Raw genomic sequence first — 45116 nt, 5'->3', positions numbered from 1 at the left:
TTGGATCTCCCGCTTAACTTCCTCGAATTGCCAGAACTTTGAAGGGAGAATCTTACTGCCCGTTAAGACTGGGATAAACTTGTTTTACTACAAGGAGAGAATTCTATGGAAAAATTAATGAGAAGAATCGATGTGGCAAGTAAACGGAAAGCAGCAGATACTGTCATTAAAAACGGAAAAATTATTGATGTTTTCAATTTGGAAATAATCGAGGCTGATATAGCAATTGCTGATGGTGTCATCGTCGGCATCGGAGAAGGCTATGAGGGCCAAAAAGTCATTGATGCAAAGGATCGCTATGTTGCTCCTTCCTTTATTGACGGACATGTTCATATTGAGTCTTCGATGGTAGCACCGAGTGAATTTTCAAAAGTTGTTCTGCCACATGGTATAACGACTGTTATAACAGACCCGCATGAGATCGCAAATGTATGTGGAGAAAAAGGAATTTCATTTTTCCTTGAAAATTCGGAAGAACTTCCGCTTGACGTTTTCTTTATGCTGCCATCAAGTGTTCCAGCAACTCCATTTGAGAATGCAGGGGCAAAGCTTTTAGCAAAGGATCTTAAACCATTCTTCTCACACGAGCGTGTTTTAGGTTTGGCGGAAGTAATGGACTATCCCGCTGTTATGAATAATGATGCTGCCATGATTGAAAAACTTTCTATGACAAATAAAATTGACGGACATGCAGCAGGACTTGATGTTGACGGCATTAATATTTACAGGGCTGCACGCATCAAAACCGATCATGAATGCATAACGCCTAAGGAGGCAAAAGAGCGTATCCAGCGCGGCATGTATGTCATGATTAGAGAAGGTTCCGGAGCGAAAAACCTGATTGATTTAATTCCCGTTGTTAACGAAAAGAACTCACGTCGCTTCCTTTTCTGCACAGATGATAAGCATTTGGATGAACTTATTAGCGAAGGTTCAATCGACCATAACGTTCGCCTTGCGATTCAGCAAGGGTTAGATCCTATCCTCGCTATCCAGCTAGCATCTCTTAATGCCGCTGAGTGTTTTGGCTTAGAAAATAAAGGTGCAATTGCTCCAGGCTATGAAGCAGATTTTATTATAGTTGATGACTTAAACAAGCTTACTGGAATGACTGTTTATAAGGCTGGAGAAAGAGTTGCCGATAACGGCATCTATTTACTAAAAGATAATGACAGTGTAAAACCTAAACCTGAAATCACTAATACCGTAAAAATCGATAACATAAAAAAAGAACATTTAAATATAAAAATTCCCTCAGAAAATAAGGCAAATATTATTGGTATTATCCCTAATCAAATTGTGACAGAACGATTAATAGAACCAGTACATATAGAGAATGGACTATTCATTCCTTCTGTTGAAAGGGACCAATTAAAACTTGCGGTTATTGAAAGACATTCTAATACACACAATATTGGACTCGGCATTGTAAAAGGATTTAAATTAACATCAGGCGCAATTGCAGGAACAGTTGCTCATGATTCCCATAATCTTGTCGCAGCAGGCACAACCGATGAAGACATCATTACTGCTATTGAAGCTATTAAAGAAATGAACGGCGGACTTGTTGTCGTTAAAGACAGCAAAGTATTAGCTAAAGTTCCATTAGCTGTTGCCGGGCTCGTCTCTTTAGAAAACTATGAAACCGTTAATAGACAATTGAAGCAATTACATAAGGTATTAAATGAAATTACACCGATTAAAGACTTCAGTCTTTTTTCTATATTATCGTTTCTCTGTTTACCGGTAATTCCACAATTAAAACTGACAGATCTTGGACTTTTTGACGTGGACCGTTTTGAACATATCAGTATATCGCTTTAAAATAAAAAATGCACTCGGAAGTTTAACTTCCAGTGCATTTTTCTTAATATATCCGGACAATCGAATGGCAATAACCATCTATCCTCAAATTCCTATATTTTTTATATCTTTGGTAAGCAAAAAATATCGATTATTCAACGTTTTTTATCTACTGGATAAACATGCCAACAAAGAATCAATCGTCGGGACAGCCGGCATTTCATTCGGACTAAATCCACATTGCTTTGCTGCCTCAGTAGAGTTATTTCCCATGCAAACAATTCTGGAGCATTTTGCGATGGAATCAATTTCATATGAGACAGCTTCCTGTGCAAAAATATGAACAGATTTACCACTGGGGAAAAATAATACTTCAGGCAGCTTTTCCATTATTTCTTCGGCAATAATTTGACTACTAATCTGATCGATATATTTTTTACTCGTTATAAGCAGTTCATGTTCTCCGTATTTTAATATATTTTTCCCATTTTCCGCCCCTATCTGTTGATCACCAACAATTAGAAGCTTCCCTGCACCTGGCATCTTTTCTGCTAAAAAGCCCTCTCGTTCATAGCTTTTAAGGACCCGCAACGTTTTAAGTGACAGTCCGAAAAAATGTCCTTTCAACTCTATACTATTTTCAATTACTATATTAAAAAATTCGGTAACAGCTTCTGATGAAGTGAATAGTATTTTATCGAATAAACCAAGCTTCTTAACTGCAGCTTCCTCGACAGGTAAAATTATTTTTTCCCATTTCGGAAATTCAAATACTTCGGCACCATTTCTTCTTAGTTCATTCGCTACTTTACTCTCTTCCGTGCCTGTTCGGACAAGAACTATTTTTTGATTAGTTAGCAGCATACGTCCCTTTATAAAATTGTTCTAAAGCGATAATCGCACTTCCCATTCGTTCTTCTTCCGGGATAACAATTCTTTTAACATTTTCTTCTTTTAAAGCTGCTGCTGTTATTTTGCCGACAGCGACAGCAACGACATCTGTTTCAAATGCTTCAATTAACTGATCGTAAAGTCCTTTTTCCTTTACATACGCAAAAAGGAAGCGCGGCTGTGGTGCACTTGTAAAGTTTACCGCATCCACTTTTCTTTCTAAAATTTCATTAACAAGCTGTTCCAGTACTTCACGGCTTGGCGGAATATGCTGATAAGGGAGAATTTCTTTATATTCCTCTACTCCCTGCTCTTCAAGATATTCAATTAACGTCGGTGCAGGATCACCATGTAATTGGAGCGCTACTTTACAACCTTTAAGATTTACTCCTTGAAGTGCTCTTATTAAGCCTGAAGTTGTCCCATCATCATCTTTTACATCTGGTGATCCAATGTTTAATTTCTTGAGCATATTCTTCGTTTTATATCCTCGTGCCGCTATGTTTGCTTTTTGAAGAGTCTCGATAAATTCATCACCTAAGCCGATTCTCTCTGCTGTTTTATAAAGTGTCTCCGTTCCAATTCCTGTCGTTAAGATAAACCAGTCATATTTTCCTTGGACAAGACTCTTAATCTCCTGCTCTAAATTAGAGTCATCTAAAAAAATCGTACCTTGTGCTGGACGTACGATAGGAGTTCCACCAAGATTAGAAATCAATTTACTTAATTCTTCTGATTTACGCTTACCAGCTAACGCAATTGTTTTACCTTCTAAACGCTTCAACCGCCGACCCCTCCATGAATAGTTATGAAGTTAATATACCATTTAATAGTTATAATGATAAGTATTAGTCAAACTTTACTTGTTCCCAATCATAGTACAAATCAGTGCGGCGGTCACGCCATGTCGTAACAGAACCGCGTTCACGAACCTCGTAAAGAAGGCTGAGATCAAGATCTGCTGTCACAATCATGTCGTTATTTAACTCACCTTCTACGACAAGTCCCTGTGGTGGAAATGGAATATCATTCGGACTAATAACTGCAGCCTGACCGAAGTTAGCGCGCATAAAATCAACTGTCGGCAAGGAACCTACCGTTCCTGTCAGCACTACATACACTTGATTTTCAATCGCACGAGCATGGCTTGTATAGCGGACACGATGAAAACCGTGGCGGTCATCTGTGCAAGACGGGCAGAAGATAATATCGGCGCCTTTTGCCTTCGCCATCCGTACAATTTCTGGAAATTCAATATCATAGCAAGTTAAAATCGCTATTCTGCCTTTCTCCGTATCAAAGACACGCAATCCATCTCCTCCAGCTATATTCCATTCTTCTACCTCTGTCGGTGTCACATGGAGTTTCTCCTGCTCCTCTATTCTTCCATCCGGATAGAATAGATGTGCAACATTGTAAAGCTTACCTTCTCTATGAATAACATGTGTGCCGCCAATGATATGAATATTATTCTCTATCGCAAAACGGGAAAATAGCCCCCGATATTGCTCTGTAAATCCCGGCAGTTCATTAATTGTTAACCTCGTTCCCTGACTGCTCCCGATCGAAAGTAATTGGGTCGTAAAAAATTCTGGAAATAATATAAATTCTGTATTAAATTCTTTTGCTGTTTTTATATAATGCTCACATTGTTGAGCGAAGTCATTAAAAGATTCAATTGTGTGTAAATGATATTGTACTGCTGATACTCTTATTCTCAACTCCATCTCCTCCTAATTTTTAAATACAATGATTTGATTATTGTATATTTACAAACATTTCTCAAGGGAAACTTTTTGACAAAATAAAGGCAAAAAAACCTGACTGCAGGTTGTTATTAAAAAGCCTGCAGCCAGGTTGCCTTCTCGGCGAAAAGATATACAATACATAATAGAATAAAATCCTTAATACCAGCTTTTCAACATTCTCCTCTTTCACTTTCTAAAAATGATTCTTTTTTCCGCCAAGACGGGATTTGCGTATCAGCTGATTGACGACTTCCGAAAACACCAGTCCGATTGCGATTGCCCCCGAAATCATAAATGCCTTTGCCGCCAACTGAACGGCAATATCATAGTCATTTTCTACGAATTTCCGCATTGCATCATACGCCAAACCACCAGGTACTAAAGGAATAATTCCAGAAACATTGAAAATAATGATTGGTGTTTTATAAAGTTTGGCAAAAGTTTGGCTTAATACCGCAATAAAGAAAGCAGAAATGAGGGTAGCAATAACAGTATCTTCATTCATATTGTATAACGATAAATAAAGAATCCAGCCAAACATACCGACAAAGCCACATTGTATTATTGCCTTCTTCGGCGCATTAAAAATGATCCCAAAAGCGGCGGAGGCAATAAAACTAGTTATAAATTGTTCCATTCATTTATCATCCTTCCCGCTTTTTAAATAATGGAGAAAACAACTGCAATTCCAGTACCGATTGCAAATGCTGTTAAGCAGGCCTCGGCGCCTTTTGAAATTCCCGAAACGAGATGGCCTGCCATTAAATCTCTTACAGCATTCGTAATAAGAAGACCCGGCACAAGAGGCATAACAGCTCCGATAATGATTTTATCTATCTCATGTCCAAAACCGCTCATAACTAATAAGAAAGCGAGAAGACCGATAATAAAAGCAGAAACAAATTCAGCGAAGAACTTAATCTCCACTAAGTATTGAAAATAAAGTAAAGCACAAAAACCGACACCACCTGTTATAACAGCAGGCAAGAAATCAATCCACTTCCCTTGAAACATAATTAAAAAACAACCGCTCGCTAGTGCAGCAGCAATTATTTGTACCCAAACTGGAAAAGAGTATTTCGTCTTTTCAACTTCTTTTAATCTTTCACATGCATCTTGAACAGTAAGTTTTTTTTCACTTATTTTTCGTGAAATATCATTTACTACGGCTACTTTTTCTAAATTGGTAAAACGCTCGGATACCCTGATTAATCTAGTTGTCTCACTGCTGTCAATGGAGAAAATAATTCCTGTCGGCGTAACAAAGCTATGAGAATGCAAAATGCCAAAAGCAGCAGCAATCCTTGTCATTGTATCTTCTACACGATACGTCTCTGCCCCGTTTTGAAGCATGATTTTCCCCGCGAGCAAACATACTTCAGTAACTTCATCTGTTCTTATATACTCATTTTCCAAACGCCGGCACCTCCTAGTTGTTGCCATTATAACATGGCAATTCGATTAATCATGTAAAAACAACAAAAAGCCGGCACATATTCAAGCTGCCGGCCTTCTATCATTTCTTATTCTTATACAATTCTACTTTCTCGGTTTCGATTATCTTTGATATTGAACCCGGTGCAGATTGGCGAATATTCCGCCCTGTTCAATCAGTTCATCATGTCCGCCTTCCTCGGCAATGCCATCTTTCGTAACAACGACAATACGGTCAGCATTTCGGATCGTAGCCAATCTATGGGCGATGATAAGAGTTGTTCGATTTTCAGCAAGCTTATTCAATGCTTCTTGAATAATTAACTCTGTTTCTGTATCGAGTGCCGATGTCGCCTCATCTAAAATCAAAATTGGCGGATTCTTCAAGAACATCCTCGCAATTGCAAGTCTTTGCTTTTGTCCCCCTGAAAGTTTTAATCCTCTTTGTCCAATTTGTGTATCATACCCGTCTGGTAAAGATTCAATAAACTCTTCTAAATGAGCATTTCTGGCTGCTTCTCTTATTTCCTCTTCCGTTGCATCTAATTTGCCGTATGCAATATTTTCACGCAATGTTCCGGTAAATAAGAACACATCTTGCTGAACAATACCGATCTGCGCTCTAAGAGAGTGCTTTGTCATATGGCGGACATCTATACCATCGATAGTAATAGTACCGCCCTCGACATCGTAAAATCTTGGGATAAGCGAGCAGATTGTTGTCTTCCCGGCACCTGATGGGCCGACAAAGGCAACTGTTTCTCCTGCATGAATATTTAAATTAATACCATTTAAAACTGGATGCTTTCCATCATAGCTGAAGTCCACATTTTTTAAAACGATATCACCGCGGAGTGTCTCCACTTCTACCGCTTCTTTTATATCCTTTATTTCAGGCTCAGAATCAAGCAGCTCTATGAAGCGTTTGAAACCTGCCATCCCTTTCGGATACAGCTCCATTAATGAACTAATTTTATCAACAGGTTTAAATAATACATTCACATAAAGAACAAAGCCAACTAATTCCCCATACGACAATCGGCCCGTAAAGCTTAACCATGCACCGTAAATAAGGACAGTCAGAATAATAAATCTTGTCATCATATAGATGCTCGACCCAGTTAACGCCATGATACGATAGCCAGCAATTTTTGCCTTTCTAAATTTCCCGTTATTTTCCCTAAATCTCTCATTTTCAAATTTTTCATTTGTAAAGGATTGAACAACACGAACACCTGAAACACTATCTTCTACTCTTGCATTGACATCTGCAATTTCACCGTACATACGCTTCCAAGCCTTGTTCATTTTGATATTACAAAAAGTCATAACTAAAGCAAGCAGAGGCAGTACAAGAATTGTAACAAGTGCAAGCTGTACATTAATCGTTACCATAATCCAAAAGGCACCGATAAACGTCATAACGGCAATAAACAAGTCCTCAGGACCATGATGGGCAAGTTCACCGATATCAAATAAATCATTTGTAATCCTGCTCATAATATGGCCTGTCTTCGTATTATCGAAAAAGCTGAATGACTGCTTCTGAACATGTTCAAATAATTGATCCCTCATATCGGTCTCAATATTGGTTCCTAGTTTATGTCCCCAATATGTAACGATATATTGCAAAAATGTACTCATCAAATAAACTAAGAACAGTCCAACACTAACAGATACAATAGTCGACCAGTTACCAGTCGGCAGTAACGAGTCAATGAACCAGCTGACCGCAAGCGGGAAAGCTAATTCCAACAGAGCAACGACAACTGCACTGCTAAAATCTAAAATAAATAACTTCTTATGTGGCTTATAATATGAAAAAAATCGACTCAGCATATTAAATATTCTCCTTTAAAACTTTTAACATAAAATTAATTATACGTCTAATTAAGAATGTTTATCAATTATAATGTTTTTAATAACGTAAAACCGAATAAAATTCATCTAAAAAAAGAGAATATTCTAAGTCATTTTTTCAACTTAGAACATTCTCTACCTTCTATTTTATTATTCCCATATAAATAATAAAAACTCTATTTATCATTTAGAATGTGCATTTTTTGCTTTGCGTTCAAACATCTCTGCTTTTTTATTTAATGCTTTCGCCTTCTTCACATTTCCGTTACTCTGTGCAGCTGCTGCTTTCTTTTTTAAAATATCAGATTTTTTGTTGAAGATTTCAGATTTCGTGCCAAGTATACTAGCGGTCTCTTTTTGCTCCTTATTTATCTTCTCGTTTTCAGCATTTGTAACTTCTGCTTTTCTCTGAAGTATGTCCGCTTTTCTTTTCAATGCCTCTGCTTTATATTTATTCCCATAATTCTCAGCGATTTCAGCCTTCTGCATTAACATTTCAGATTTATTCTGGAATATTTCCGTTTTACTTCCGTATGCATTACCTTGTGCATGTGAAGTAATCGGGGCAACTAATACAAGCCCTGTAATACCTGCAACTAATCCTAATTTCTTCATTTTCATCAAAATCCGCTCCCTTTTATATGACCCATGCCTATAATTTATATATTTTTAAATCTGTCTAAATTATAGAAATCGATCTTAAAATTTTTGATGATGAATTATAAGTCGTTTTTATTTTCTAGATCGCTTACTAATATAAATGAATAATGATAGAAAAAATTACATTAACCCTGCATATCAAGTAATAAACTTCGACTTATATCATCATTTTTTGACAACTTTCTGTCAGCTATATGTTTCTATTTTCCAAGATATTTTTTGGGGGTTATTCCATTTTTTATTTAATTTAAATAAAAAAGAGCTGCTTTCTTAGTTTGAAAGCAGCTCCTAGAACGAAAAATTTTTATAGATATTGAACTTTTAAAAGAAAACTAATAACATTATTTATTCATTTGAGCTAAAAAATCACCCAGTAAGTCATCTAAACTCTCATTAACTGTCTCTTCTTCAACCGAAGAGTCTACCTGCACTTCTGTTCCCCAGTCGATTTCATCAAGATCGTCATCATCGATAATATTTAACGGCTGCTTGATTGTTTCTACTTCTTCCTCATCCTGCATTAGAGGTCTAGCCACAGGATCCGTTGTTCCTGCTGCTTCTTCTAAAGGCATAGAATAGTAATCTTCATTGATAATATCATTATTTAGTGATGACAAGAGAGAAGCAACACGAAGCGGATCAGACAATAACTGATGAATGATGCTTCCTAATAAAGCTTGTGACTGCTCATGCTTTAACCAGTCCCGCTGTGCTTTACTTAAACGCCTTGGAAGCGGTAGATGAAGCACTTCCTGATGTTCAGCTAAGGATTGGGTCATGCCGGTCATGACGAACTCAGCGATCTTACTTGAGAAATTCCTTTTCTCTGTTTCTTTTAAATATTGTAAATGCTTCACGATATGATCAGGAGTATCAGCGGGAATACGGAATGTAATAGGCTGTCCCCGCTTGATCTCTGCCATTTTCATAAAATCACCCTAGTTTGTTTTTCCCTGCTTCTGTTCTTCTTTTGGTGCAGCAGCAGGTACTTTTTCTGCTTTTCTCGCAAAGTCAGTAATTAATTTATAATAAGCATTTGCCATCATCCAAATACTTTCCTTCTCATCTTCAAAGAAGTCGATATTATAACCGTCTAACTTATTATTCATCGTTTTAAGATATTCTTTTAAAATAAGCGAACCTCCACCGATGAAATAACAGATTTCTGTTTGAGAGTTTTTTTGCCAAGTATTTCGCAGAATACGATATTGTTTTTTAGCTAATTCAAAAAGAATACGGTCAACGATATCATGAACGCTTGTCCGGCTTCCTTTCACCATAATATGATTTCGATCGTTTTTCTTTGTTATAATTTCAACAACATCACGGCGGCTGTCCAGTTCAACCCCATGTCTTGAACGAATCTCTTCACGAATCATTTCAAGAGATTCAGACACTCCAAGATTAAATCCCTGTGCCTTATCATCATCAACTTTACGATCTTTAATTACAGCAATATCTGTTGAAAGACCACCGATATCTTGAATAAGAATCCTTCTATCAATTAATTCTTTATTAACGATATTTAAGTTATTATCCATAACAAGATTTATAAATGCAGCAAATCCTTCTGGATATACTTTTACTTCATCAAATCTAATATTTACTTTTTGTCCTTGATATTTCGGTGTCACTAGAAATTCCACCTGGTGAACAGCACTTAATAACTGAGAGCGGTAGCCAACATCCTTACCTTCTTTTACTTCTCTTAAAGGAAGACCTGTTCCCAGCAAGTAAGTAGCTTCAACAACATTATTAGATTTTTTAAAGATTTGTTTATTCTCATCGCGGACCGCATCAAGTGCTAAGGCAGCAAATAGCATAATAATTGTTTGATCTTCTTCCGATTTACTGCTGCCAGGATCGAGCTCTGACGAATTATCACTCTTAGTCGCAAGCTGTCCAACCCTGTAAATTGCATTATTATCTTTTAAAATCGGGGAATGGACACGAATATGTATGCCATTAAGCGGGTCTTGATTGTCTAATTCTTCAATTCCAATAATAGGACGATCTTCAATATCTCTAGCAATTACATTCGGAATGTTTAACTCTGCTTCCATTCTTCCAAAAATAGCCTTTAGAGAATCATTACCAACATCAATAGCAGCAATACGTGTATTTGTCATAAAACCATCCCTTTCACCATATGTTAAATAATAGTAAAACATTTCTAAACGTAGTTAAAGATTATAACGTTTACATAGGCAAGTCAACGAAACTGCTAAAAGAATAATGAAACTTTTAATCTAGTAACGTGTTTGTAATGAAGTATACATTTTCGTAAACAAATGTATACTTTATTGTTTACTTGTACACATATCCGTATACATTTGTATACACTTATGTTTACTTGTGTACATATTTGTAATCATGTATATAAATTTGTATACTTTCTTTTTTTAATAATAATTTCAATAAAAAAGTGTTCTCCCCTCCCCTTCCAGCCATAATGTGAAAAGAGACAGTAAGAACACTTTGTCTAAATACTATTAGAAAACAATTGTTTTATTTTCATGTACAATTACTCTATCTTCCAAATGCCACTTAACTGCACGGGAAAGTACACTTCTCTCAATCGAACGTCCAATTTTCTTTAAATCCTCAATCTTATCACGATGGTCTACACGCATTATATCCTGCTCGATAATTGGTCCTTCATCAAGATCATTTGTAACATAATGGGAAGTAGCACCAATTAATTTAACTCCTCTTTTATAAGCACGGTCATATGGTCTCGCACCGATAAAGGCTGGTAAGAACGAATGATGGATATTAATAATTTTAAATGGATGTGCTTCGACAAAATCTGGTGTTAAAATTTGCATGTAGCGTGCTAAAATTATAAGGTCAATATTATTTTCCTTTAATAAAGCTAGCTGCTCTTTTTCTACCTCAGCTCGATTTTCCTTGCTTGCTGGAATATAATAAAACGGGATATTTAAAGATTCTACAATTTCTCTTGAATCTTCATGATTACTAATAACCATCGCAATCTCCGTAAGCAGGTCGCCACTCTGCCATTCCCAAAGTAATTCCCGTAAACAATGAAGCTCTTTTGAAACAAAAATAGCTGTCTTTTTCACTTCATAACCAGAAGTTAGATTCCAATCCATTGAAAAATGTTCTGCAATTGTTTGGAATTCCTTCCTAATCTGCTCTTCTTTTGACTTTAATTCTCCACACTCAAATTCAATTCTAATGAAAAATTGTCCACCGTGCGGATCTGTCGAATATTGACTTGACTCAATAATATTTGCATTATATTCATATAAAAATTTAGAAATAGCCGCCACAATACCAGGCTGATCCGGACACTTAACTAATAAACAGCCTCTGTTCTGCTTACTTTCTTTAAATGCTTTTAATTGATTTTGTACAATCGAATTCATGATGAATATCTCCTTCTTAAAAAATACAACTACCATACATTTAGTACTATGTGAATATTGCTTTGTATATAATATCATAACTTTATCGATCTTTAATACGTAATTAATATTCAGTTAATTCAATTAATTATAATATCTTTTTCTGCTTTATATAATAGTAAGAATACTTATCTCCCTAATTCATTCAACTACTGTTAAACAATATGGAGTATTGTTCACGAAGCATTCCAATGAAATGATTATTAGTCCTAAGTACCTACCTCCATTCTTTAGTTTTTATAATAAACAAAAAAATATTCCCATTTCTTATTTTACATCTTTCAGAATATTTGATAACATTTAAAATATTTGGTATATAAAAGCACATTGTCGTACGTACATCAATTTAGGTTCATTATATGTATAATTTTCTAGAAAACTCTATTTAATAGTCTCCATATTCATACATTCTTTCTGGATATATAGTGATCGGGCTCACGATTTCCCCTCCCCTAAATACTCCATTTTTCAAGCTTAGAAAATTGGAATTCCCGAAGATGTAACGTCGTATTACAATTACTTCTCATTTTGTCAGCTCTGCACAACTGAATCATTTTCCTAATATACTGTTTATACTTTATGAAAGCAGTTGTAAGAATGGTACAAAATGTTTGAAAGTACGTGCATTTAAAATTAAATACTTAAAAAGAAGGTGGCAACAAATGAAAACTGTTGAAGAAATTAAAGAAAATTCTATGGAAGTTGCTAGAAATTACGTCAATGAAGTATATGAAGCAGTAATCGCACGCAACCCAAATGAAAGTGAATTCCATCAAGCTGTTAAAGAAATTTTTGATTCCCTTGTGCCAGTATTCGCAAAAGAACCAAAATATATGAAACACGGTGTACTTGAGCGTATTTCTGAGCCAGAAAGACTTATTACTTTCAGAGTTCCATGGGTTGATGATAATGGAAAAGTCCATGTAAACCGTGGTTTCCGTGTTCAATTTAACAGCAATATCGGTCCTTATAAAGGCGGTATTAGATTCCATCCTTCAGTAAATGCAAGTATTATTAAGTTTTTAGGGTTTGAGCAAATTTTTAAAAACTCTTTAACTGGTCAGCCAATTGGCGGCGGTAAAGGCGGTTCAGATTTCGATCCTAAGGGCAGATCAGACAATGAAATTATGAGATTTACTCAAAGCTTTATGACTGAGCTCTGTAAATATATCGGACCTGATGTAGACGTTCCTGCTGGCGATATAGGCGTTGGCGCTAGAGAAGTAGGTTATATGTTCGGACAATATAAAAAGATCCGTGGCGGCTATGAGGCTGGCGTTCTAACTGGTAAAGGAATTGGCTATGGCGGAAGTTTAGCAAGAACAGAAGCTACTGGTTACGGTACGGTTTATTTCGTCGAGGAAATGTTAAAGGATCAAGGTTTAGGCTTTGCTGGAAGTACAGTAATTGTATCCGGTTCTGGTAATGTTTCAACATATGCAATTCAAAAGGCACAAAGCTTTGGTGCTAAAGTTGTCGCATGCAGTGATTCTAATGGTTATATTTATGATAAAGAGGGCATTAACCTTGATACAGTTAAGAGAATAAAAGAAGTAGAGAGAAAGAGAATTTCAGAATATGTAAATGAACATCCACATGCTGAATATCATGAAGGCTGCTCTGGCATCTGGTCAATCCCTTGTGATATTGCTTTACCATGTGCTACACAAAATGAAATTGATGAACTAGCAGCTCAAATATTAGTTGATAATGGTGTTAGAGCAGTTGGAGAAGGTGCTAATATGCCTTCTACACTTAAAGCAATCGACATATTCTTAAACAATAATATTCTTTTTGGGCCTGCAAAAGCTGCTAACGCTGGTGGTGTAGCTGTTTCATCATTAGAAATGGCACAAAACAGCATGAGACTTTCTTGGACATTTGAAGAAGTCGATGCTAAATTACATGAAATTATGAAAAATATTTATAGAAACAGTGTGAAAGCAGCTGAAAATTACGGTCATCCTGGAAACTTAGTTGTCGGTGCTAATATTGCAGGATTTATTAAAGTAGCAGATGCGATGATCGCTCAAGGTGTTATCTAATCCATTTTATAATAAGAAAAAAGACAATTTCAAAACGAAATTGTCTTTTTTCCTTAAATCCGGTTATCTTGTTTCATTTTATCATATAATAATTCCCGTGAATCCTCTTCTAAAAATTGAACATCAACTGTTGAGTCTTTCCCGTCATTGTTAACTTGTATAATCTCTCCTGCGAAAGAATAATTCGATTCAGGCAGGAAGACATCTAATTTCGAACCAATAGCCATTTCCACTTGCTTAGGTAATGAAATCTGACATCCTCCAGTACTAATATCTACTATACTAGCTTCCGTTTGATCTATTATTCTGCCACTGTAAGGAATATCTTTTATAGGAAGATTTGATTTTTCCTTACCTACCGCTACTTCCTCTACAGCATTGCCAAGCGGTTCCGGAAGCAAAGTTAATAAACAAAGAATAGAAACTTGAAATTTAGGAGATAATTGTTTTTGATTAAAAGTCAGCTTACTCATAGAAAAGATATATTTAGAAATAGCATAAACCATTCCTGACTTTTCCCCATATTCAATATCTTCTTCATTCACTTTATTTCCGTACACTTCACGAACCCAAGCTTGAGTCTGCTCAAGCGGCATATGGAAGAATGTAAATTGTGCTTTATATCCTTCTGAATATTCATTATAGTAAGTAAGCCTTGCTTCTAGTTCATGTTCCCCTTCCTTACCATGAATAATTAATTTTACACTTCCATCTAATCTCTCAAGTTCTGGGAGCATGACAGTACACCCATTATCAAATACATCAAGACATTTAGCTTTAATAGATGAATGATTGCTGCTTACATTTACAATATCAACTTCATAATCTCTCTCGAAGCTTTCAGCCTGGCTATCTCTAGGACGCTCATATGCAATCATAAAAGAGCATAAAATTAAAACAATATTAAAACAAATCCAAAATAAATTAATAATAGGTCCTGCATAATAACCATATTCTAATGAGTCTATTAATACTAATACACCTTTAACTGCTGCAATCAGTGATACAAAAAGCAGAACAGAGGCTGGCTTAAGAAAAGCCTTATTTAAACTTGCTTCTTTCTTCGATTGGATTCCTTTCGGAGTTACTTTAAACTTAATTGGCTTTTTAAGAATAGTTTCAACTAACACTGCCCATGCAAGAGAAGGAGTTAAAATTGTCTCTTGAATATTACTCCAGAAAAATGATACTTTCCTGCCGTTAATAATATAGTTCGCAATATTAGTAAATAAGAAATACGGCAGCCAAATTGTCATAATAGCGGAAACGGTTGTGTTTAAAAAAGGTACTCCAAATAATAAATATACGATCGGAGAAAGAATAAAGATCATCTTAAATAAGCCAAAATACCAATAGCTCGCAGATCCTAAGTATAATAATCTCTGCATTACCGTCAGCCCTTTAAGTGTTAAAGGGTTCCACTTTCTGATCGTTTGAATATTCCCTCGTGCCCATCTAATTCTTTGAGATATTAAATCATCTAATGACTCAGGTGCTAAGCCTTGTGCCAAAACTTCACTGTATGCAATAGTTTTGTAACCCTTAGCCTGCAATAACATACCTGTTGCCATATCTTCTGTAATTGTTCCAGTAGCAAATCCTCCAACAGAATCTAATGCTGTACGACTGAATATCGTATTGCTTCCAACATAAATGGCTGCATTAAATCTATCCCTGCCTGATTGAATATTTTGCATGAAATTATCCTGTTCATTCGGAATATTTCTGCCTTGAAAGCTATTATACTGAAAAATATCTTCATTAAAAAAGGATTGCGGAGTTTGCACAAAGGCAACATTTTGGTCATTAAAAAACCCGACAGTATGCTTTAGAAAATTCGGTTTAGGTACCATATCCGCATCTAAGGTAACGACCAATTCACCATTCGTATATGCCATAGCATTATTTAAATTACCTGCTTTTGCATGCTCGTTTGTCGGACGATCCAAATATTTAATTCCTAATTTCTCTGCAAGCTTCCTTGCTTCAGCTCTTCGGCCATCATCACACAGCCATATGTTCATCTTCTCTTTGTCATATTCAATGTTCTTACAGCCAAGAATCGTTCTCGTTAATACGTCAGAAGATTCATTATACGTTGCAATAAATATATCAACTGTCGGAAGTACCTTAGGCAGTTCCGGTTTAGCATATTTAGTAGGCTTAAATAATGTAATATAATTTAATGTACTTTGGATAATAAGTATTAGTTCAACTGTTACCAGTGCAAGCCCAGCTATTAATGCCCATCCAGTCGGCAATGTGTATAAAAATCTCCAGCCAATATAAATCCATGAAACGAGTAAAGATAAAATAATTAGTACTCTTTTAATATTCATTTTATAATCCATTCATCACCCTTCTTTCATTTTATTTTTTTGAACATAGACAACAAGAAATGAAAACCATACTGTGAAAATTTTGTCAGTTTTGGTCGAAGATGCTAGTTTTTATTATAGAAAAACCTTTCCATAGTTTTCTAGTGAATTTCTTCCTATTTATATGTAATTTTTTACCACGGTATTTTTTCTATAATAATTACCACTTCTGTATTAAATTTCGGAGAAAATGCTGCATTATTGGGGGTTAATCTCTTAAAAACTATTTAATAAAAGAGACGGATGATTATTTAAAAATACAATTAGTTATTCGAGTTTTTATAACTTCACTAACTTAATATTTAATATTATTTATAAAATAATGAAATTTCCGAATGATTTTTAGTTATCCATCTAGTATTTCATCTATAAATTTGTTACTAATTTATAGATATGTATAATCCAACTATCTATCCCATCTCAATACAAAAATGTAAAATAGTATGTGAGAAAAGACCTATCTTTTTCCTATTTTTTCTGTTATCTTAAAATTAACTAATTATTTTATAAGGGGTTTGCTATGAAAAGGACATTAACGTGGAAACTTGGAATTATTATTATCGGTGTTATTTTTTCATCTTTAATCATTACTTCTTTCACGACCTACAGAACAGCGTACAAGAGTCTTTATGAAGCAGCCGGAATAGAAGCATATGGTTGTGCGAATATTACAACGGGTCTACTGACACCTCAAGATGTTAGTGACATAATGAGTGGAAAGAGAAATGATGAAATAGGGGATTTTCTTAACTGGACTGTCAACCATAAAGCTATTTTTGAAAGCCAATATATTCTTGATCTGGATGGCAAAATTTTAGCAATGGATGATAATTTGAAAAATAAAGGATTCAATGTGGGCGATTCCTTTTATATGGATAAAGATGCTATTAATATGTTACTAGAAATGAAGCATTCTACCTATTCTCATATTTACGAATATGGCGGAATGAAAAGACTCTCTGGATATGCGCCTATTTTCAAAGACCATGATCCCAGTAAAGAGGTTATTGCTGTTAACGTAATCGATTTTGACGGCAACATCGTTTCAGACCGTACTTGGACTGTTGTGAAGGATGGAATTTTATTAGGCTCTATTCCATTAATTTTGGCAACAATCCTTACATTATTTTTAATTAGAAAGAAGACAAAGCCAATCTCACAACTGATCGAGAGAACGAGAATCATTGCAGACGGTGATATAACTGCATCTGCTCTACGTGTTAAAAGCAATGATGAAGTAGGAGATCTAGCTAGAAATCTTAATGAGATGTCCGCCAATCTAAGAGAAGTTATTTCAACGATTAAAGGTGCCTCAGCAGAACTAGTTTCAAATGTGAATACTACATCTGCTTCCATGAATGAAATGAGCACAGCACTTAGTCGTGTTTCTAACAAAATGGAGGAGGTAGCTTCTGAAACTTCTACAGGAGCTGAAATGACCGGTGACGCTTCAAAAGCATTAACGAGCTTAGCTAGTTTAATCAGCTCATCTAAGGAAAAAGCAGATGCTAGTGTTGATAGCGCAGAACATACTATGGTAACAGCTGAACAAGGTATACAAAAGGTTCATGAAATTGTAGAGAGAATGAATGTTATTAAATCATCTACTTTAGATACACAGCAAATTATCGGAACATTAAGTAATTACACATCTGAAATTCAAAATATTACAGAAGCAATCACTCAAATTGCAGAACAAACGAATTTACTTGCATTAAATGCCGCAATTGAAGCTGCACGTGCTGGTGAAAATGGAAAAGGTTTCGCCGTTGTTGCTGATGAGGTACGCAAATTAGCAGAACAATCAAACCGGGAAGCTTCAGAAGTCGGCAATCTTGTGGCAAAGATTACGGCAAGTATTAATGAAACTGTCCACAGAATTGAAGAAAGCCGTAAAAATGTAGAAGAAGGAGAACAAACAGTTAATGAAACTGGTGAAGCACTGGAGAAAATCAGCTTTGCCGTAAAAAATATTGTTAGTGAAATTAAAGGACTATCCTCCTTAACACATGATGAAGCAGAAACTTCTGCTCAAATTGTTCAACTCGTTCATCGTTTAGAAGAAGCTAATGAGAATATGTCTAATAGTGCTCAAGAAGTATCGGCTGCAACTGAACAAACGGCCGCTTCTGTTGAAGAAGTTGCATCCCGCTCAGATTCAATAACTGAGATGGCGAATAAACTTAATACAATTGTTAATAAATTTAAACTTTAAACGATAATTATTAGTAAAATATAAGAAAAATAAGCAGCTCTGTTCATTCGACTGAATAGGGCTGCTTATTTTTTAGCTTATAATAGTCATCCACATAATGGTTTAACACACTTAAAGCACCTTTATAGAGAAATTGTGCAGCTTTCATTAAGCTTTTTTCATCAATTGTAAAAGCAGGATGATGCCAATCTTCATTGCCATTAGTCCCAAAAAAAACAAATGCACCGGGTATATGCTGTAAATAATAAGAAAAGTCCTCTCCTGCCATCGATGGAACAGGATCAATAATATGCAAAGACTGACTATTTGCAGACTGATGGAGAATTTCTGTAACAGCAGGATTATTTTGCAGTGGAGGCGGTCCTGGAAACCAGCGGATGGAGAACTCTTGAGAAAAACCTGAGGCTGTATGTTCTATAATTTTCCGGAATCTCGCTTCTACTTCCTGGCGAATATGATGATCAAAGGTACGAATTGTGCCCTCAATTGTTACATCACCTGGAATAACATTCCACGTGCTTCCCCCTGTTATTTTTGTTACACTGACAACCGCACTATGAAGCGGAGAAACATTTCGGCTTACGATCGTTTGAAGGGCTGTAATTAAATAAGCAGATGCTGTAATTGGGTCACTTCCATTATGAGGCATAGCTGCATGGCTTCCTTTTCCATAAAAAACAACTTGAAAACGATCTACTGCTGCCATTAGCGCCCCTGCTTTTAGACCAATCGTTCCAACTTGTAAGTCCGGCTTATTATGTATTCCAATAATAGCTTCAACATTCCTAATATGACCATCTTTTATAACTTTTTCAGCTCCTCCACCTAATTCCTCCGCTGGCTGAAAAATAAATTTAATTGTTCCATTTAAATTTTCTTCATTCTCTTTTAGGAGATAAGCAGCACCAATCGCTGCTGCTGTATGAAAATCATGCCCGCATGCATGCATCTTCCCACTGATTTTTGAGGTATATGAAAGTCCAGTCTTCTCTTCAATAGGAAGAGCATCAATATCTGCACGGATTGCAATGACCGGCCCCTCCTTCTTACCCTTTATTTCTGCAATAACACCCGTTTTTAGTTTTGTTTCAAGAATACTGATATTATTCTCCTCAAGGCATTTTCTAATAAACTTTGTTGTTTCATATTCTTCATTTGATAGTTCAGGATATTGATGGAGATGACGCCGAATTGCAATTAAATGCTCTTCTAATTGATCTGTTCTACTCAAAATAACACCTCCTTCTTTTATAAATCCAGACGATAGCACATTACTAATACATCTTTTCCTTCAAATTCTTTTTCCTTATCCCGTTTGAAACCAAGCCATTCATACAATCGAATCGCTTTTTGCATCTTATTACTCGTATGTAAAAATAGAGAAACGGCGCCTATGCTCTTTGCATAATTTATACTTGTATCCAGTAATTGCTGGGCAACTCCTCGACTTCTTGCATTAGGATGAACAGCTAATAGTCTAATGATAGGAGAAAAAATTTGAAGCTCCGGCTTTCCGTATGCTTCTTCGGAAGATTTAAAAATCTGTATCGTTCCAAGAATCTCCTCCCCATCTTTTGCAACGAAAATTTTATCAATATAAGGATTATCAACAGATGAGCGAATATTCTCCAAATATTCCTGCCATAATTCAGGAGCCGAATATTCTTCCTCATACTGTTGATAGCTTTCAATTAATAAACTTCTTACTATTTCACGCTCTTCATCAACTAACTCGCTTATTAAAATTTGATTAGACATACAAAACCCCCTCTGTCCTTCCCTTCTATAACTTAGCTTCTTCAGTATTTAACACTCTTTCCAAATGTGATATTCCCACCTCTGTTACTGCTCTATAAACATTATTCTCACCAATCTCAATAACAGGAACATGGCGTACATTATATTTAATTTGTAAAATATCTCTCCATTCATCCTTATTTGTTACATCAATTGTTTCATAGCTAATTTCTCTTTCTTGTAAATATTTTTTCACTTCATCACAATAATGGCAGCCTTCTTTTGACCAAACAACAACAGATAGCTCTCTCGGCATAGTAATAAAACTCCTTCCTTCGCTTATTTTTTCATGAATGAGAGGGAAATTGCACAAAAAAACTCCTGAACGTCTTAGAACGAACAGGAGCTTTTGGTTGACCAATCAGCTTTTATACTTAGCTCTCATTTTACTCATATTATTCCAATCTGTAAAGTATAATTTAGAAAGAATTTTATACAGTATGAAAATTTCAGAAAAATTAAAAAACTTGTTGACTGATATGTTTTTTTGAAGTAGAGTGGAAATCAATTTCAAATAATAGACAGTAAGAACCAAATGAATTGCCTTTAAAATTCATTTTATATCCTCTCCCAAGAATAAATTATTTGAATAAAATGACCTCTTCTTAATTTTAAAAGAGGAATATCAAACATTAAAACCAAGTAAACAACTCTAATTAATGTGTTTACTTGGTAGAAAAGGAGTGTTGTTTAATGAAAAAGGCAAAATGGTTAGCAGCAGTATTCACTACCCTTCTGGCTCTTGTTATTTCAGGTTGCGGAAATGGTGAAAAAGCATCGACTGCAGCAGACAAGGACAATGGGCAAAAAGAAGAAAAGAAAGAAGTAACCTTAAAAATTAGTGCATCCTCTACCCCACATGCAGAAATATTGGAGTATATTGCATCTGATTTAGAAAAAGAAGGGATTAAATTGGAAGTCAGTTCATCAGACGGTATCCAAACAAATCAGCAAACTGCTGAGAAACAGATCGATGCCAACTTCTTCCAACATACACCTTTTTTAGAACAAGTAAATAAGGACAGCGGCTTGGACTTAGTAAAAGTTATTGGTGTACATATTGAACCTTTTGGTGTTTATTCAAAAAAAATCAAAAAGATTGAAGATTTATCGGAAGGAGCGAAAGTAGCAGTCCCTAAAGATCCTGTTAACTTTTCACGAGCATTATTATTATTTGAAAATAACAATATTATTGAATTGAATAAAGAAAAAGATGGGAATTATACAATTGAAGATATTAAGAAAAATGATAAAAAAATTGAATTCGTTCCTGTTGACGGTCCGCTTCTTGTACGCTCACTTGATGACGTAGAGGCATCAGCAATCAATACAAACTATGCTCTAGAAGGTGGATTTAAGCCACTTGAAGATGCTCTTATTATTGAAGGAACCGATTCTCCATATGTTAATATTCTAGTTTCTCGTCCAGACAATAAAGACAGCGAGCCAATCCAGAAGCTTGCAAAAGTGTTAACGACTGAGAAAGTAAAGAAATTTATTCTAGAAAAATATGAAGGTGCTGTTGTTCCAGCCTTCTAAATAGCAAAAATAAGAAACTGTTCATGTCAGGAATGTTCATGAAGCTAATCTTTATATCCCCTTCATGAACATTTCACAACCTTCTTCTGAAAACCAATGATAATCATTAAGAAAAATCGAGGTGGCTCACTTTGATACATTTTCATGAAGTTTCAAAATTATTTAACGATGGGGCAAAAGAGATCGAAGCATTAAAAGATATTAATCTTACAATTGAGAAAGGTGATATTTTCGGTGTCATCGGATTTAGCGGTGCAGGAAAAAGCACACTCCTTCGTATAGTCAATTTATTGGAATACCCAACTTCCGGAACAGTCATTGTCGAAGGAAGAAACTTAGTAGCCCTTTCTAACAAAGAATTAAGAGAAGCTAAAAAGAATATCGGAATGGTTTTCCAACACTTTAATTTACTTAACTCAAAAACTGTTTTTCATAACATAGCGATGCCTTTGCTATTAAGTAAAAAAGGGAAGGAAGAAATTAAAAATCGTGTAGATGAACTTCTTCATTTTGTCGGCCTGGAGGATAAAGCAGAAAGTTATCCAGACCAGCTTTCAGGCGGTCAAAAGCAAAGGGTTGGTATAGCTCGTGCACTAGCAACAAATCCATCTATTTTATTATGTGATGAAGCAACATCTGCACTTGATCCGCAAACTACAACATCAATTTTACAATTACTAAAAAGAATAAATAAAAAATATAATATTACAATTTTAATGATCACTCATGAAATGGAAGTTATTAAGCAAATTTGTAACAATGTAGCCGTCATGGAAAATGGACGCATCGTTGAATCAGGGCAAATCATTAATATTTTTGCTAATCCTGAAACAGAAACGACACGTAATTTTATCCGCTCAGTCATACGCGATGAAATTCCTGAAACAGTATATAAATTATTAAGCGAAAAAGATAAATTCAGCCGTATTTTCAAAATTGATTTTCTTGGTTTAAGTACCGGGCAGCCTCTCGTCTCCAGAGTAGCAAAAATGTTCGATGTACAAATTAATATTTTATACGGTAACATTACTGAACTTCAGAACATTCCATTCGGTAACTTAATTGTTGAATTAATCGGTGACAATAGAGAAATTGATAGAGCTTTAAAATTTATTCATGACCAAAAAGTGAAAGTAACGGAGGTGACTGTCAATGGAAGTAAGTACGGAGCTCATTTTGAAAGCTTTGTGGGAAACGCTCTACATGGTTAGCATTTCACTCTTTTTCGGAAGCATCCTCGGAATATTCCTTGGAATTTTACTAGTTGTTACGAGAAAGGGACATATTTTAGAGAACAAATTTATCTTTTCTATTGTAAATCCAGTCGTTAATATTTTTCGTTCCATCCCTTTCATTATTTTACTTGTTGCTATTATCCCGCTTACGCGATTGATTGTAGGAACATCAATCGGAACAACGGCAGCGATTGTCCCACTTGTTCTTCATGTTGGTCCATATATATCAAGGCTTGTTGAAAATTCACTGTTAGAAGTAGATGAGGGAATTATTGAAGCAGCAAAATCTATGGGTGCAACCCCATTTGAAATTATCTCTCGCTTTATTATTCCAGAATCATTTGCATCACTGATCCTCAGTATAACGACGGCTACAATTGGTTTAATTGGAGCAACAGCAATGGCAGGTGCGATAGGCGGCGGTGGACTAGGTGATGTCGCTATAACCTATGGATATCAGCGTTTTAGCACAATTACAATTTTTGTTACAGTTATCATTCTAGTTTTCATTGTTCAGGCTGTTCAAGGCATTGGAAATATTCTTGAAAGAAAAATTAGAAGACTATAAAAACTTTTCAGTTACTAGAAGCTTCAATATATCTTTGCTTATTATTAGAGAAGTTCAATCTGGCTTTACTGTCTGCCATCCACTATAAAATTATGGAGGAACTGTAATGAAAAAGATAACAATATTCACTATATTAACGCTTATTATTCTCCTCGCTGGATGCTCAAGCAACAGTACTAACACTCAAGAAAAAGACGAAAAAATTAAAGTTGGTATTAGAAACTATGAACTGCGCACATGGGAATTTTTAAAGGAACAAGCTAAAAAAGAAGGTCTGGAAATTGAAATAGTTAACTTTTCTTCTGCCTATGACCCTAATGAAGCTCTAATAAACGGTGATGTTGATGTAAATGCCTTTCAGCATGTTGCATACTTGGATTCATTTAATTCTAAAAACAATACGAACCTAGTACCGATCGGAACGACCATTATTGCTCCAATCGGCTTATATTCAACTAAATACAAAACAATCGATGAAATTCCAGATGGTGCACAAATTGCTGTGCCAAATGACCAGTCAAATTGGGGACGCGCATTATTACTGCTGCAAGAAGCAAAACTTTTAACGGTCGTTGATGACTTTGACGGCAATGGGGGAGCAGATAAGATAAAAGACAATCCAAAAAAACTTGAAATCGTTCCAGTAGACAGTGCAAGTACACCAAGGGTAATGGAGGATACTGCGGGCTCTGTTATTAACAATGGTGTAGCAGTAGAAGCAGGACTTTCTTTAAAAGATGCATTAATCCATGAAAATAAAACTGCAAAACCATATATTAATATAATTGCAGCAAAAAAAGAGAACCTTGAAAATAAAACTTTTCAAAAATTAGTTAATATCTATCAATCAGAGGAAACTGAGAAATTTATTGAAGATACTTATAAAGGAAACTATATTCCGACATTTATTACATTGGACGAATTAAGTCAATATAAAGAAACATATTCAAATAAGTAAGCGAGGGAACTGTAAATGAGCCAAAACAGAGAAATGAAACTAGCCGCATATTTAGTCGGAACTGGTATACATGTTGCATCATGGCGTCATCCATCAGCAAAGCCCAACACCAGTATTGATATAGAAGCGCTGCAGCATTTAGCACAGACTGCAGAAAGAGGGAAATTCGATCTAGCCTTCATCGCGGACAGTCTGGCGATTAATCCGGAGTCTCATCCGCAAATACTAAATAGATTCGATCCGGTTGTATTAATTACAGCTCTTAGTGCTGTAACCCGAAAGATTGGTGTAGGAGCTACTGCTTCTACCACATATAGTGAACCATACATACTTGCTCGTCAATTTGCCTCTGTTGACCATATAAGCGGTGGCCGGGCTGCCTGGAACGTAGTAACAACGGCTGATGCAACTGGTGAAACAGCACTTAACTTCAGCCGTGATAAACATTGGGAGCATGATCATCGTTATGAAAGAGCGGAAGAATTTATTGACGTTGTACAAGGATTATGGGATTCATGGGAAGACGATGCATTTACATATAATAAGCAAACCGGACAGTTTTTTAACCCTGACAAATTACATGAGCTGAACTTTAAAGGTAAGTACTTTTCCGTTAAAGGACCGTTAAATATTGCCCGCTCCAAACAAGGTCAGCCCGTTATTATTCAAGCCGGCGCCTCTCTTCCAGGACAAAGATTAGCTGCACGGACAGCAGAAGTAGTTTTTGTTCACTGGGATAATATAAAAGAAGCAAAACACCATTATAAAAAACTTAAATCACAGCTAAAGGATTTTGGCAGGAACGAAGATGAGTTACATATTCTTCACGGTATTTCCCCTATTATCGGAGAAACAGAAGAAGCTGCTATCCAAAAATATAATGATTTACAAAACTTAATCGATCCTTATGAAGCTTTAAAATTTGTTTCAGGTTACATGGGTAATGTGGACTTTTCAAAATACTCTCTTGATACACCTGCGAGAGAGATTGAATTTCCACATGTAAACAGTATTCAAAGTAATTTTAATGAAATGAAAAAAATTGTTGAAAAAGAAGATCTAAAAGTTGGAGACTTGTATACAAGATTTTTTGGAGCAGCCAGACGAGACGGATTCATCGGTACCCCAGTTCAAATTGCTGATGAATTGGAGAAATGGTTTACTGAAAAAGCAGCAGATGGATTCATGATACAATTCCCGCTTCTGCCCAATGATTTAGAGGACTTTGTTCGTCTAGTCATTCCAATCTTACAAGAGAGAAAATTATTCCGCTTAGATTATGAGGGAAATACTCTCCGTGAACACCTTAATCTAAAGAAGCCGAAAAATGTATTCATTCAAAAAACAGGAGCATCTAAAAGTTATAGTAAGATTTAGTTGTAAGCAATGAGACGGAGATAGCACAGTATACTGATTTATCAACAAATAAAGATGTATAATGTGCAACCTTTAATCCTCTCCAGGACGATATGGTTATTAAACAGCTCACCTCCAATTTACTTGATAAATGAGTTGTGGGGCTGTCCAATAAGTCCCTGATAAGTTTGAAAAGCAGAAAGGCCCTGTCACCAAATCCTTGATTTTACTGAATTTTCATCGCAGGGCCTTTCAGCAGGGTGTCCGAGAAGGGTTGCTTTTCACCCTTTTCGGACACCCTCATTCCTTTATCATCTATCCGCTATCCCCCATTTCCCCTCTACCTATCTCATTACGGCATTAATATTATCTAAAATCCATATTGTTTCAATGTTTTCCAAGTACTAAAATAAGTGCATAGCAATACTGACAATTGTTTAATTTAATAATTAACATTAATCATAAAGAAGGAAGGTCGAATAAATGACTATTTCTACAGAAGAAAGAAATCAAGTTGCTAAAAATTATGTGGAAGAAGTTTTTGCAACTATTCAAAAACGTAATCCTAACGAAAATGAATTCCACCAAGCAGTTAAAGAAATCTTTGACTCACTTGTACCTGTTTTCGCAAAACATCCAAAATATATGGAAAGCGGTATTCTTGAAAGAATCTCCGAACCAGAACGTTTAATCACTTTCAGAGTTCCATGGGTAGATGATAATGGAAAAGTTCATGTAAACCGTGGTTTCCGTGTTCAATTTAACAGTGCAATCGGACCTTACAAAGGTGGTCTTCGCTTCCACCCATCTGTAAACGCAAGTATCATCAAATTCCTAGGATTTGAACAAATCTTTAAAAATTCCTTAACAGGTCAGCCGATCGGCGGCGGTAAAGGTGGTTCTGATTTCGATCCTAAAGGTAAATCTGATAATGAAATCATGCGCTTTACACAAAGCTTCATGACTGAGCTTTGCAAATATATCGGTCCTGATGCAGACGTACCTGCTGGTGATATCGGTGTTGGTGCTAGAGAAGTTGGCTATATGTTCGGACAATACAAAAGAATTCGCGGCGGTTACGAAGCTGGTGTCTTAACTGGTAAAGGACTTGGCTACGGCGGAAGCTTAGGACGTACAGAAGCTACTGGTTACGGTACAGTTTACTTCGTACAAGAAATGTTAAAAGATGCAGGATCAAGCTTTGAAGGAAGCACTGTTGTTGTATCTGGTTCTGGTAACGTATCAACATACGCAATCGAGAAAGCTCAAAGTTTAGGTGCTAAAGTTGTTGCATGTAGTGATTCTGGCGGTTATGTGTATGATCCAAATGGAATCAACCTTGCTACAGTAAAACAAATCAAAGAAGTAGAAAGAAAAAGAATCAGCGAGTATGTAAATGTACATCCACATGCAGAATATCATGAAGGCTGTACTGGAATCTGGTCAATCCCTTGTGATATTGCTCTTCCATGTGCTACACAAAATGAAATTAACGAAGAATCAGCTAAACTTCTAGTTGCTAACGGTGTTAAAGCTGTTGGTGAAGGTGCAAATATGCCTTCAACATTAGAAGCAATCGAAGTGTTCTTAACTAACAGTGTTCTTTTCGGACCAGCAAAAGCTGCTAATGCAGGTGGCGTTGCAGTTTCTGCTTTAGAAATGGCACAAAACAGCATGAGACTTGCTTGGACATTCGAAGAAGTTGATGCAAAACTTCACGACATCATGGTTAATATTTACAAGAGTGCTGTAAATGCAGCTAACGAATATGGTTACCCAGGTAATCTTGTAGTTGGTGCAAATATTGCAGGTTTCTTAAAAGTAGCAGATGCAATGATGGCACAAGGTGTAATCTAATATGGAAGGAGAGAATGGATGCCATTCTCTCCTTTTTATTATGCTTCATGTATTTTAAAAATGACGTTTTTCCACGAAACCAATCTTATTAACTGAAATCCTGTACTGAAGCCGATTATTTAAATCTGCCAAACTTAAAAAATAACCATGTCCTGCTCCGGTATCGATCCCTATCTTATTTTCTGAAAGCCAAAATTCACCTGTTGGCGTACCGAGCCGATATGCCGGCGTATGCCCGAAGACGATCGTTTCATCATGTTGAAATGATGAACAGTAGAATGCTTCACGGATTGTTATAAAGTCTTCAAATTTCTGATCTTTTAGTGCAATACCAGGCCTGATGCCTGCATGAACAAACAAGAAATCTGATTCTTTATACCAATAAGGTAATGAAGAAAAAAACGGCTTCCACCTCTGTGTAAATATATCTTTCTTCATATTTTTTTCAATCACGCGCTCTTCGTGGTTCCCTCTTAAAGCAACCGCTCCCTTTTGTACAAGCTCCTCAATTATCTCAAGTGTTTTAAAATTATCAGTATTTTCTCCAATATAATCTCCCAGGAGAAATAAACGATCTTGATCGGGATTATACCCTGAATATGTTAACAGGCTTAATAATGAATCACCATGCCCATGAATATCTGATATAGCAAGTATCCTTCCCAATATTTAACCTCCTTACTTGCTTCGAACTGTCTGCTCTAATTTCTTCTCATCCTTTTTAGCAAATACCAATGTATCTTTAAGAGGAAATTCAAGATGTACAATTGTATCTATTGGAAATGCTTTTTCATGTAAGACAGTCACTCTTCCACCCGCAGTATGAATGATAATTCTCCACTTCTTCCCTTCATAAACAGTGTGTATTACCTTACCTTGTAAGCAATTATCATTCAAAGCAGCAGATGTCTGCTCTAACACTTTAATATCCTCTGAATTAATCATGACAACAGCTTCATTTCCTTCCTTTACTTCCCCTTTTCCAGTAATCAGCGTCTCTCCAATTAGAACAGTTTGCCCATCAGACAGTTGCTCATTTACAGCTATCCCTTGTAATCGATTTGTCATTCCTAAAAGCCCTGCTACCCATAATGAAGCAGGCTGTTCACATACTTGTTTCGGGGTACCCAGCTGCTCAATACTGCCATCCCTTAAAATAAGAATACGGTCTGCAAGGGCATATGCTTCAAGCGGATCATGTGTAACATGCAAGACTGTTGTACCTAACTGGCGAAGTAAATATGAAAGCTCATTTCTCATTTCATACCGCAATTGCATATCTAGATTCGAAAGCGGTTCATCCATCAACAATAACTTAGGTTCAGTAGCTAAAGCTCTTGCGATTGCCACCCTTTGCTGTTGCCCCCCTGATAATTGCACCGGAAAGCGATTCTCTAACCCCCTTAAGCTTAATAATTCAAATAATTTATGTTTCTTCTCTTCAATAATATGCTTTTTTACTTGTTTTAATTTCAGGCCGTAAACAATATTTTGCTCAATAGTCATATGAGGCCAAAGAGCATAATCTTGAAACACCATATTAATCGGCCTTCTCTCTGGAGGCATGAGAAATTTGGAAGAAGAGAGCAATTCATTATGAAGGATAATTTCCCCTGAGCTAGGAAGCTGCAAACCTGCTACCAGCTGAAGCAAAGTTGATTTCCCGCAGCCTGAAGGTCCAAGTATACTAATAATTTCTCCAGTATTAACGGAAAATGAAATATCCTTCAATACTTGCAATCCATTAAAATTCTTCGATATGTTTCGAATGATTAACGACATATTCATCCTCCTGTACATGACTTACTGACTTGTTAAAGCTTCTTTCACCTAGAAATTTAATTATCATAATAATAATGACGACAGCTGTTCCACTCGTTATCGTTGCTGCTGTAGCATAACCGTAATTTAAATCTTCAAATGCCCGATTAATAGCAACCGGTAAGGTGATGAAGCTAGGCGGATAAAGAATCGTAGAAATAGCCAAATCAAAAACACTTGTCCCAAATGCTGTTAATACTGCCGTTAGTAGCGATGCTTTAATAAGCGGCACAAGCACATAACGAATCCTTGAAATTAATGGTGCTCCTTGGAGGGCAGCAGAGGATAGAAGACTCTGTGGAACTCGCGTCATGGAGCTAAGGATTAACCTCGTGGAAATTGGAATAGCACCCGCAATACTTGCCAGCACTAAAATCCAGGGTGTCCCGTACAAATGCAGATTTATTGATTCCAGCCATGATTGATTCCAAATAAAAATATAGCCTATTCCAAGCACGACTCCCGGTACAGCTAAAGAGATGATAGATAATGAATCAATTAACGGACGCAATTTAAAATTAGTAAATACAAGTACATATGTAATCATAAAACCTATTCCTAAACTAACAACAGCCGCTACGCCTGCTATTACTATCGAATGGATCAGCCCTTGTATTACGGTTGATTCAATGTTTAATAAGGAAAGATAATGATCCACCGTAAAGTTATTAAGTGAAATGCCGTTGCCAATCGTTTTCATAAATGAAACTAATAGATTACTCCCAAGCGGAATTCCTAAGGCAATTAATAGAAAACATATATTTACTATCATAAATAAAGGGGAATATTTCCCTTTTTTAGGTTTATAACGCTCTGCCCGTTCATTAAGGGAATGGAATTTACCCTTCCTTAATACCCACATTTGAATAGCCATGGCAATAATGATGATTCCAACTAAATAGAAGGAAAGAACACCTGCCATATCAAAACGGATTGGCGCTGTGTAAAGTGCTGTATAAATAGAATAAGGTAATGTCGGAAAACTATATACCGCAGCAAGGGATGCCGGTAATCCAAAGTCACCAATTGTATCCATAAAAATTAATGCTCCACCCGATAAAAAGGCTGGAAGTATTAATGGGAAATGAACGGTACGAAATGCTGACCATACATTTGCTCCACATAGTCTGGCTGCTTCACCATACCTTGCAACATTCCATTCTAATGCTGCGGTTACCGCTAAATACGCATACGAAAATTTACATAATGTCATAATAAAAATCAAACCAAACGGCTGAAAAATGAACTCTGTCACCCAGCTAATTCCGAAAATTTGATTTGCTATCCCTTTTCCACTTGAAAAAAGCACCCAGCCTTGTGCAAGAATAAAAGATGGCAAAATCAATAATGCCCATGCTGTAAAATCAAGCCATAATGCTGTTCTGAATTCCACTGTTTTTCGAAAAATAGCAAGTATTCCGCCCAGTGCTGTGCCAAGCACTGCCGTTCCAATTGCAAGAATAAGAGAATTCATAAGTGACTTTCTCCATAACTCGCGCTCAAAAATTTCAAATAGCAAATCCCATCCGGCAAAATGGCCTTCTCCGAAAAACATCCCCGGCAGAACAATTTGTAATAGGACAGCCAAAAGAGGTAAAAATATTAAGATGAAAAGGATAGCAGTAACTACCCACCCCATCATACTTGGGGTGGATAGTGATCTAGAAATCCGTGATAAAACCTTCATTTTACACCTTCCTTTCTTTAAAACAGTCATTATTTAACAGACTGATCTGCAAACCATTCTTTAATTACTGCCTCATTTTCAGCTGACCATTCCGGCTCAGCTATAAGTAAATTTGGATTTTCCAGTCTGTCTGAAGGACCTTTCACATCTGAAACTGAAGAACTATAGTACCCTTCCGCACCTGCTGTTATCATTTCATCCTGTGTTTTCTTTTCTAGTAAAAATTCAATGAATGCTTTTGCTGCTTCAGTATTTTGGGAGCTTTTGCTTATCGCCGCATAGCGAACAGAAGCAGGAGCACCTTCTTTCGGCCACACAATCTCAATTGGTTCTCCATTCTTTTTCATTGTATAAGCATTTGATTCTTGAAGCGCAGCAACCTTAATATCACCGTTCAGGAGAGCCTCTACGACATTTGGGTTTTTCGGATACACTTTTGCACCATTTTCAAACAGATTTCCAAAGAATTTTTTCCCTTCTTCTAAGCCTTTATCTTGAAAGAACCAAGAAACGAATGGATATGCTGGTGCAGCAACAGCTGGGTCAGCCATCCCAACAGCATTTTTAAATTCCGGCTTAGCCAGGTCATCCCATGTAGCTGGTGCTTTTTCTTTACTTATTTCATTTGTGTTATACACAATGACACTGGAGGCATGTGCCCCAGTTGGAAAATATGAACTTGATTTTGATAGAAGCGACTGCCCCAGTTCATTTAGATTTTTTTCATTTTCAGGCTTCCAGTCTCCTAATAAAATTCCTTCCTTATCCCATCTTGCAAAAGCAGCTTGTCCATCCATCCATACAATATCCCAGTTTGGATTTCCTTTTTCCGCAGCAATACGTGATTGAATCTCAGCACCATTCCCGCTGACAAGCTCCACCTTATATCCTGTTTTCTCTTCAAATAATGGTCCAATCATCTCATCAAAGTCATTTAAATAAACGACAAGAGGTTTCGATGGATCTGATTTAGCTGTACTTTCTTTTTCTGTACTCCCGCTGCTTCCCTGTGAACAGCCTGCCATTACTAATAAAAATACTGATAAAAGTGCGATGAATTTTTTCATTAACTTTCCCTCCTTTATATGTCTTCTGTTACAGAATAATGCTTTGCCATTAAGCCCAAATAAAGCTATTGTAAACATCATGTTAAAAAATACTAAATTTATTCAATTATTATATAGATACTATCTATAATGTTTTATACTGGAAGACAGGAAAGGCGGGTGTAAAAGATAATGAATTTACAACAACTGAAGATTTTCGTTTCAACAGCTCAAACTGGAAAGCTGATTAAAACAGCTGAATTATTAAATTTGAAACAGCCTACGGTTACTTTTCATTTAAACCGACTCCAGGAAAATTTAGGTGTCCCGTTATTCACTCAAACTTCATCAAGAAACTGGAAATTAACCGATGCGGGAGAAGCACTTTACTACTACGCTATGCAAATTGTCCATCTGGCAGAGGAGTCAGAAAGAACAATGAAAGAATATAAATCATTGCAGCGGGGGAATGTTTCATTGGGGGCAAGCTATACACCTGCTTCTTATATTCTTCCACCTTATTTATCAAACTTCCAAAAACAGTATGAAGAAGTTCATATTTCTCTTATGGTCAAAAAGGCACCTTCTATTTTAGAAAAGGTGAAAAATTATGAATTGGATCTCGGTGTAATAGCATATGGAAAATTACAAGATAATAATCTATCTATTATTCCAATTATCGAGGATAAATTAGTTTTAATTATGCATCCAGACCACCCTCTTAATCATATGGAAACAATTCGACCTACAGACCTCATCCCATTTCCATTTATTCTCCATGAAAAAAATTCTGTGAGCAGACGCTTAACAGAAAAGTGGGCTTTGGAAAATAATATTGAACTGACAATTAGAATGGAAATAGGCTCTATTCAAACAATTAAGGAAGCAATTGCTTCCAATATAGGCCTTTCAATCGTTCCAAAATTAAGTGTAGAACGTGAGATTAAAGAGGGACGTTTAGTGGAAAAACCACTGCCAAACTATATTAACGAAAGATTTATTTATATTATTTACAGGAAGAATCAGCTGCTTACACCTTTAATGGAGAAGTTTATGAATTTTTTAACGATATCTTTGAAGGAATTAAATAAAGCGGTTAAGTAGAAAAAACAAACCTAACACTACATTTCTACTTTTATTTATAAAAGGAATCAAATAATCTATGAAAAAAAACAATACTCTATCAATTAAAAAAATATTATTTATCTTACTTATATTCCATCTCTTCCTAATCAGTTTTAGAGTAATGTGGATCACATATCACCGTGCTCCTGATCATCCTCAAGCAGAAAAGGGAATTCTGGACCTACGGGGATGGACATTTACTGATAAGGAAACAATTACTCTTGATGGACAATGGGAGTTTTACAAGAACAGTTTCTTAGCTCCTGATTCAAGTATCCCTGATAAAAGAAGCTATGTATATATACCGGAAAAAACAAAAGGCAACCCTCCTAGTAAGTTTGGAACTTATCACTTACGGATTTTACTTCCGAAAAACAGTGACCAGCTATTCAGCATTCATATCCAAAGAATTCTTACTGCATCTAAAGTTTTCGTAAATGGTAAATTAGTAGCGAGCGCTGGGAAGCCAGCAGAGTCTCCACAAAAATATGAAGCTAAAATAATTCCATATTCCGCTAGTTTTCCATCAGAGGACGATATAGTTGATATCATTATTCATGTCTCGAATTATGATTACTCCTCTTTAAGTGAAAACGATAAAATTGCCGGGCTGAAAAACTATAGTCACACTTCCTTGAGCGGAATTACGAAATCAATTAAATTTGGAACAGATACCGCTATTACTAAACAAGGAACTAATTCTATTAATTGGCAAATTATTACCTGTGTTATTTTATTAGTACATTTCTTATATGCCTGTATTTTATATTTAATGGATTTTAGAAAAAAAGAGCTAATTTATTATGCACTGCTCTTGTTATCAGCAATCATATCTATTCTATTTGCTGATGATAAACTACTACTCAACTGGATTTCAATGAATAACGAATGGCATCAAAAATTATGGCGTTTGTCATACGGCAGCATACCAGTACTCACCGTTCATTTTCTCAAATCCATAGTGCTAAAAATAAGTGAACGGAAAATTTTTCACTGGCTTTCGATTTTCTTTATCTGTTTTGCTATATTGACTATAATTTCACCAATACAATATCTTGAATATTTAGGGAAATTTAATCTTTTTATCACTATAGTTTCTTTTACTCTGAGCTTTGTTTTAGTACTTCAGGCAATCCGCAAAGGAGAAAAGGACACAATATTTTTATTGATTGCTCTCACAAGCTGTATTGCCAGCAATTCATGGGGAGTAGCACAATATTATAGACTAATATCGCTGCCTTACTATCCATTTGAAATTCTCATTGCAATGAGCGCATTTGCAATATTTTGGTTTAAGCATTTTATTCGAGTATCAAACCAGAATATCGAACTAGCGGTTAAGCTTCAACAAGCGGATAAAGAAAAAGATGACTTTCTAGCTAAAACATCACATGAGCTGCGTAATCCTTTACACGGGATTATAAATATTGCACAGTCAATTGTGAGTAAAGAAACAAATTCTCATAAAAAAGACTTAGAATTACTCATTGCTATAGGTCGCCGAATGTCCTTTACACTAAACGATTTACTGGATATTTCTCGTCTAAAGGAACAAAGAATCACTTTAAATCAAAGGGAGATTAGTATTCAAGCAATATCTCCTGGCGTAATTGATATGCTTCATTTTATGATTGGGGATAAGAAAATTAAGTTTGTCTTGAATATTCCATCCAACTTTCCGAAAATATTTGTAGATGAAAACCGCTTTATTCAAATTTTATTTAACCTTCTTCATAATGCAGTTAAACATACGGAAGAAGGCAGTATCACTATTAAGGCGGAAGCAGTTGAACAATTTGCTGTCATTCATATAGAGGATACTGGTGTCGGTATAAAAAATGAGATAATTGAGAATATATTTAATCCCTATATGCAGGGAAATCATAGTTTCTCATCAGAAGGTATTGGACTGGGGCTTAGCATATGTAAAGAACTCGTTGAATTGCATGGCGGGAATTTAACAGCGAAATCTGTGCTAGGGAAAGGCTCCGTTTTTTCCTTTACTGTTCCGTTAGCAAATAATTGTACTGAACAACAGCAAAGTGAAGTAGCAGTAACTAAAGTTACCGACCTAATAAAAGATACTGCGATTACGCCCGCTGATACTGTACAAATTCCTAAGCTGAACAAATTCAGACCGAGATTATTAATTGTGGATGATGATCCAATTAATTTAAAAATATTAAGCAATATTCTTTCTGAAAAATATGAAGTTATTACAGTTACAAGCGGAAAAGAAGCTTTGTCTCAGTTAGAAATAGGTGAATGGGATTTAATTATTTCTGATATTATGATGCCTAATATGTCTGGTTACGAATTATGTACTCATATCCGTAAACAGTTCTCTATTTCAGAGCTGCCTATCCTGCTTCTTACCGCCCGCGGCCAGCCTGTGGATATATATACTGGATTTAATTCCGGAGCTAATGATTATGTCATAAAGCCGGTGGATGCAATTGAGTTAAAATCACGAGTTCATACATTAATTTCTTTAAAACAATCTATAAGCAGGCGTCTCAGTATGGAAGCTGCATGGCTTCAAGCCCAAATTCAGCCCCATTTCTTATTTAATACATTAAATACGATTGCCTCCCTAAGTGAAATTGATACGACAAGGATGATCGATGTTCTCGAAGAGTTTGGGAAATATTTGAGAAAGAGCTTTGACACGAAGAATATGCAGCCCCTCATTCCAATTGACCATGAACTTGAATTAGTACGTTCATATTTATTTATCGAAAAAGAACGGTTTGGAGATCGACTAGAAGTGATATGGGAAATAGATCAAACAATTCCTAACTTGCAAGTACCACCATTATCTATTCAGCCCTTAGTGGAAAATGCAATAAGGCATGGGATTCTTAAACGCAGGCGCGGCGGAACGATATTAATAAAAATTGTTCAGTCAACAAAATATAATGAAATAGTAATAAAAGATGATGGAGTAGGAATCGACAAGGAAAAGCTAATAGAAATTCTTACTCATAAACCTGATACATCGAGAGGGATTGGATTGCTTAATACAGACCGCCGTCTAAAACAGTTGTATGGGAGCGGTCTAAAAATTGAAAGTATACTCAATGAAGGGACAACTGTCCGTTTTCAAATACCAAATAAAGATCATTCATTATAAAAGATGCAACTGTCCGACAAGTCTCCAACAGATCTCATAAACTGATTGTGCCTAAAAGGCCCCGTCACCAAATTCGATGACAGGGTCTTTTAGTTATATGACTAATATAAGCTGATCTGATTCACTAAATCTCAATATGATCCCATTCAGTTTTACTACTCTCTTTTAACTGGCTGATTAATCTCTCTGTAATTTTCTCTCCTTTTTCAAAGCCAATTGTTAAAGCGCCATTAACTATCGAATATAAAAAATTATATAAATCAATATTGTTGATCTTATCCTTTTTATTCAGCCAAAGGTTTATTTGTTTTTGTATATTTCTATTCAATAATTTCAAATACTCATATTTCTCCATTTTGACATTTATCACTCCTTCATATGAAATGACACATATCATTACATTATTACCTTGATAACTATACAAATTCTAAACAGTTCTCCAACACTAAAAAGCTTACTAGGGACACTGTTCCTCAGTAAACTTCATCTTCTTCTTAACACTTTATTCCATTCATTAAACCATTTCTCGACACTGCTGCTCGGTGTCTCATTTAACTCTTCTTTTAAGATTTTTTTGAGTTTCTCATATTGCTGTCTCACTAGTAATTGATTATTTCTTTCTGCATAAATCTTCATTAAAGCAAAATGTGATTCCTCTGCTTCCGGCTGAAGGCTGCATATATTTAAATACCATGTAATACTCTTCTCCACATCCCCATGATCATAGTAAAAGCCTGCTACTTTCATAGCCGCTTGTAACCATAGACATTGCAGGCGGTATCGCTCATTTTCCGCCCATAAATAATCATATTCCTGTAAATAATCGCCTGTATATAAATTCATTTTCTCTATGTATTCTTCTATTATTTCCATATTTAATGTAGAATGTGAATTAATATAATTTTCCCATTCTTCCATATCTAAAATAACATTTGTAAGATTTAAAATATATCCCTCTGTTGTATTGCTTATTTGAAAATGCTCACTAAATTTTTTCAGCTTTTTTCGGACATGATACACAGTAGTATACAGCTGCGAATAAGCCTTTTCCAGTTCATGTTCAGGCCAAAACAGTTCAATTAAAAGGGATTTACGAACAAGCTGTTCACGATGTTGAAGTAAGAAAAGGAATAACTCCTTTGTTTTTGCTGTCCGCCAAGGAATATTCTCTATTCTGCCTCCCTCTGCTTCAATCGTTAGCTGTCTAAAAACATTTACTCTTATATTCTCTTCTTGCAAAATCTGTTTTTTCTCATTATTAACATATTGGTTTAAAATTCTTGCTATTGTTTTTTCTAGTCGATCAAATTTGACCGGTTTCATAATATAATCGAGTGCATTAATCTCAAAAGCTTTCACTGCATATTCATCATAGGCTGTGACAAAAACAATATTTACATTCGGCTTCTTCTCTAAAATTTTCTCTGCCAATTCCAATCCATTCATTTCCGGCAGATTAATATCCAAAAAAACAATATCAACTTGCTTATCAGTAATTCCCTCCAAACAGCTTATTGGATCTAAAAATTTATCTATGACTTTAATACCATTAATTTTAACAAGGCGATTTTCTAGGAGGTCTAAGGCAAGCTGTTCATCATCTACTAGGATTATGTTCATCATTTTCTCCTTAAACAAATGTCATTTTACTCAGATAACTATTTCAGTTTCCATCTAATAAGTCTTATTATCTATTCATTATAAGATTGAATAGTACTATACAACAATATAAAACACCTAAAATTATCCTATTAAAGAATTTCATTTTTTGCTAACTTGGTTGACATTAATCAGCATAAACATACAATAATATTAGATAAACTACTATTCTATCATTTATAAATGAAGGGAGGGTCATTATGTGTCAGCCTATTCTAATAAACTGCTTGAATTATTATCAATAGAGAGAAAATGGAATCAGAATTATTTAAGAATAAAAATTTCGCTTAATGACAGTATTGAATTACTTTGGGAGATTGATGAGGAGACAGCAAGTCATTTAGAAAATGCGATTAGTTTTGAAAAAAATTATCAATACAGCCTGTCGTTTAACAGTACTTGGGATGTAATAAAAAAGCAGCATATGAGTTTTTTCATTAAAACTCATGAAGGTAAAAATAAAAACTGCTACTTTATATGTTCGGAACAATACGCAGAGCAGTTAAAAATGATGAAAAATAGTAAAGTGATTACTCAGCTCCAAAACTTATCATTCTTACATGCCGATCATCTAGACAGGGAAACTGCAGTAACAGTAACTCCCAAAAGGAGTTTTCGAAAGCCTATTTTCGTTTCTGCCGCTGCATTTTTTATTTTACTAATGATTGTACTAGCCTATTCCAGCTTCTCATTTTCGAAAAATAAATCGATTGCCCAAGAAACACATGTCACTGCTCAAAGTGCGAAAACAGAGCGAAAACCTAATGTACAAGTAAAAAGTAATATAGGTGATGCCCCCGCTTTCAAGCTGGCGGATCCCATTACATACCACATTCAGGAAGACAGCGTAGCTCTTACATTTGATGACGGTCCATCCAAATATTCCACAGAGATCATTGATATTTTAAAGAAATATAAAGTTGGCGGAACATTTTTTCTTATTGGACAAAATGTTGAGAAATATCCAGATCATGTCCAGTATATTTACTCCCACGGCTTCTCTATCGGCAACCATTCAATGCATCATGCTAATTTTCAGAAACTCTCATACGAAAAACAGAAAAACGAGATTTTCGAGGCAAATAAATTAATAGAAGACATTACAGGAGAACCTGTCAGCCTCTTTAGACCCCCATACGGGGAAAAAAATGATGCAACACTACAACTTTTAGATGAAAATAATCAAAAAATAGTGATGTGGAATAAGGATACCGAAGATTGGAAAACGCATAGTCCTGAAAAAATTATTTATTATATTCAGCACTCGAACATTTCCGGTTCTATCATCCTTTTGCATGAGTCAAAAGCTGTTGTAGATGCATTACCAACAATTATTGAAGAACTGCAGAAACAAAATCTGCGAATAGTTAACCTAAAATAAAAAAAGTATCTCAAAGGTTAAATCTTAGAGATACTTTTCCATCTTTTTGTTTGGAAACTTTTATTTCAGAAAAAATGATTTATTTTGCACTCCTTTTTATATGGAAATTTAACCACTCTTATCTATCTTACATAACTTTCTTTTTAGATATTTCCCCATTCCCCATTTTTCCTACTCACATGAAGCCACTGAAAATCACGATATACCCAACGATTTGGTGATAAATTAGAAAAAAGCTCTATATGTGTTTGAGCATCACAAACAACGAATCGTACAGGATGACCTGCTTCAATTCCATATTGTGATAAACCTAAAATCGAAGCCGGTAAGCTTGTTATCATTTGAAGTAAGGACTGAAGTTCATCCTCGCTTCCCATATGTGCAGCATATGCTGTTAACAGCCCAGCCTGAAGCAAATCTCCATTACCAAACGGATGAAAAGGATCCTGAATATTATCAGAAGCCACAGCAGTTTTTATTCCTGAGTGAAGCAGTTCCTTCACCCTCGTTATTCCTCTTCTAACTGGTCCTTCATCTTCTCTCCCTTGCAGATAAAGATTACTCGCTGGCAGTGTAATAGCCGATAATTCAGCTTCTAACATACGATTAATAATCGTATTAGCTTTTTCTGGCTCAATTGCTGATAATGTACAAAGATGGCCTGCGGTTACTTTACCTTGATAACCTTCAGCTATTGTTTTTTCAGCAAGATAACTGATCGTTTGAATATGGGGATCATCTCTTTCATCTGTATGAAGATCAATTGGGATATTATATTTCACAGCAATCTTGAACAGTTCATCTGTGAATCTTTCATGTTCATGAACAATATGAGGAGCTCCTCCAATAATATCAATACCTGCTTTAATTGCTTCTTCTACTGCTCTCCACATCTCTGCCGAATGCTCCCTGCTGGGAACCATGAGGACATATTGAATATCAACAATATCTCTCAATGATTCCCTCGCCTCCAAAGCAGCATAAATCGTACGAAATGCAATGCTTTCTCCATATTCATATGGAAAATTAAGATGAGAACGGATCGCTACAGTCCCATTTTTAACAGACTGTAGTACAGCCTGCTCTATTCTCCTTTTAATATCTTCCTTTGTAAAACTGGAGATAACTTTATTATAATTTTTGATTGCTTCAAATAATGTACCTGACCTATTTTTTACATTTTGGATCGTAAAAGCCTTATCTAAATGTGTATGGGCATCAACAAAGCCGGGAAGTACTATCCTGCCTGCCAAATCTACTGGTCTTCCTTCCTCATGCTCATATCGCGGTGTAATATCTTGAATAGGTATACTTTCTGACATATACACCATTCTTTCTTGTTTCTGCACAGATACCCAGACACCGTTAACTGCTTTCAATTCGTAAAGATCTAATTCATCTCTCAATGGCAGTCTCGCGTTAATTAAATGCACTTCGCTCATAAACTGTAAAACTCCTTTACAATCTTTACAGCTTGTTCCATTTTGTCATCCCGCCAGATATATTAATAAGATTTTTATATCCTTTTTCTTTTAGAAATTCGCAAGCCTTTAAACTTCTCCTACCTCCGCGGCAAATAAAAAAAATCTCATCCGTTTGCTCAATTTCCCCATATCTATCTGCTAAATCACCTAATGGAATATGTTTAGCACCTGGGATAATTCCCTGTTTCAATTCTTCCTCTTCACGAACATCAATAATAATAGGTTTGTCGCCTTTAGCTAAGCTGGATTTTAAATCAGCGGGTTCAACCTCATTAATACCATCCAGACCGGTGTGCGGCGCCCATTTAACTGCCCATTCATAAATTTCATAGGTTCTTATTTTGTGAACAATGAAAGGATCCTCTTCTACTAACTTTTGTACTTCCTCCAGTGATTGCCCTCTGTAAATAATAAGCCCACCTTCTCCATCAAGGAGCCTTCCATTTCCAGTAACTATTCCATCAATACGCAGCCGCTCTAAATATGCAATATGCGCATCTAAATATTCCGATACTAATTCCTCTTTTGAATTTTTTAAGATGACAGCAAAATATTTCAAAATAACAATCCCCCTCCTAATTATCGAGCAGATGACACAATTTCTTTTTTAGCTATTTGTGCAATACTGCGTCCCGGATGATCCTCTCGTAAATAAGGTCCTTCACCAAAAATCTTTTCTCTATATGTTCCTTCACTATATTCTTTTTGTACTAATCCTCTTTTCTGTAATTCAGGTATAACAAGGTCAACAAAGTCATTGATTGTACCGGGCTGAATAATATGCCCTATATTAAAACCGTCCACACCAGCTTCCTCGACAAAGCTTTCCATTGTATCAGCTACTTGCTGAGGACTTCCAATCGTTAAAGAACTTGTACCAAATGCAAAGAAATTAGCAAGCTCCTCTGCTGACCATTTCTTATCTGGATTAGAGCGTTTAAATGATTCTATAATGCCTCGATTATCACGCTTTTCTACAAATTCAAGCAGCTTATCTGTCCCATATAGAGAAAAATCTATACCTGACCATGCACCAAGTAATGAATATATACCTTCCGTACTTGAATATTTTAAAAGCTCCTCATAGTAGCTTTGTGCTTCGGTTTCCGTTTTTCTGACAATAGGTGTTATTTTAGGGAAAAATAATACTTTCGACGGATCCCTCCCTTGTCTTTCAGCCCGTTCTCTAATATCTTTTACAATAAATTTTGTCGCCTCAACAGTAGGTGTATTTAAGAAAATGCATTCCGCATGTTTTGCCGCAAACTCTCTTCCACGCGTAGAGTTACCCGCTTGGAATAATAATGGTGTCCTTTGTGGAGAAGGTTCGCATAAATGAATACCAGGGACTTGAAAATATTGCCCTTCATGCTGGATATCATGCACTTTTGATGGATCAGTATATACACGATTATTAGCATCCTGAATAACAGCATCAGCTTCCCAGCTTGCCTCCCAGAGCTTATATACAACATCCATGTACTCATCACCGCGATCATACCTGTCAATGAGTCCAATCTGCTTTTCAAGGCCATAATTTTTTGCTGCACTATCCAGATTGGATGTAACAATATTCCATCCAATTCTTCCCCTCGTTAAATGATCCAGCGTCGATAACTTACGTGCAAGCGAATATGGATGTTCATAAGTTGTAGAGAAAGTTGCTGCAAAGCCGAGATTTTCTGTAACAGCTGCCATCGCTGGAATTAAATAACTTGGATCATTAAGCGGTACTTGAATCGCTTGGCGAATTGCTGTATCCCGCTTTCCTTGGTATATATCATAAACACCGAGCATATCAGCGAAAAAAATGGCATCGAACTTGCCTCGTTCTAACGTTTTGGCAAGCTCGGTCCAATAGTTCAAATTTTTATATTCATGAGCCCGGTCTTCAGGATGGGCCCACATCCCAGGAGATGCGGTAGGCCCGGAGATCGTTATAGCATTTAGGTAAATACGTTTTGTCATAAAATAAAGTCCCCTCTCTTCTTATTTCTCCGGTAAAAATTCTGTCGTGAATGCTTTTTGTACATCCTCGTTCTTTTTTAATTCTCCAATTTCATGAAGCTGCTCATTTAATGTTTGCCAGCGTTCAAGTGACATATAGCCAACACCATTCTCAGCCGCCTCACCGCCATAAACAAACTCCTTCTGTAACTTAGCTTCATCGTTTAGTTCTTCAAGTGAAGCATCTTTATTCACTTCCTTCAACGCCTCGCTGCCGACTTCAATATGATCTTTATAAAAATCCCATCCCTTAATTGATGCAGCCACATAAGCTTTCACAATATCAGGGTTTTCCTTTAAATATTTTTCGGTTGTAAAAATAATACTGTAATATGGTTCATAACCGCTGTCAGCGACTAATAAAGATTCAACCTCCACATTTTCTTTTTTCAAACTTGAAGGAGTATTTGTCGTATAACCTTGTGTTAATGATTTCTTATCATTAATAAAGTTTGTATACTGCCCATTAAATTGGAATTCTTCTACCCTGTCTAATTTATAAGTATGCTTTAAATACTTCCAATAAGTTGCAGGCAAATGTGCGTACACTTTACGTCCATTTAAATCAGCAAATGATTGAATTGAATCTCCCTTATGGTAAAACAATGCAGAAGGGCTTTTTTGCAGCAATGCTGCTACACCAACAATCGGAATTCCTTGCTCACGCGCAAGGAGAATTGAATCTGCACTTGCCAGACCAAATTCCGCTTGGCCTGAAGATACAATTTGTACCGGTGATACTTGGGGTCCACCTGGCTGAATCGTCACATCTAAGTTATTTTCTTTATAAAAATCTTTCACCTGTGCTGTATATAGACCACCATGTGTAGGCTGTGGAAACCAATCCAGTACTTGTGTTACTTTTTTAGGCTCACCAGATGTTTCTGCTGAAGATGCTGTATTTTCTTTTGGATTAGACACGGAAGAATCCGTCGTATTCACTGTCTTTCCGCAACCAGCTAAAATCTGTGAAAATACTAAAATAAAGATGAACAAAGCTGTAACTCTTTTTAACATATTAAAACCTCCATTACCGTTAATTTTCTGTTTTCATTTCTGATTCATGCCAAGAGCTTAATAACCGTTTTGAAATATAGTTAACAACAAGAAAGAAACTGATGCCAAGTAAGGATGCCGATAAGCCGCAAGCAAATAAATACGGGGTTTCCAGCCTCATTGCTGCAGATGTAATCGCATAGCCTAGACCTCCTTGACTCCCTCCAATACCAGCGATATACTCACCGACAATAGCCCCGATTACAGATAATGTGCAAGACACTTTAAGTCCTCCAACAATATAAGGAAGCGCCCCTGGAATCCTAAGTCTCCACATCAACTGCCATCTATTTGCGTTATACAAGTAAAATAAATTTTTCAAATTTTGATCTGTCGAATGAAGACCAATCAATGTATTTGATAACATAGGGAAAAAGCTAATAAGAAAAGTAATAACAATAATAGAATTAATTCCTGCACCAAACCAAATGACAATAATTGGTGCAATCGCTACAATTGGAATTGTTTGCAGAATGATCGCATATGGATAAATACTTTTCTCAATAATTCGAGAACTAGCTAATAAAACTGCACTTGAAACCCCAATAATAACGCTAAGTAAAAACCCGAATATAGATTCAATTGCTGTTGTCAAAACCGACTCTATTAAATTAGTACCATTTTCAAACGCTGCACTTGCAATATCAGTTGGTTTAGGAAGCAAATAACTCGGTATATTTAAAAGCTGCAAAATGAACTGCCATAATGTAATAAATACTAGAAATGCTAAAACAGGCAGGAAAATTTCAGAACGAAATGTTTTATACAAAAATTGTTTCCTCAAGCTGCCTTTTTTTGATAAGATGATCGTCTTTGCAACATCTGATGCCATTTATCATTCAACTCCTTTCATTTATCCCAGCCTTAAAGAGCAGTAAGACTCCCACTTCAAAATTCTAAAAACTCGAAGAGGTTAAGTGGGAGATCAACTGCCCTTAAAGG

General features: G+C 35.9%; 37 protein-coding genes. 12 read left to right on the top strand and 25 right to left on the bottom strand.

Going from position 1 to position 45116, the window contains the following annotated elements:
* The first annotated feature begins 105 nt into the window (after positions 1-105).
* Positions 106-1824, top strand: a complete 1719-nt coding sequence (gene ade, locus BFA01S_RS08485; RefSeq protein WP_066228387.1) for an adenine deaminase — start codon at positions 106-108, stop codon at positions 1822-1824.
* A gap of 144 nt (positions 1825-1968) precedes the next feature.
* Here ade and BFA01S_RS08480 read toward each other — a convergent pair whose 3' ends face one another.
* The 10 genes from BFA01S_RS08480 to purU all read right to left on the bottom strand — a co-directional run bounded on the left by BFA01S_RS08480 (position 1969) and on the right by purU (position 11788).
* Positions 1969-2667 carry a uroporphyrinogen-III synthase gene (locus BFA01S_RS08480; protein ID WP_066228383.1) on the bottom strand — a complete coding sequence of 233 codons (699 nt, stop codon included), beginning with the start codon at positions 2665-2667 and terminating at the stop codon, positions 1969-1971.
* Complete coding sequence (locus BFA01S_RS08475) at positions 2654-3478, bottom strand: uroporphyrinogen-III synthase (protein ID WP_066228380.1); 825 nt, start codon at positions 3476-3478, stop codon at positions 2654-2656. Before BFA01S_RS08475 ends, BFA01S_RS08480 begins: the two co-directional genes overlap by 14 nt.
* A gap of 64 nt (positions 3479-3542) precedes the next feature.
* Positions 3543-4415 carry a carbon-nitrogen hydrolase family protein gene (locus BFA01S_RS08470; RefSeq protein ID WP_066228377.1) on the bottom strand — a complete coding sequence of 291 codons (873 nt, stop codon included), beginning with the start codon at positions 4413-4415 and terminating at the stop codon, positions 3543-3545.
* Between the two features lie 220 nt (positions 4416-4635).
* On the bottom strand, positions 4636-5079 hold the full coding sequence (locus BFA01S_RS08465; protein ID WP_066228374.1) for a threonine/serine exporter family protein: 444 nt from the start codon (positions 5077-5079) through the stop codon (positions 4636-4638).
* A gap of 23 nt (positions 5080-5102) precedes the next feature.
* Positions 5103-5858 (bottom strand): threonine/serine exporter family protein, encoded by a 756-nt coding sequence (locus tag BFA01S_RS08460; protein ID WP_268874839.1) that lies wholly within the window; start codon positions 5856-5858, stop codon positions 5103-5105.
* A 141-nt stretch (positions 5859-5999) separates the two neighbouring features.
* On the bottom strand, positions 6000-7715 hold the full coding sequence (locus BFA01S_RS08455; protein WP_066228370.1) for an ABC transporter ATP-binding protein: 1716 nt from the start codon (positions 7713-7715) through the stop codon (positions 6000-6002).
* A 204-nt stretch (positions 7716-7919) separates the two neighbouring features.
* Positions 7920-8357, bottom strand: coding sequence for a hypothetical protein (locus BFA01S_RS08450; protein ID WP_066228367.1), 438 nt, complete (start codon positions 8355-8357; stop codon positions 7920-7922).
* Between the two features lie 380 nt (positions 8358-8737).
* Positions 8738-9325: a hypothetical protein gene (locus tag BFA01S_RS08445; RefSeq protein ID WP_066228364.1), complete on the bottom strand. Its 588-nt coding sequence runs from the start codon at positions 9323-9325 to the stop codon at positions 8738-8740.
* Positions 9326-9334: 9 nt separating this feature from the next.
* Positions 9335-10525 (bottom strand): ParM/StbA family protein, encoded by a 1191-nt coding sequence (locus tag BFA01S_RS08440; RefSeq protein WP_066228359.1) that lies wholly within the window; start codon positions 10523-10525, stop codon positions 9335-9337.
* A 363-nt stretch (positions 10526-10888) separates the two neighbouring features.
* Positions 10889-11788: a formyltetrahydrofolate deformylase gene (purU, locus tag BFA01S_RS08435; protein WP_066228357.1), complete on the bottom strand. Its 900-nt coding sequence runs from the start codon at positions 11786-11788 to the stop codon at positions 10889-10891.
* A gap of 701 nt (positions 11789-12489) precedes the next feature.
* Here purU and gdhA (BFA01S_RS08430) point away from each other — a divergent pair.
* The gene (gene gdhA, locus BFA01S_RS08430; protein WP_066228356.1) at positions 12490-13872 is read left to right on the top strand and encodes an NADP-specific glutamate dehydrogenase; all 1383 of its coding nucleotides are present in this window, start codon (positions 12490-12492) and stop codon (positions 13870-13872) included.
* Between the two features lie 53 nt (positions 13873-13925).
* On the opposite strand, the gene BFA01S_RS08425 is transcribed toward gdhA (BFA01S_RS08430), so the two are convergent.
* Positions 13926-16223: a glycosyltransferase family 2 protein gene (locus BFA01S_RS08425; protein ID WP_066228353.1), complete on the bottom strand. Its 2298-nt coding sequence runs from the start codon at positions 16221-16223 to the stop codon at positions 13926-13928.
* A gap of 547 nt (positions 16224-16770) precedes the next feature.
* On the opposite strand from BFA01S_RS08425, the gene BFA01S_RS08420 reads away from it, so the two are divergent.
* Positions 16771-18465 (top strand): methyl-accepting chemotaxis protein, encoded by a 1695-nt coding sequence (locus BFA01S_RS08420; RefSeq protein ID WP_066228351.1) that lies wholly within the window; start codon positions 16771-16773, stop codon positions 18463-18465.
* Between the two features lie 43 nt (positions 18466-18508).
* On the opposite strand, the gene BFA01S_RS08415 is transcribed toward BFA01S_RS08420, so the two are convergent.
* Genes BFA01S_RS08415 through BFA01S_RS08405 form a run of 3 tightly spaced genes read right to left on the bottom strand, consistent with a single transcriptional unit; the run spans position 18509 to position 20518 of the window.
* Positions 18509-19699: an amidohydrolase gene (locus tag BFA01S_RS08415; RefSeq protein WP_066228396.1), complete on the bottom strand. Its 1191-nt coding sequence runs from the start codon at positions 19697-19699 to the stop codon at positions 18509-18511.
* 14 nt (positions 19700-19713) lie between these two features.
* On the bottom strand, positions 19714-20223 hold the full coding sequence (locus BFA01S_RS08410) for a GNAT family N-acetyltransferase (RefSeq protein ID WP_066228349.1): 510 nt from the start codon (positions 20221-20223) through the stop codon (positions 19714-19716).
* A 25-nt stretch (positions 20224-20248) separates the two neighbouring features.
* Positions 20249-20518, bottom strand: coding sequence for a glutaredoxin family protein (locus BFA01S_RS08405; RefSeq protein WP_066228346.1), 270 nt, complete (start codon positions 20516-20518; stop codon positions 20249-20251).
* A 437-nt stretch (positions 20519-20955) separates the two neighbouring features.
* Here BFA01S_RS08405 and BFA01S_RS08400 point away from each other — a divergent pair, with 437 nt between their 5' ends.
* The 6 genes from BFA01S_RS08400 to gdhA (BFA01S_RS08375) all read left to right on the top strand — a co-directional run bounded on the left by BFA01S_RS08400 (position 20956) and on the right by gdhA (BFA01S_RS08375) (position 27775).
* Positions 20956-21801, top strand: a complete 846-nt coding sequence (locus BFA01S_RS08400; protein WP_066228344.1) for a MetQ/NlpA family ABC transporter substrate-binding protein — start codon at positions 20956-20958, stop codon at positions 21799-21801.
* 131 nt (positions 21802-21932) lie between these two features.
* Entirely contained in the window at positions 21933-23012 is a 1080-nt protein-coding gene (locus BFA01S_RS08395) for a methionine ABC transporter ATP-binding protein (protein WP_066228341.1), read from the top strand.
* A complete protein-coding gene (locus tag BFA01S_RS08390) occupies positions 22954-23604 on the top strand; it encodes a methionine ABC transporter permease (RefSeq protein WP_066228338.1) in 651 nt (216 codons plus the stop codon). The genes BFA01S_RS08395 and BFA01S_RS08390 overlap by 59 nt, the downstream gene beginning before the upstream one ends.
* 106 nt (positions 23605-23710) lie before the next feature.
* Positions 23711-24562, top strand: a complete 852-nt coding sequence (locus tag BFA01S_RS08385) for a MetQ/NlpA family ABC transporter substrate-binding protein (protein ID WP_066228335.1) — start codon at positions 23711-23713, stop codon at positions 24560-24562.
* 15 nt (positions 24563-24577) lie between these two features.
* Positions 24578-25939, top strand: coding sequence for an LLM class flavin-dependent oxidoreductase (locus BFA01S_RS08380; RefSeq protein ID WP_066228332.1), 1362 nt, complete (start codon positions 24578-24580; stop codon positions 25937-25939).
* A 462-nt stretch (positions 25940-26401) separates the two neighbouring features.
* Entirely contained in the window at positions 26402-27775 is a 1374-nt protein-coding gene (gdhA, locus tag BFA01S_RS08375; protein WP_066228330.1) for an NADP-specific glutamate dehydrogenase, read from the top strand.
* Positions 27776-27829: 54 nt separating this feature from the next.
* Here the strand turns inward: gdhA (BFA01S_RS08375) and BFA01S_RS08370 are convergent, their stop codons facing one another.
* From BFA01S_RS08370 to BFA01S_RS08355, 4 genes are read right to left on the bottom strand one after another with little or no spacing between them, the layout of a single operon-like run.
* Positions 27830-28441 carry a metallophosphoesterase gene (locus BFA01S_RS08370; protein ID WP_066228327.1) on the bottom strand — a complete coding sequence of 204 codons (612 nt, stop codon included), beginning with the start codon at positions 28439-28441 and terminating at the stop codon, positions 27830-27832.
* Between the two features lie 12 nt (positions 28442-28453).
* The gene (locus BFA01S_RS08365; protein WP_066228324.1) at positions 28454-29557 is read right to left on the bottom strand and encodes an ABC transporter ATP-binding protein; all 1104 of its coding nucleotides are present in this window, start codon (positions 29555-29557) and stop codon (positions 28454-28456) included.
* Positions 29520-31283: an ABC transporter permease gene (locus BFA01S_RS08360; RefSeq protein WP_082799908.1), complete on the bottom strand. Its 1764-nt coding sequence runs from the start codon at positions 31281-31283 to the stop codon at positions 29520-29522. The genes BFA01S_RS08365 and BFA01S_RS08360 overlap by 38 nt, the downstream gene beginning before the upstream one ends.
* 29 nt (positions 31284-31312) lie before the next feature.
* Positions 31313-32350 (bottom strand): extracellular solute-binding protein, encoded by a 1038-nt coding sequence (locus BFA01S_RS08355; protein WP_066228321.1) that lies wholly within the window; start codon positions 32348-32350, stop codon positions 31313-31315.
* A gap of 171 nt (positions 32351-32521) precedes the next feature.
* On the opposite strand from BFA01S_RS08355, the gene BFA01S_RS08350 reads away from it, so the two are divergent.
* Together BFA01S_RS08350 and BFA01S_RS08345 are read left to right on the top strand one after the other, a co-directional pair.
* Entirely contained in the window at positions 32522-33433 is a 912-nt protein-coding gene (locus BFA01S_RS08350) for a LysR family transcriptional regulator (RefSeq protein WP_066228318.1), read from the top strand.
* 142 nt (positions 33434-33575) lie between these two features.
* On the top strand, positions 33576-36587 hold the full coding sequence (locus BFA01S_RS08345; protein WP_066228312.1) for a hybrid sensor histidine kinase/response regulator: 3012 nt from the start codon (positions 33576-33578) through the stop codon (positions 36585-36587).
* A gap of 124 nt (positions 36588-36711) precedes the next feature.
* On the opposite strand, the gene BFA01S_RS08340 is transcribed toward BFA01S_RS08345, so the two are convergent.
* Both BFA01S_RS08340 and BFA01S_RS08335 read right to left on the bottom strand, forming a co-directional pair.
* A complete protein-coding gene (locus BFA01S_RS08340; protein ID WP_066228309.1) occupies positions 36712-36942 on the bottom strand; it encodes a hypothetical protein in 231 nt (76 codons plus the stop codon).
* Positions 36943-37070: 128 nt separating this feature from the next.
* Complete coding sequence (locus tag BFA01S_RS08335) at positions 37071-38207, bottom strand: response regulator (protein WP_235842996.1); 1137 nt, start codon at positions 38205-38207, stop codon at positions 37071-37073.
* A 241-nt stretch (positions 38208-38448) separates the two neighbouring features.
* Between BFA01S_RS08335 and BFA01S_RS08330 the strand changes: the two genes are divergently transcribed.
* Positions 38449-39627: a polysaccharide deacetylase family protein gene (locus BFA01S_RS08330; RefSeq protein ID WP_066228302.1), complete on the top strand. Its 1179-nt coding sequence runs from the start codon at positions 38449-38451 to the stop codon at positions 39625-39627.
* Positions 39628-39770: 143 nt separating this feature from the next.
* Here BFA01S_RS08330 and BFA01S_RS08325 read toward each other — a convergent pair whose 3' ends face one another.
* From BFA01S_RS08325 to BFA01S_RS08305, 5 genes are read right to left on the bottom strand one after another with little or no spacing between them, the layout of a single operon-like run.
* Positions 39771-41069, bottom strand: a complete 1299-nt coding sequence (locus BFA01S_RS08325) for an amidohydrolase family protein (RefSeq protein WP_066228299.1) — start codon at positions 41067-41069, stop codon at positions 39771-39773.
* A 25-nt stretch (positions 41070-41094) separates the two neighbouring features.
* Complete coding sequence (locus BFA01S_RS21830; RefSeq protein ID WP_082799906.1) at positions 41095-41670, bottom strand: rhodanese-like domain-containing protein; 576 nt, start codon at positions 41668-41670, stop codon at positions 41095-41097.
* A 20-nt stretch (positions 41671-41690) separates the two neighbouring features.
* Positions 41691-43079, bottom strand: a complete 1389-nt coding sequence (locus BFA01S_RS08315; RefSeq protein ID WP_066228296.1) for an LLM class flavin-dependent oxidoreductase — start codon at positions 43077-43079, stop codon at positions 41691-41693.
* Positions 43080-43100: 21 nt separating this feature from the next.
* Positions 43101-44135 carry an ABC transporter substrate-binding protein gene (locus tag BFA01S_RS08310; RefSeq protein ID WP_066228293.1) on the bottom strand — a complete coding sequence of 345 codons (1035 nt, stop codon included), beginning with the start codon at positions 44133-44135 and terminating at the stop codon, positions 43101-43103.
* Positions 44136-44154: 19 nt separating this feature from the next.
* On the bottom strand, positions 44155-45006 hold the full coding sequence (locus BFA01S_RS08305) for an ABC transporter permease (RefSeq protein ID WP_066228290.1): 852 nt from the start codon (positions 45004-45006) through the stop codon (positions 44155-44157).
* Positions 45007-45116 lie beyond the last annotated feature (110 nt).

Origin of the sequence: Metabacillus fastidiosus NBRC 101226 (genome assembly GCF_001591625.1) — a bacterium.
Classification (GTDB): domain Bacteria; phylum Bacillota; class Bacilli; order Bacillales; family Bacillaceae; genus Metabacillus; species Metabacillus fastidiosus.
Note: the sequence above shows the minus strand (reverse complement) of the source record. Positions and strands in the feature narration are given on the sequence as shown.

Excerpts from the sequence above, each read along its gene's own strand:
- ade (WP_066228387.1), top strand. The coding sequence starts at position 106 with ATGGAAAAATTAATGAGAAGAATCGATGTGGCAAGTAAACGGAAAGCA.
- BFA01S_RS08480 (WP_066228383.1), bottom strand. The coding sequence starts at position 2,667 with ATGCTGCTAACTAATCAAAAAATAGTTCTTGTCCGAACAGGCACGGAA.
- BFA01S_RS08465 (WP_066228374.1), bottom strand. The coding sequence starts at position 5,079 with ATGGAACAATTTATAACTAGTTTTATTGCCTCCGCCGCTTTTGGGATC.
- BFA01S_RS08455 (WP_066228370.1), bottom strand. The coding sequence starts at position 7,715 with ATGCTGAGTCGATTTTTTTCATATTATAAGCCACATAAGAAGTTATTT.
- BFA01S_RS08450 (WP_066228367.1), bottom strand. The coding sequence starts at position 8,357 with ATGAAAATGAAGAAATTAGGATTAGTTGCAGGTATTACAGGGCTTGTA.
- BFA01S_RS08445 (WP_066228364.1), bottom strand. The coding sequence starts at position 9,325 with ATGAAAATGGCAGAGATCAAGCGGGGACAGCCTATTACATTCCGTATT.
- BFA01S_RS08440 (WP_066228359.1), bottom strand. The coding sequence starts at position 10,525 with ATGACAAATACACGTATTGCTGCTATTGATGTTGGTAATGATTCTCTA.
- purU (WP_066228357.1), bottom strand. The coding sequence starts at position 11,788 with ATGAATTCGATTGTACAAAATCAATTAAAAGCATTTAAAGAAAGTAAG.
- gdhA (WP_066228356.1), top strand. The coding sequence starts at position 12,490 with ATGAAAACTGTTGAAGAAATTAAAGAAAATTCTATGGAAGTTGCTAGA.
- BFA01S_RS08425 (WP_066228353.1), bottom strand. The coding sequence starts at position 16,223 with ATGGATTATAAAATGAATATTAAAAGAGTACTAATTATTTTATCTTTA.
- BFA01S_RS08420 (WP_066228351.1), top strand. The coding sequence starts at position 16,771 with ATGAAAAGGACATTAACGTGGAAACTTGGAATTATTATTATCGGTGTT.
- BFA01S_RS08410 (WP_066228349.1), bottom strand. The coding sequence starts at position 20,223 with ATGTCTAATCAAATTTTAATAAGCGAGTTAGTTGATGAAGAGCGTGAA.
- BFA01S_RS08405 (WP_066228346.1), bottom strand. The coding sequence starts at position 20,518 with ATGCCGAGAGAGCTATCTGTTGTTGTTTGGTCAAAAGAAGGCTGCCAT.
- BFA01S_RS08400 (WP_066228344.1), top strand. The coding sequence starts at position 20,956 with ATGAAAAAGGCAAAATGGTTAGCAGCAGTATTCACTACCCTTCTGGCT.
- BFA01S_RS08390 (WP_066228338.1), top strand. The coding sequence starts at position 22,954 with ATGGAAGTAAGTACGGAGCTCATTTTGAAAGCTTTGTGGGAAACGCTC.
- BFA01S_RS08385 (WP_066228335.1), top strand. The coding sequence starts at position 23,711 with ATGAAAAAGATAACAATATTCACTATATTAACGCTTATTATTCTCCTC.
- BFA01S_RS08380 (WP_066228332.1), top strand. The coding sequence starts at position 24,578 with ATGAGCCAAAACAGAGAAATGAAACTAGCCGCATATTTAGTCGGAACT.
- gdhA (WP_066228330.1), top strand. The coding sequence starts at position 26,402 with ATGACTATTTCTACAGAAGAAAGAAATCAAGTTGCTAAAAATTATGTG.
- BFA01S_RS08365 (WP_066228324.1), bottom strand. The coding sequence starts at position 29,557 with ATGTCGTTAATCATTCGAAACATATCGAAGAATTTTAATGGATTGCAA.
- BFA01S_RS08360 (WP_082799908.1), bottom strand. The coding sequence starts at position 31,283 with ATGAAGGTTTTATCACGGATTTCTAGATCACTATCCACCCCAAGTATG.
- BFA01S_RS08355 (WP_066228321.1), bottom strand. The coding sequence starts at position 32,350 with ATGAAAAAATTCATCGCACTTTTATCAGTATTTTTATTAGTAATGGCA.
- BFA01S_RS08350 (WP_066228318.1), top strand. The coding sequence starts at position 32,522 with ATGAATTTACAACAACTGAAGATTTTCGTTTCAACAGCTCAAACTGGA.
- BFA01S_RS08345 (WP_066228312.1), top strand. The coding sequence starts at position 33,576 with ATGTGGATCACATATCACCGTGCTCCTGATCATCCTCAAGCAGAAAAG.
- BFA01S_RS08340 (WP_066228309.1), bottom strand. The coding sequence starts at position 36,942 with ATGGAGAAATATGAGTATTTGAAATTATTGAATAGAAATATACAAAAA.
- BFA01S_RS08335 (WP_235842996.1), bottom strand. The coding sequence starts at position 38,207 with ATGAACATAATCCTAGTAGATGATGAACAGCTTGCCTTAGACCTCCTA.
- BFA01S_RS08325 (WP_066228299.1), bottom strand. The coding sequence starts at position 41,069 with ATGAGCGAAGTGCATTTAATTAACGCGAGACTGCCATTGAGAGATGAA.
- BFA01S_RS08315 (WP_066228296.1), bottom strand. The coding sequence starts at position 43,079 with ATGACAAAACGTATTTACCTAAATGCTATAACGATCTCCGGGCCTACC.
- BFA01S_RS08310 (WP_066228293.1), bottom strand. The coding sequence starts at position 44,135 with ATGTTAAAAAGAGTTACAGCTTTGTTCATCTTTATTTTAGTATTTTCA.
- BFA01S_RS08305 (WP_066228290.1), bottom strand. The coding sequence starts at position 45,006 with ATGGCATCAGATGTTGCAAAGACGATCATCTTATCAAAAAAAGGCAGC.